General features: G+C 38.6%; 38 protein-coding genes, 4 tRNA genes and 1 pseudogene (1 of these 43 only partly in view). 18 read left to right on the top strand and 25 right to left on the bottom strand.

Annotation, left to right across the window (positions count from 1 at the left end):
* Positions 1-1,860: the 3' portion of a metallophosphoesterase gene (locus tag CYTFE_RS0119315; RefSeq protein ID WP_162150098.1), read on the top strand. Its footprint begins 1,842 nt before the window's first position; the window shows 1,860 of its 3,702 coding nt (coding positions 1,843-3,702); its start codon lies beyond the left edge, outside the window; the stop codon is at positions 1,858-1,860.
* 154 nt (positions 1,861-2,014) lie between these two features.
* The gene (locus CYTFE_RS0119310; RefSeq protein WP_027473155.1) at positions 2,015-3,286 is read left to right on the top strand and encodes an NAD(P)/FAD-dependent oxidoreductase; all 1,272 of its coding nucleotides are present in this window, start codon (positions 2,015-2,017) and stop codon (positions 3,284-3,286) included.
* A 122-nt stretch (positions 3,287-3,408) separates the two neighbouring features.
* Here the strand turns inward: CYTFE_RS0119310 and CYTFE_RS0119305 are convergent, their stop codons facing one another.
* Positions 3,409-4,389, bottom strand: a complete 981-nt coding sequence (locus tag CYTFE_RS0119305) for an adenosine kinase (protein ID WP_027473154.1) — start codon at positions 4,387-4,389, stop codon at positions 3,409-3,411.
* 187 nt (positions 4,390-4,576) lie between these two features.
* On the opposite strand from CYTFE_RS0119305, the gene CYTFE_RS0119300 reads away from it, so the two are divergent.
* Positions 4,577-4,650 (top strand) — tRNA-Asn (locus CYTFE_RS0119300).
* A gap of 45 nt (positions 4,651-4,695) precedes the next feature.
* Positions 4,696-4,772, top strand: a tRNA-Asn gene (locus tag CYTFE_RS0119295).
* Between the two features lie 657 nt (positions 4,773-5,429).
* On the opposite strand, the gene CYTFE_RS27335 is transcribed toward CYTFE_RS0119295, so the two are convergent.
* The 13 genes from CYTFE_RS27335 to CYTFE_RS0119215 all read right to left on the bottom strand — a co-directional run bounded on the left by CYTFE_RS27335 (position 5,430) and on the right by CYTFE_RS0119215 (position 28,116).
* Positions 5,430-6,941, bottom strand: a complete 1,512-nt coding sequence (locus CYTFE_RS27335; RefSeq protein WP_081736045.1) for a sulfatase family protein — start codon at positions 6,939-6,941, stop codon at positions 5,430-5,432.
* A gap of 102 nt (positions 6,942-7,043) precedes the next feature.
* Positions 7,044-9,749 (bottom strand): two-component regulator propeller domain-containing protein, encoded by a 2,706-nt coding sequence (locus CYTFE_RS0119280; RefSeq protein WP_044213752.1) that lies wholly within the window; start codon positions 9,747-9,749, stop codon positions 7,044-7,046.
* A 672-nt stretch (positions 9,750-10,421) separates the two neighbouring features.
* Positions 10,422-11,567: an MFS transporter gene (locus tag CYTFE_RS0119270; RefSeq protein WP_081736043.1), complete on the bottom strand. Its 1,146-nt coding sequence runs from the start codon at positions 11,565-11,567 to the stop codon at positions 10,422-10,424.
* Positions 11,568-11,673: 106 nt separating this feature from the next.
* On the bottom strand, positions 11,674-13,473 hold the full coding sequence (gene typA, locus CYTFE_RS0119265; RefSeq protein ID WP_027473150.1) for a translational GTPase TypA: 1,800 nt from the start codon (positions 13,471-13,473) through the stop codon (positions 11,674-11,676).
* A 128-nt stretch (positions 13,474-13,601) separates the two neighbouring features.
* Positions 13,602-14,951, bottom strand: a complete 1,350-nt coding sequence (locus CYTFE_RS29025) for a sensor histidine kinase (protein WP_052343311.1) — start codon at positions 14,949-14,951, stop codon at positions 13,602-13,604.
* A 294-nt stretch (positions 14,952-15,245) separates the two neighbouring features.
* On the bottom strand, positions 15,246-15,584 hold the full coding sequence (locus CYTFE_RS27325; RefSeq protein WP_044213763.1) for a DsrE family protein: 339 nt from the start codon (positions 15,582-15,584) through the stop codon (positions 15,246-15,248).
* Positions 15,585-15,659: 75 nt separating this feature from the next.
* On the bottom strand, positions 15,660-16,454 hold the full coding sequence (locus CYTFE_RS0119250; protein ID WP_044213761.1) for an EFR1 family ferrodoxin: 795 nt from the start codon (positions 16,452-16,454) through the stop codon (positions 15,660-15,662).
* Between the two features lie 143 nt (positions 16,455-16,597).
* Positions 16,598-22,150 (bottom strand): Ig-like domain-containing alpha-2-macroglobulin family protein, encoded by a 5,553-nt coding sequence (locus tag CYTFE_RS0119245; RefSeq protein ID WP_027473148.1) that lies wholly within the window; start codon positions 22,148-22,150, stop codon positions 16,598-16,600.
* Positions 22,151-22,535: 385 nt separating this feature from the next.
* Positions 22,536-23,843, bottom strand: coding sequence for a c-type cytochrome (locus CYTFE_RS0119240; RefSeq protein ID WP_027473147.1), 1,308 nt, complete (start codon positions 23,841-23,843; stop codon positions 22,536-22,538).
* Between the two features lie 50 nt (positions 23,844-23,893).
* Positions 23,894-25,318, bottom strand: a complete 1,425-nt coding sequence (locus tag CYTFE_RS0119235; RefSeq protein ID WP_027473146.1) for a c-type cytochrome — start codon at positions 25,316-25,318, stop codon at positions 23,894-23,896.
* A gap of 201 nt (positions 25,319-25,519) precedes the next feature.
* Positions 25,520-25,771 (bottom strand): DUF4834 family protein, encoded by a 252-nt coding sequence (locus tag CYTFE_RS0119230; RefSeq protein ID WP_027473145.1) that lies wholly within the window; start codon positions 25,769-25,771, stop codon positions 25,520-25,522.
* A gap of 268 nt (positions 25,772-26,039) precedes the next feature.
* The gene (locus CYTFE_RS27320; protein ID WP_081736042.1) at positions 26,040-27,650 is read right to left on the bottom strand and encodes a S41 family peptidase; all 1,611 of its coding nucleotides are present in this window, start codon (positions 27,648-27,650) and stop codon (positions 26,040-26,042) included.
* Between the two features lie 25 nt (positions 27,651-27,675).
* Positions 27,676-28,116 (bottom strand): dCMP deaminase family protein, encoded by a 441-nt coding sequence (locus tag CYTFE_RS0119215; protein ID WP_044213750.1) that lies wholly within the window; start codon positions 28,114-28,116, stop codon positions 27,676-27,678.
* Between the two features lie 426 nt (positions 28,117-28,542).
* Here CYTFE_RS0119215 and tsaB point away from each other — a divergent pair, with 426 nt between their 5' ends.
* The 5 genes from tsaB to CYTFE_RS0119190 all read left to right on the top strand — a co-directional run bounded on the left by tsaB (position 28,543) and on the right by CYTFE_RS0119190 (position 33,717).
* Positions 28,543-29,250, top strand: a complete 708-nt coding sequence (gene tsaB / locus CYTFE_RS0119210; protein ID WP_027473143.1) for a tRNA (adenosine(37)-N6)-threonylcarbamoyltransferase complex dimerization subunit type 1 TsaB — start codon at positions 28,543-28,545, stop codon at positions 29,248-29,250.
* Positions 29,251-29,294: 44 nt separating this feature from the next.
* Entirely contained in the window at positions 29,295-30,086 is a 792-nt protein-coding gene (locus tag CYTFE_RS0119205; RefSeq protein WP_052343456.1) for a DUF3108 domain-containing protein, read from the top strand.
* A 124-nt stretch (positions 30,087-30,210) separates the two neighbouring features.
* Positions 30,211-30,780: an elongation factor P gene (efp, locus tag CYTFE_RS0119200; protein WP_027473141.1), complete on the top strand. Its 570-nt coding sequence runs from the start codon at positions 30,211-30,213 to the stop codon at positions 30,778-30,780.
* 248 nt (positions 30,781-31,028) lie between these two features.
* The gene (locus tag CYTFE_RS0119195) at positions 31,029-32,417 is read left to right on the top strand and encodes an IS701 family transposase (RefSeq protein ID WP_027473140.1); all 1,389 of its coding nucleotides are present in this window, start codon (positions 31,029-31,031) and stop codon (positions 32,415-32,417) included.
* Between the two features lie 67 nt (positions 32,418-32,484).
* Entirely contained in the window at positions 32,485-33,717 is a 1,233-nt protein-coding gene (locus tag CYTFE_RS0119190) for a PP2C family protein-serine/threonine phosphatase (RefSeq protein ID WP_027473139.1), read from the top strand.
* Between the two features lie 52 nt (positions 33,718-33,769).
* Here CYTFE_RS0119190 and CYTFE_RS0119185 read toward each other — a convergent pair whose 3' ends face one another.
* The gene (locus CYTFE_RS0119185) at positions 33,770-36,280 is read right to left on the bottom strand and encodes a YfhO family protein (RefSeq protein ID WP_044214180.1); all 2,511 of its coding nucleotides are present in this window, start codon (positions 36,278-36,280) and stop codon (positions 33,770-33,772) included.
* Positions 36,281-36,764: 484 nt separating this feature from the next.
* Here CYTFE_RS0119185 and CYTFE_RS0119180 point away from each other — a divergent pair, with 484 nt between their 5' ends.
* Positions 36,765-37,271 (top strand): hypothetical protein, encoded by a 507-nt coding sequence (locus tag CYTFE_RS0119180; RefSeq protein WP_152541882.1) that lies wholly within the window; start codon positions 36,765-36,767, stop codon positions 37,269-37,271.
* Positions 37,272-37,350: 79 nt separating this feature from the next.
* Here the strand turns inward: CYTFE_RS0119180 and CYTFE_RS0119175 are convergent, their stop codons facing one another.
* The 6 genes from CYTFE_RS0119175 to CYTFE_RS27310 form a co-directional block, all read right to left on the bottom strand.
* Positions 37,351-38,997 (bottom strand): carbamoyltransferase C-terminal domain-containing protein, encoded by a 1,647-nt coding sequence (locus tag CYTFE_RS0119175; RefSeq protein WP_027473136.1) that lies wholly within the window; start codon positions 38,995-38,997, stop codon positions 37,351-37,353.
* Positions 38,997-39,884, bottom strand: coding sequence for a hypothetical protein (locus CYTFE_RS30410; RefSeq protein ID WP_161636323.1), 888 nt, complete (start codon positions 39,882-39,884; stop codon positions 38,997-38,999). The genes CYTFE_RS0119175 and CYTFE_RS30410 overlap by 1 nt, the downstream gene beginning before the upstream one ends.
* Before the next feature lie 159 nt (positions 39,885-40,043).
* Positions 40,044-41,312 (bottom strand): phosphoribosylamine--glycine ligase, encoded by a 1,269-nt coding sequence (purD, locus tag CYTFE_RS0119165; protein WP_027473134.1) that lies wholly within the window; start codon positions 41,310-41,312, stop codon positions 40,044-40,046.
* Between the two features lie 10 nt (positions 41,313-41,322).
* Positions 41,323-41,931 carry a polysaccharide deacetylase family protein gene (locus CYTFE_RS0119160; protein WP_027473133.1) on the bottom strand — a complete coding sequence of 203 codons (609 nt, stop codon included), beginning with the start codon at positions 41,929-41,931 and terminating at the stop codon, positions 41,323-41,325.
* Between the two features lie 11 nt (positions 41,932-41,942).
* Positions 41,943-45,305: a glycosyltransferase family 117 protein gene (locus CYTFE_RS27315; RefSeq protein WP_081736040.1), complete on the bottom strand. Its 3,363-nt coding sequence runs from the start codon at positions 45,303-45,305 to the stop codon at positions 41,943-41,945.
* Positions 45,306-45,567: 262 nt separating this feature from the next.
* Entirely contained in the window at positions 45,568-48,456 is a 2,889-nt protein-coding gene (locus CYTFE_RS27310) for a glycosyltransferase family 117 protein (protein ID WP_052343310.1), read from the bottom strand.
* 259 nt (positions 48,457-48,715) lie between these two features.
* Here CYTFE_RS27310 and CYTFE_RS0119145 point away from each other — a divergent pair.
* From CYTFE_RS0119145 to CYTFE_RS0119130, 5 genes are all read left to right on the top strand, one after another.
* Positions 48,716-48,788: transfer RNA gene (locus CYTFE_RS0119145), tRNA-Gln, on the top strand.
* A 128-nt stretch (positions 48,789-48,916) separates the two neighbouring features.
* The gene (locus tag CYTFE_RS0119140) at positions 48,917-49,873 is read left to right on the top strand and encodes a DNA/RNA non-specific endonuclease (protein WP_044262920.1); all 957 of its coding nucleotides are present in this window, start codon (positions 48,917-48,919) and stop codon (positions 49,871-49,873) included.
* A gap of 137 nt (positions 49,874-50,010) precedes the next feature.
* A complete protein-coding gene (locus tag CYTFE_RS29020) occupies positions 50,011-50,250 on the top strand; it encodes a hypothetical protein (RefSeq protein ID WP_052343309.1) in 240 nt (79 codons plus the stop codon).
* Positions 50,204-50,752: a hypothetical protein gene (locus CYTFE_RS27300; protein WP_154665701.1), complete on the top strand. Its 549-nt coding sequence runs from the start codon at positions 50,204-50,206 to the stop codon at positions 50,750-50,752. The genes CYTFE_RS29020 and CYTFE_RS27300 overlap by 47 nt, the downstream gene beginning before the upstream one ends.
* A 555-nt stretch (positions 50,753-51,307) precedes the next feature.
* Positions 51,308-51,556 (top strand): hypothetical protein, encoded by a 249-nt coding sequence (locus CYTFE_RS0119130; protein ID WP_027473131.1) that lies wholly within the window; start codon positions 51,308-51,310, stop codon positions 51,554-51,556.
* Between the two features lie 122 nt (positions 51,557-51,678).
* On the opposite strand, the pseudogene CYTFE_RS32040 reads toward CYTFE_RS0119130, so the two are convergent.
* Positions 51,679-51,984, bottom strand: a pseudogene (locus CYTFE_RS32040) (ISAs1 family transposase); the annotation flags it as partial.
* 328 nt (positions 51,985-52,312) lie between these two features.
* Positions 52,313-52,394, bottom strand: a tRNA-Leu gene (locus tag CYTFE_RS0119115).
* A 151-nt stretch (positions 52,395-52,545) separates the two neighbouring features.
* Between CYTFE_RS0119115 and CYTFE_RS0119110 the strand changes: the two genes are divergently transcribed.
* A complete protein-coding gene (locus CYTFE_RS0119110) occupies positions 52,546-53,202 on the top strand; it encodes a porin family protein (protein WP_027473129.1) in 657 nt (218 codons plus the stop codon).
* 9 nt (positions 53,203-53,211) lie between these two features.
* On the opposite strand, the gene CYTFE_RS0119105 is transcribed toward CYTFE_RS0119110, so the two are convergent.
* Positions 53,212-53,826 carry a deoxynucleoside kinase gene (locus tag CYTFE_RS0119105; protein ID WP_027473128.1) on the bottom strand — a complete coding sequence of 205 codons (615 nt, stop codon included), beginning with the start codon at positions 53,824-53,826 and terminating at the stop codon, positions 53,212-53,214.
* A 78-nt stretch (positions 53,827-53,904) separates the two neighbouring features.
* Positions 53,905-55,422, bottom strand: coding sequence for a GH3 auxin-responsive promoter family protein (locus tag CYTFE_RS0119100; protein ID WP_027473127.1), 1,518 nt, complete (start codon positions 55,420-55,422; stop codon positions 53,905-53,907).
* 129 nt (positions 55,423-55,551) lie between these two features.
* On the opposite strand from CYTFE_RS0119100, the gene CYTFE_RS0119095 reads away from it, so the two are divergent.
* Together CYTFE_RS0119095 and tyrS are read left to right on the top strand one after the other, a co-directional pair.
* Positions 55,552-56,076, top strand: coding sequence for a CvpA family protein (locus CYTFE_RS0119095; protein WP_027473126.1), 525 nt, complete (start codon positions 55,552-55,554; stop codon positions 56,074-56,076).
* A 210-nt stretch (positions 56,077-56,286) separates the two neighbouring features.
* Positions 56,287-57,591, top strand: a complete 1,305-nt coding sequence (gene tyrS, locus CYTFE_RS0119090; protein ID WP_027473125.1) for a tyrosine--tRNA ligase — start codon at positions 56,287-56,289, stop codon at positions 57,589-57,591.
* Positions 57,592-57,671: the final 80 nt, after the last annotated feature.

The following is a 57,671-nucleotide window of genomic DNA, read 5'->3' as shown; positions in this document are numbered from 1 at the left end:
GATTGGGACCGACATGATGACCAATGGCGATGGGCCTCCTTTGAAGAGGACGACCGTACATTATACCGACCCATTCCTCGCGACCGAGACCAGGCCTTTTATAAGTTTGAAGGGCTCATCCCATGGTATGTGTCTACCTTTCTTGTTAAAAAATTCAAGACCATGAAAGGAGATGTCAAAGATGTAAAAAACCAGTCATTCAACGCCCGCTATTTCGATCGTTACTTCCTCAACCAACTACAATGGAGCGACTGGGAAGCCATCATCAAAGAACTGCAAAATAATATGACAGACGAGGTCATTGCTTCGTCCATAAAATCCTTGCCTACTGAGGTTCAGACAATGAATCAAGAGCTGGTACCCCTTTTAAAAGAACGTCGTACCAACCTACTACAAATGGGACGCAAACTCTATGAATTCATATCCAAAGAGGTTGAGATAGTTGGCACCGATGATGACGACCATTTTTACATCCATAAAAATAAAGACGGATCGGTAAAAATAAGCCACATCATTCCTAGAAAAAATAAACCCGACTTACAAAAATATAACCGCACCTTTTATCCCGACGAAACAAAAGAGATTCGTATATACGGCTTAAGGGGTGATGATACATTTAAAATAACAGGCGACAACCATAAAAAAATAAAAATAAGAATCATTGGAGGTGAAGACAAAGATGTAGCTACAAACGAATCACAAGCCAATAGAATATTTGCCTACGACAACAACAAAGGTATACAACTAGAGGGAGAAGGGTTCGTGAACCGAACTTCCAATGATCTGGAGGTAAATGAATACGACAGGAATGCTTTTAAATACAATACAGGTCTTCCTTTGCTTACCGCAGGATATACCAAGGATGATGGCATATGGTTGGGAGGAAGTTATACTTGGACCAGACAAGCGTGGCGTAAAGAACCCTTTAAATCAAAACATAAGGCCTACTTTTCCGTTGCTCCGGGCAGTCAAGATGCCTTTACCATTGGGTATGCCGGTCATTTTTCAAATATACTGGGACAACTCGACTTTGTTCCGGCCTTCAACATCGATCATCCCTTAATAGAAAACTTCTTTGGCTACGGCAACGAATCCATCAACCATCACTATCGCAAACAATATAACTGGGTGAGAAAACGCTCTACCCGTATTGCACCTTTATTTGGTTGGCATAGCGCCAACGAACACCGGAGTTTTGTATTTGGTCCTTTTTACCAAACCATAAGTCTAGAGAACTCCATTGGTCGTGTGGCCCGTGATCCGCAAATTGGGTTTAGTGCCGACGAACTAAAAAGAAAGCATTTTGGGGGAGGAACAGCCAAATATGCAATCCAGGTATTGGATAGAGAAAATAACCCATCTAATGGCTTTAAAATTAATGTAGGTCTAACCTACTTTAATGAACTATCTGGCAACAAAGAATTATGGGAATTTGATTCAGACGCCACCTTCTACCTCACCCTATCTAACAGACCCAAGATAGTATTGGTAAATAGTGCAGGCTATCAAGCGGTAAATGGCGAACCACAATTTTACCAATATCCCAGCTTGGGCAATACAAGCCACCTCCGAGGATACAGAAACGATCGTTTTAGAGGTGAATCACTCTTCTATAATAACTCCGATCTGCGTTTTAAAATTGTCAAATGGAGTAATGACTATTTGCCGATGGACATTGGTGTACTGGGGGGATATGACTTAGGACGTGTGTGGTTGAATGGAGAACACTCCAACAAATGGCACCAGAGCCAAACTCTAGGCATGTACCTAGACATCCTCGAAATGGTAATTCTTCAACCCTACTACTCCTTAACGCCAGAAGGTGATTACCTCAGTGTAGCCATGAAGTTCAATTTCTAAAAAAAATAAGGACCACTCAATACAAAAATAAGATGTAGAAAAAACTAATTCCCCATCCTTAACCTAAATTAACGAAAAATTTCTCTAATGGAGAGAACAATTTCTTCAATGGGTAGTTTTGATGTTATTATTATAACGCAGACAACGCACTCGTATGAAAAACGGATTTAACTTACCCAACAACGGAAAAAAAAGAGTGATCATCATCGGCGCAGGATTTGCGGGACTTAAATTAGCCCGCAAAATGGCTGGATCGCAGTATCAAGTGGTAATGATTGACAAAAGAAATTTTCATCAATTTCAACCACTATTTTATCAGGTAGCCACTTCCGGTTTGGAGCCCAGTAATATCTCATTCCCAATCCGGAAGGCATTTCAGAAATTCACCAACCTACACTTTAGAAATACCGAATTACTAGAAGTAAAACCTCAAGAGAAGATAATAATCACCAAAGCAGGCGAACTAAGCTACGATAAACTGGTATTGGCAACCGGGGTCGACACAAACTACTTTGGCAATAAAAACATCGAGCAATATGGAATTTCAATGAAGTCAACAGCACAGGCTATCAACCTACGAAACCGCATTCTCGAAAGCTTTGAAACAGCCATTTTAACTGAAAATAGTAAAGAACAGGCCAAACAACTCTCGGTAGTGATTGTAGGAGGTGGCCCCACGGGGGTAGAGCTTTCTGGAGCCATTGCAGAATTAAAAAGTTACGTATTGCCCAAAGACTATCCGGAACTTGATTTTAACCGAATGAAAATACGGTTATATGAGGCCGCTCCCCGCCTGCTAAACGGCATGAGTGAGAAAGCTGGCAATAGTGCGTTTAAGTTCCTTACCCGCCTGGGCGTAGAAGTACACCTCAAGACCAAAATATTAGACTACAATGGTGACGATATGACCTTGGAGGACGGCACTAGCTATAAAGTTCAAAATTTAGTATGGACAGCCGGCGTTGGAGTTAGACGCATACCTGGTATTGCAGATGAATATTACGTGAGAGGAAACCGCTTATCGGTGGATAGAACCAATCAGGTAAAAGGACTAAACGACATTTATGCCCTGGGCGATATGGCTTCAATGGTAACCGAAAAATATGCCAATGGTCATCCACAAGTTGCCCAGGTTGCCATACAACAAGCCCACCTGCTATCTAAAAATCTGATACGTGGCACTGCCAAAGAATTTGAATACCGCGACAAAGGATCAATGGCTACCATAGGTCGTAATATGGCAGTGGTAGACTTGCCTTCCTTTACTTTCTCGGGTGTAATAGCCTGGTTCATGTGGCTTATTGTCCACTTGATGGCCATTGTTGGAGTTAAAAACCGATTGTTTATTTTTATCAATTGGGCTCAGAGCTATTTTTCACGCGACCAGTCTCTACGCGTGTTAATCAGACCCTTCAAAAAGAAATAAAGCATCAATAAAACACACAAAGCAATGGGATGGAGAGTATTATGTCTGATTCCATCCCATGCTTACAATATTCTATTCAATAGCACAAACACAGCCTGGTGCATCCTCTATTATCTACCAAATCAGTTTTTTAATTTCTTTAATTCTGAATGAATTTTTTTCCATCGCTCGTCATCCATTTTTGGCCCCACCACTTCAATTACATTTCCCGAAAGCAAAGCACCGATCTCTCCACATTTATCAAGCGGCATAAGATTTACGAGGCCATATAAAAATCCGGCAGCATATAAGTCCCCAGCACCTGTAGTATCGATACTTTTAGCGGGTATAACACCTACTTCAAAAGTAGTTTCAGCTTGTTTAATCAGCGACCCATTTTTTCCCAATTTCAAAACTGCAATATTGCAATCCTTTGCCATCTCATCCAGTGCCTCTTGATGTGTCTTGTTAGTAAAAGCCTTTGCTTCCTCTTCGTTAGCAAAATGAATATCTACATACTTAGCCACCATATCCTTCAAAAAAGTCAGGTTATCTTCCACCACATTAAAACTTGCCAGGTCTAATGAAACAATCAAATTTGCTTCTTTGGCACATTTAAGAGCTTTTTCAATTAAGGGTTGGTTATATACCAGATAACCTTCAATATGAAAATGGGAGTAGCCTTTAAACAACGCATCACACACATCTTCGGCACACAACTCAACTGCAGCCCCCAGGTAAGTAGCAAAGGTTCGTTCCGAATCGGGACTAATAAGAGCAACTGCTTTTCCTGATGAACTATCACTCTCCAATAGTTGGGGCTCTATGTTATTTTCACTCATATCCTTCTTGAAAAAAGCACCCAGTTCGTCCCTTCCTACCTTTCCAAAAAAACCAGTTGACACAGCTAAACAAGATAAGCCATGAATGGTATTAGCCGCAGACCCTCCTGATGCCTGCTCCTTGGTATAATTAGCAATTTCATCTAACACCTTAGACGAGGTATCAGCATCCACTAATTGCATGCTACCTTTGGGTAAATTGAGTTTCTCCAGTAAATCATCGTGTTCTATCCTTGCTAAAATATCAACCAATGCATTTCCCATTCCAAGAACCTTACTCATAATCAGACTTTTAATAAATTAATGTAATTTTTTTCTATTTTTTTTCACAAAGATATTGCATACTTTCAATAATCCTATTACTTTTGCTCCGCATTTGACAAAACAGCTATCGAAAAGTCGATCGCTTACAAATGCAAAAGTGCTCTCAAAAGAGCAAAATAATTGTATTGAAATATATTAAATACACTCCTCCTTAGCTCAGTTGGTTAGAGCATCTGACTGTTAATCAGAGGGTCTCAGGTTCAAGTCCTGAAGGGGGAGCTATCATAAACATATATATTTCACTTTGTTTTATACAAGGTTCATTCCTCCTTAGCTCAGTTGGTTAGAGCATCTGACTGTTAATCAGAGGGTCTCAGGTTCAAGTCCTGAAGGGGGAGCCACTAAAAGCCATTCGATTTATTCGAGTGGCTTTTTTTTATCTAAAATGGATTATCTCAACGTAAAAAAAATAATGGGTCAGTGTCAAAAGTTGGGTATAAATGCTGCTTATAGTTGTCATGCAAATATTTTTGTTAATCTGAACAAGGAGAACTTTACATCAACAACACCTCTGAATTGTCTTCTGAAATCCATTACTATTGTATTGAAAGATTCTGCTGCAGCATTGGTACTTCCATTATCTAATTGAGAGCAATGTTTCTAACTTATATGATGATTTTCTTTGCTTTTGAAACTTCCGTTAATGTTCTTTTTACTCGGCAAGGCATATATTAAAAGGCCCTCATGATAACTTCGTTATTGAAGTTGCCACAAAGATCACTACCTCCCCTGCTTCAACCAATCCAAATGATGTATTAGAACTTCGTAATAGATTTTCTAATGCAGCTTCTGGGTTATGGTCTCTCGCCGACGCCGGCCACGGGGCTATTGTTCTGGCCTGCCCTGCGGTCGTTATATTGATAGTTAGTTTTTAAATGGGGATTACTCATTGATTGAAAATTATTGAATATGCTTATGGATAAATTGTCACCCTCTATGTTTTACTTGAAGATGCTCCATTACTTGCAATCCACTCTTTACCTAGCTATTTAAGTTTATTATTTTTTCTTGTTTGCATGCTTTAAGGGATCAGGCCATTTTTGATTCAGTTTGTCAAAAGAAGCTTTACCATACTCTTCACCTTCAAAACTGGATTTACATGATTCTATAAACTTCATTAATCCTTTTTTCAACAGGTTTGACTCATCAGAAAACTCCTCTTTTTTAATATTCTTTTCTTCATAAGGATCACTAACGATATCATACAATTCAAACTGCCCGTCTTTTACATAAAGCTTATATCGGTTATCCGATAAACTCATCTGATTTTTGATACAAAATCCAATCGGTTTAGAACGTTCTTTCATTTTACCTTCCAACAACGGCAATAGGCTTATTCCATCCAACTTATTCGGAGCACTCTTCTCTTTAATATTCAATACATCCATTATTGTCGGCAAATAATCTGAGGTCACACAAGGGATATCGGTTTGAAATCCTTTTTTCACCTTCTCAGGCCAAACCATAATTCCGGGAACTCGTATTCCTCCTTCATGCAAAGAACGCTTGCGATCACGAAAACCGCCCGCCGTACCGGGATTTCCCGACTCTGGTCCATTATCACTGCAAAACCATATCATGGTATTTGAATCCGCTCCGACTTTTTCAAGATAAGCCCTTAGTCGCCCAACCTGCTCGTCCATTGCCGTAATACAGCCCGCATAATTACGCATCAGCACGCCATTATTCTTGTACATTTCCTGGTATTTTGGACCAGCTACACAAGGCATATGGGGCGTATGAAACCATATCACAGCTAAGAATGGCTGTTCTTTAGAATTTGCCTTGCCGATAAATGGTATTACCCTGTCCATAATCACACGACTGTCATCTCCTTCCAGATTGTCCACTACTTTATTTCCATTAATATCCCAATAATGTGTGCCGTAATCTTTAAACTCTTCGCCTTCTTTAAGGTAATCCCAACCTTTCTTATTGTATCGCTGTAAAGGTTTTTTCATAGGATCGTAAGTTGGCACCTTTGATTCTGATACAAAAGCTACATCGTAACCATGTTTAATCGGAGGATTATATTCTTTAATACTACCGGGTTTACCACGATTGGCATCCCTCTCCTTAGTTGTAAGTGTTCCCAGGTGCCATTTTCCAAAGTGCCCGGTAGTATAGCCTTCTTTTTTCAATAACTCAGGTATCGTTACTTCTTCGGGACGTAATATTCCGATATTGGCATAGAAAACTCCGGTACGATAAGGGTTACGCCCAGTTAACACACTGGCTCTGGTTGGCGAACACACAGCAGACGCCGAATAAAACCTGTTAAATCGGACCCCTTCTTTCGCCATCTCATCCAGATAAGGTGTTTTAATAATTTTATTCCCGTTATAACCGGTATCTCCCCAACCTAAATCATCAGCCATAATCAATATAATGTTAGGTTTTTTCGAAGATTGTTTTTTAGCTGAATTACAATGTGGGTTAATTGCAAAAAACAATACTGTGCCAATCATTATTTTGGCAATACTTTTTAACTTAATACGTGTCTTGTCCATTTTGAATACGTTTTTTTTGTCAATCCAAAAATATATTCTTGTATTGCAAAGCACTATTTTTCAGGGCTTAAAAAAGTGTCTATAAATTGAGACAGAAAAAAACTACTGTTTTTTTAGATTTTTTGCAAACTGAGCTGGGGTAGTTCCTTTTTCTTGTTTAAAAAAACGATAGAAAGAAGATTTGGATGAAAAACCACATTTTTCGGAAAGACCCAACAGTGTCATGATTTGGTTTTCTTCTTTTTCCAGACAAACAACAAACTCTTCAACTCTAAATCTATTGACATATTCGTAAAAACGCGTTTGTAAAAAATCATTTAAAACCTGCGACAATTTTACGGAGTTGATTCCAACCATTTCTGCAAGTTCGTTAACTGTTAGTTCCGGATTTAGATAAGGTTTCTGTTCTTTCATTATTCTATTCAGTCTTTCAACTATTTCCGAAGATTTATCAGAGGATAATTTAGAATATATATACTTCTCCTGGGGTTCATTAAGCTGTTTAAATCTATTCAGATAGTAGATAAGCAAGATGATTAAGATTACAATTAAAAATCCGAACAAAACCCTGTAGACTACAGATTTTATCTTGATAGTTATATAAACGGAGGATTCCAGTCCGGCATGAGGAGAAACAGGCCGTATCACTAAACTATAGTCCCCTACACCAAGTTCCTGAAACAAAAGCTCCCTATTTCTGGTATATGTCCAATCTTCATCCCTGCCTTCAAGTTTCCATGCGAAGAGCTGTTTTGGGGGCGATAACAAACTTGAAGAACTATAAAGAACCTGTAATTGTCCAATACCCCCGAAAGTACTAATTTCAGCAAACACATTTTCTTTATCATGAATTACCTCAATATCCTTACCATCCACTGAGATATTATGAATTAACACATTAAACACGTCCGACTCCTTAAACTCCTTATCTATGCTCAAGTAATTAACACCATTGGCACTTCCAAAGTAAGCCGTATTTGAGATGCTATCCAGATAATACCCATTCCTGTTATATTTTTCACTGACCAACCCTTCCTTAAATGAATAAGGTATAAAGCTGCCTATCCCTATTCCTTTGGGGTCATATTTCATCACTCCTTTCCAAGAACTAAACCACATTTCACCATTTTTACCGGGCAGTATCCCGGACACATAATTGCTTGTGAGTCCATCCTCTTCAAAAAAACCCTTGAACTTAACTTTATGTGGGGCGTTTTTAAAAACACTATCGTTTTTCAAGTAATAAACTCCTATTTCAGACCCAAACCACATATTACCATCAACATCCGCTCCAATAGCCTGAAATATGTTTGATCGGAAAACAGGATATTGCGCTTTCTTGTACGGAATAGGTTTAAGTTCTCCAGAGTTCTCAATGAGATATAAACCTTTCGAGGTTCCAACCCAAATTCTATTGTAATGATCCACAAACAGGCTAATAATAGATCCCGAACCTTTTAGTTCAATCTCCCTCATTACCTTGTAGTGGTCTACATCTATTTTTTCAATTTTAAATACTTTATCTTTCGTCCCCAGCCAATAATCTCCTTCGGGATGTTGAATAATTGAATTTACATTATTTTGCAAATTACTCTTAGTATTTGTAAACTTTACAGGAAGCATACGGCCCATACTGTAAATACAAACATTATCTGTGGTTGAGATCCATGTACTCCCCTGATAATCACAATAGATTTGAGTTATATGATTGCTGGCCAGTCTGGAATTATCTTTATGAAACCATTTGAATTTTTTTTCACCCGTATTGTACTTTGATAATCCCGAAGTATAGCTCCCCATCCATATATTACCTTGTTTATCACCATGGATCGGGAATATATAACTATCATGCAAAGTATTGTTTTCCTCAGGATCGTATCGAAAGCTGTTAAACCACTGAACAGATGGATCCAATTTATTTAATCCTCCATATGTGCAAATCCAAAGAATTCCCTCCCGGTCACAAGTAATATCATGAATCAGGTTATTCGTTAACGAAAAGGGATTTCGAGGCTGACTGTAATAATCTTCGATATATTCCGGCAACTCTGCTTTATCCAAAACCAACCTGTTAAGCCCGTTGTTTGTACCTGCCCAAACACTTCCTTCAAAATATTCTAATGCATGTACATTTCGGTTTGACAACCAAAGTTTCGGAGTGACCAAAGCCTTACTGCCATTAAAACCATCCTTTTGGTTGAGTATGTTTTTGACAACCTCAACCCCACTATTGGTTGCAATGTATAAATTACCGGACGGAGTAAAACAAATATCATTAATACCCGATTTAAATTGCAAACCGGTATGCTCGTAGTTTTTTAAAATATTTCCTTTTTTAGTGCTCAACCATATATTTCCATTACGATCCTTTAGCGATGATGTAAACAAATACTTTTCGGCCTGTTTATTTACCTCTTGGGTGTAGATATTAATTAAGTAATTTTCTGATTTAACACACGATACCCAAATAGTACTATCCCTATAATGTTCAATTAGTCGAACATCTTTTAACCCCTTTTCCCCAATCGGAAACGGAATAAAGGTATCCTTTGATGGCTCATATCGGCTAAGACCTCCTTTTCCTCCTACCCAAATATTGTCTTTCTTATCCTGAAAAATGGAATAAAAACGAGTTCCTTTAATGTAATGATATGAAATTGTATTCGATGGTTTATAGTTCGTTATATATTTTCCATCGTAACGTGCCACTCCGTTTATTCCAAGAATCCACAGATAACCGTTCTTATCGCGAAAAGATTTAAAAACCCGATCGCTAAAAAGACCATCTTGCGAAGTTAGGCTGCTCATATTATACTCTTCACCGCAAATTGGTGGCATTAAAAAACAAAGTAAACATAAGTATAGAATTAATCTTGTTTTCATCGGGTAACTAGCTTCAATATTATTAGAGAAGTCTTTAAACCTGCCAATTGTAATTGCTATTCATTGCATTTTTTCTCACCTTAAACATCTAATTTACTATTATCCATATCATCACCAAAAAAAATACACAATAAAACAGACTAAGCGAAAATTATTGAATACCCGTTCCTATAACATGTGTAGGGTAAATAATTTTAGTAAATGGGATTCCCGCCTTCATGAAGAAATGGTTATGAACGTTGAAATAACAATAAAAGAAGGCTTTGCTGAGACGAGGCATAGTACCCAGCTATAGTGAGTTGAGAAAAAGAAACGAAGTGAGTTCTTTTGAAGCCATTTTAAGGCGCAACAGATTTTCTAATGCATTTTCCGGCTTATAACTTCTCACCAGCGCTGGCCAAGGAGTTATTTTTTTCGGCCACCCCTGCACACCATTTGTTGGTAATTGGGTATTGAAATAAAAAATATCGCTTGTTGAGAAATGTTGAAATACTTTTTTTTACAGACCCAACTTTTGTGCCTGACCTCAGAAATGGTGACAAGTAAGCGCAAAAGGAACCAATTGTTCAAATCCGATGTAATTACGAATAGATCACGCTAAGCCCTTTCAAATCTAAAGCGATTTAAGTAGATAATAGAAACTATCACACAAGCCAGTCCCCCATATACAGAAAACTGCATTACCTCCACCATTCCGGCCGAATCAAGCACAAAACCAATGAGCAGATTTCCCAATGTTTGTCCAATACCTATATAAGATCCCCAAATGAGAGACTGTGCAGTAGCATGTTGTCCTTGGGGCATTAACTTTTCAATGATACTAACCGCGGCCACTAAAAAAAAAGCAAATGAAACACCTTGCAACAAACCAACAGCTAATGCCACACCAACATGAGGGTAATAGCCCAGAACCGCATATCTGATAACAATAGAACCCATGGCCATCAACAATATAGGCCGTACCCCTATTTTTTTTAAGAGTTTATTACCCAATAAAAACAGCGGTATTTCGCTTAGAGCCATGATGGCGTAAGCCAATCCAATAATAGTATTTGAAGCATGTAACTCTGAAAAATAAAGATTCAAATAATAAAACATAGGAGAACAAACCATGCCATAAAAAATCAGGATACCCATAAAATAAAACAAGGGTTTATTACTAATCACATCCCGTAACCCCACCAACTTAAAGTTCGCCTTATAGGTACGCACTTTTTTTCGCGTTGACAAAAGAGGAACAATAAGCATATAAGTAATAGCTGCTATATAAAAAGTAAGCTTTAATGAAAGCGAAGTAAACAAATACCCACCTACAGTTGCAGCCACCGCCCACCCAAGCGAGCCCCATAATCTAAAACTTCCATAGGAATATTTTTTTTCAACAGTTGCATACTGCATAGCCATGGCATCTGTTAGAGCGCCCAGCGGGTGATAAAAAAAAGCAAATACAGGTAAAAACACCACCAAGCACCAAAAGTCAGCTACAAACGACAGTATCAACATCAGCACTCCAGTGACCAGCAAACCAATTCGTAAGGTCGGACGGATACCTTTTCTATCAGCATACCTGCCCCATATCACAACTGCTATAAAAATGAGTGCCTGTATAATTGAATTTAAAGTACCGATCTCTGCACCAGTTAAACCTATTTCGGCCAGGTAAATATTGTAAAAAACTTTCCACAAAGCATTGGCCATATATAGCATAATATATATGCCAATAATCTTAAAAGCATTCATCATAACTATTCATCTAAATAAAACCACAAAAAAACCGCACCTGAAACAGATGCGGTTCGTTGCTAACTCGAAAAACAGCAAATCAATAAATAAATTCTGGTATTATTATTTATTGCTTTGCTAAACGTTTACGTTCGTGTTCCTCAAGAAATATCTTACGGATACGAATTGCCTGAGGCGTTACCTCCACATACTCATCTCCTTGAATATACTCTAAAGCTTCCTCCAGTGAAAATATAATAGGGGGAGCTAATCTCACCTTATCATCGGTACTCTGGGTACGCATATTGGTTAATTTCTTTGTTTTAGTGATATTAATCGTCAAATCACCATCGCGGTTATTTTCTCCGATCACCTGTCCCTTATATATCTTCTCCTGAGGAGACACAAAGAATTTTCCCCTATCCTGCAACTTGTCTAACGCATATGGAATAGCCGCTCCATCTTCCATCGAGATCAAAGATCCATTTAGACGTTTATTAATTTCGCCTTTGTAAGGCTGAAATTCAACAAAACGGTGTGCCATAATGGCCTCTCCGGCAGTGGCCGTTAACATGGCATTACGCAAACCAATAATACCTCGTGACGGAATATGAAATTCGATGACCACTCGATCGCCTTTACGCTCCATACTAAGCATATCACCTTTGCGTTGACTAACCATCTCAATGGCTTTACCCGAATATTCATCTGGCAAATCAATTGTCAATTCCTCCACCGGTTCATGCTTTATTGCACCAATCTCTTTAATAATAACACGAGGTTGACCTACCTGAAGCTCATAACCTTCGCGACGCATAGTTTCAATCAATACCGACAAGTGAAGCACCCCACGTCCATAAACATTCCATGCATCAGCCGAATTGGTATCTTCCACTCTCAAGGCCAAATTTTTCTCCAGTTCCGCATCCAATCTGTCTTTTATATGTCTGGAGGTTACAAATTTACCATCCTGACCAAAGAAAGGAGAATTATTAATGGTAAACAACATACTCATGGTTGGCTCATCAATTGAAATAGGATCCAAAGGCTCCGGATTTTCTATATCAGCAACCGTATCGCCGATATCAAAACTATCCAGTCCGATCAAAGCACACAACTCTCCACACCTTACCTCATCAACTTTGGCACGACCCAGACCGTCAAAGACATTAATTTCCTTAATTTTAGTTTTAGTGACAGAACCATCTCTACTCACCAATGAAACCTGCTGATTTGTCTTCAGCTCCCCACGATGCACCCGACCAATAGCAATACGTCCAGTATAAGGAGAGTGATCCAGAGATGTTATCAACATCTGAGGCGTCCCTTTGTTATATTCTGGCGCAGGAATATTTTCGATAACAGCATCAAAAATGGCAGAAATATTATCCGTTTGCTTTTTCCAATCGGTACTCATCCATCCATTTTTGGCTGAACCATATATGGTCACAAAATTCAATTGATCCTCTGAAGCGTCCAGGTTAAACATCAGGTCAAACACAGCTTCATTCACTTCTTCGGGACGACAATTGGTTTTGTCCACCTTATTAATCACCACAATAGGTTTCAAACCCAATGCGATGGCTTTCTGCAATACAAAACGTGTTTGAGGCATAGGCCCTTCAAAAGCATCTACCAATAGCAAAACTCCGTCTGCCATGTTTAGTACACGCTCTACCTCTCCTCCAAAATCGGAGTGACCAGGGGTATCGATAATGTTAATCTTTGTATCCTTATACATTACCGAAACATTTTTCGAAAGAATGGTAATACCCCGTTCTCTCTCCAAATCATTATTGTCCATGATTAACTCACCAACTTCCTGATGATCTTTAAATAGCTTTCCAGCCATTATCATCTTGTCTACCAGGGTAGTTTTACCATGGTCAACGTGTGCTATAATCGCAATATTTCTTATATCCTGCATAAAATAGTAAAAAATGAGGGTGCAAAGGTAGCGTTTATTTTGGTTAATAGATGATTTGATGGTTAAATTAAAAACATAAATACAAGTATTTAAGTGTTTTTAACCATTGGTTTTCATCTGTAAATGAATTATTTGCCGGGTATCGTAAAATAAAATATAGATCCTCTGTTCACTTCCGACTCAAGCCACATCTTACCTCCTAACACCTCTATGATACCTTTAGATATGGACAATCCCAAACCAGTACCGTCTTTCACCTGATTTAAGCCTTCAATCTTTACAAAACGATCAAAAATAGCAGACTGAACCTCCGGAGTAATTCCCACCCCGGTATCCTTCACAAAGCACCTAACCATACCTTGTTCATCATCACTGAAACCAATCACAACTTCTCCTTTCTCTGTAAACTTAAGGGCATTATTTATTAAATTTATAAACACCTGCTTTAAGCGATGTGCATCTGTTAAAACAATCGTATCTACACTTTTGTTTTCATGTGTAGACGAAATAATCACGTCCGGAGTTATTAATTTTCGATGCTTATAAATATCCATTAGTTCTTGGAGTAAAATATTCAAGTTACAAGGCCGTAATGAATACTTTAACTGATTGGACTCTATCATGGAGAAATCAAGGATGTTTTCAATAATATTAAGCAAATAACTACCACTTTGATTAATAGTACGCATATACTGATCTCTTTCCAACTCACTACTGTACATTTTATTTAGCACCAATTCAGAAAATCCCATGATCGAATTTAAAGGCGTACGTACTTCGTGACTCATATTGGCCAGGAAATTGGTTTTTAACACATCGGCCTCTTCTGCTTTATTCTTGGCTTTTTTTAGTTGTTGTATCTTATCTTCCAGCTGCTGCTGCAGACTGCTTTGCGCATCAATGGTACTTTCCAACCCCTTTAATAAGATAGCCAAGGGAATAGATGTCATTGCTCCCACCGCCAGTACATTCACCGATACGGCAATCCACTCCACGGCCTCATATTGCGTAATCCTTAAACCTTCAAAAAGATCGACAAACAATCCCCAAGCAATCAACAAAATAGTACCCAATGTGGCAATTAAACTATTCACAGCACCCTTTACTCCAAGCAGCAAAGAAGACATCACGATGGAACCTATCACAAAATTAAATCCCGCCCCATCCTTTCCTGTGAGAATTGTCAATGAAATTCCCACAAAAAATATTAATCCAACAATAAAATATACACGCCTCACTAAGGAGATACGCTTTGCAAAGATGGTATACACCAGTGCGCCGTATACAAAGGTATCTAAAACAGCCACAGAATAAAGCTCCTGACTAAAAGACATATACATACCCAAGCCGTACGGAAAAAATCCGAAAATAACAATTACCAACAATATACTCTTAAAAACTCTCTCTCTCCAATAGTCCAGCCCATCTTCCGGATTGTACTGTCCTTCTTTAATATAAGATCGAATTTTCTCTATCATGCTGGAAATTACGAATAAAGAGCCATTATATATTCTGCACTATCATTTTATTTGATATAAGAAATAAAAACGTTGACAAAAAATTATGAATACCTGATAAACAAGTATTTATTGCTTCAAACCATACACCAAACAAAGACACATTTATCATAAACGCACCATAAAGAGCATACCCTGTAAATCGCACCAATCTATTACATTCCGAGAAACCCCTCCACAACACAAAATCATTCTATTAATACAGACAAACTCAGACCATAGCAAAGCTTGAGCACCACACTAAAAAATAAGCGCCTACAAATTAATTACCTTATCTGCAACCTTTTGTAGACTAACAATATCTACCATGGTAGCTTCTACACCAACCATTCGCTTGTCCAAAAGATGATAATAGTTTAAACAGGTTTTACAGGCCAACATCTTCACCCCTTTTTTCTCTAACAACTTCAGGGTATCTATAACGGGTGAACCTTCACATAGAAGCTTCACGCCTCCATTGTAAAATGACATAAATAAAGGAAAATTACTTTCCTCATTCACAAGCTTTAGATAGTTTGCAATCAACGAAAGACTTAATGCTTCGTCACCCTCACCCATGCCGTTCTTTGTGATTTGAATTAATGTATTTTTCATTTTTATTTTTTTTATCAGGACACGACTATCCACATCGCTACCTGATGTACACAGTCTAAATAATTAAGCCATTGACTATAGAAAATACGATGGTTCCTTTCGCGACGAACAATTGAGAAAAAGCTTTTCTCTGATCGTATCTATTGTCGTATCTTCGAGTCTGCGTGCCTGCTCCGAACATTGCTTTACACAGGCACAACATACCGTACATAATTCACCATTTGTCACAACGCTTTGCTCAATACTTATTGCACCTACGGGACACACATCCACACAAGTACCACAAAGCGTACAAAGTGCTTGATCGGTTTTTGGATATACCGTGGCAGATAATTGCTTTCGTTCTTTATAAGGATGATTGCCTGGTATGCTGGGCTCAGGCAAGGACAGGATATCCGGACCCTTCATAAGCTTTTCATTTACCTTAACGGCAAAATCCTTACACTTTTCCAAATCCTGATTATCTGGTCTGTTCATTGCGATGGGTCTTTCATGAGTTGAGTAAGAATGCTCACCAATAAACGCAGCACCTGCTACAATTACAAACCCACATTCCTCAATAATTTCTTTAAGTTCCAAAAGCGCATCATCATAATCACGATTACCGTACACCACCACAATAATTGCCGGAGAATGATCAGACTTCAACTTTTTTAAAGACTCTATCGTGTTAATTGGCAAGCGCCCCCCATACACAGGTAGTCCAATAAGCGTCAGACAATTTTTTTCTATTTGAATATTAGATCCATTAATATCCTCTGCAATATTTATTTCGTCTATAATAGGTACATCCAACCCCTTGGCCACCTCTCTACATATTTTCTGAGTGGTCCTTGTGGGCGAATAATAAACCAGGCTTATACTTTCCATAATTTTCAAATTTGTTATTCTCTTAATGACATTTACAATAACAGAAATAGATGCCATTCATGACTATTCTGATAAACGGAGCAATAAGCAACCTTTAGAGCAAGCTCCTTTATTGGCTCCATCCAAACACATATATTACATACCTATTGCTTCACCACTTCAACCCAACGACCTGCTTTTCTTGCACTAATTTGGTTGTTATACATAGCCTCACAAGAAACCGAAGGCAGATAATACCTTCCTTGGTAAGTAGCATTTAACAACACCACATATTTTTGGCTTCTTCCACGCTCCAAATCAAAGTAAGTATAAACTCTGTCATCACGTATATCACGATAATCGGGCACATTCACATCGTATGCCGAATTCACATCTTCCATACGGGTATTTCTAATCTCCCAACCAGAGGGAAAAATCTGCGTCAAAGCCATATCTGTATAACGCGCCAACTGTCCGGGATGCGTAAAAGTAACCGTAGCCTTAAAATCAGTTCCCTGTGCCAATTTCGACACATCAATAGGCTGTCCGGTCAAAGTTGTATATTCTACGCTCATTTTCAAGTTAGAACTTTCATTTATTGCGTCATCACCAACAGGTGTTCCCTCCACAAACAATCGCGCAAAGACCACTCCATCAGTATGATTCTCAAACAACACCTCGCCTTTAGCTGGAATAGAGACAGGCAATTCAACTTGACTCACCTGTTTATCCGACGACACCTTCTCTTTACCAACACCATTAAGACTATACGAATACGCAATTCTCGAGTCCTTTGAATGTTCACTCAGGCGACTTAAAGCAATCAATGCATAGGCGGTTGTTTGCGTACTCATCCAATGTTGCGAACTAAGTTGATCAGTAATTTCCTTCATCAATTGAGATGCAGCATCCAAATCATCAAGTAACACCAGGGTTTCAAAAATCATCGCTTGATCGCGCAGCTCCGATCCATATGAGTAATAATAGTTATAACCATCGTTCTCGTTGTTTATACTTTGCCCTTCAATGATATGCTTTGCCACATCCTTTTGTCCAGTCAAAGCATAAGCTGCTGCCAACCGGAATTTAGACTCCGATGTTAAGGATACAATATTACGCATACGGTTCATGGCACTGTTATCAGGCTTACCTGCCAAGGCTAAGGTATATAAACGATAAGCTTGATTCAGCTGTCGATAACTACTACCTGCCATATTGGACCACACCCCAGCTTGTTTCCTTTGATAACTAAGCCACTTACTTTTAAAATTAAGTGGCAAGGAGTACCCTTTCTTTTCGGCTTCGAGCAGGAAATGACCAGCATAGGTAGTTCCCCAGTCATTGGCTTCACGGCCACCAGGCCAATAAGAAAATCCTCCATCACTCGTTATAAAGGAAGCCAATCTACTGATAGCTGCTTTTACATTTTTTTCAATAACTTGCTTAGTGTTATCGTCTACTTCCATCACGTTTTCCAGAAACAATTGCGGAAACACAGAACTTGTGGTTTGCTCCACACAACCATGCGGATATTCAAGCAAGAATTTTAATCTCCTTCCAAAATCCACCGGAGAAATAGCAGACACTTCCATTGTAACTTTATTGGTTCCTTCCATACCGAATAATTCGTAAGGAATGGCCCCCTTTTCTTTGCCTTGCAACACTTTACTAATCGTTTCCACCCTAGGAGGATTGGGATTACGCACCTGAATCTCTATTTCATGTTCTGCCTTTTCGCTACCCGCTTGTGCTATAATTTTTACCTTCCCTACACCTAGCCTTTCAGGTATAGTCAAGGTAAAAGGCACCACCTGATCTCCTTCTTTCTCAAAAACCAAAGTTCGTTTACTTTCTTTCTGTACACGGAACAATTCATTGGTTTCAACCGATAAGTTTACTTTTTGAATATCGTTTCGCATGGCAAATACAGTCACCGGTAACTCAACTGTTTCACCAGGTCCCAGCACTCTTGGTAGGGTTGCCAATACCATAAGTGGTTTTTTAACCGGTGTAGTTTTCTCGGCATTACCATACATACGATCATGACAGGCCACCACCATGGTTCTTACCGAACCAATATATTCAGGCATTGTTATCTCATGAGTTTGACTCTTTCCACTTTTCAGTTCAAAGGGACCCATTACTTTAACCACAGGTTTAAAACGGTTGGCATGGGGGTCTTTAAGTTGATTTTCCATTTCACCATCACCTCCAATACTAAACACTTTTTCTATTTGTCCCCCATAAGCGCCAATCACCTGGCTATATATATCCCAGGTACGCACCCCCAGTGCTTCACGGGCATAAAAGTGATTCCATGGATTCGGGGTTTTAAATCGAGTAAGATCCAAGAGCCCTTCCTCCACCATGGCAATGGTATAGGTCATGGGTTTTCCACTCTCCTCACTCACTTTTATTTTCACCTTCTGCTGCGGCACTAACACCTCCGGCATATCAATCACAGGTTTCAGATGTGTTTCTGCATCTTCCACCAGTAAAGGAGTAACCCCATACATACGGATAGGTAAACTATTGTCCATTTGTCCATGGGGCTGAAGCAAGGTGACATGTACAAAAATATTAGGCGTCATATCCTTACTCACCTCAAAATTAAAAGAAGTAAATTCTTTTTGCGTACGCACCCAATACTCACGAACAATACGCGTTCCATTCTCAACCGTTACCAAAGCACGCCCTCCCTCCGAAGAAGCAAAATTCACCTGAGCCTTTTGACCTACGGTATATTTATCGGCTTCGGTAGACAAGGTAAGCATCGAAGCAGCTTCCGGGTTATCACCCATAGGCTTGGTGGCATATCCTGGCCAATCGACATACACCGTCTTTCCACATACATGACCACTAACTGGATCAAACACCCTGATCAGGTACCTTCCCCACTCAGGATATTTGATCCGAAAATCAAACGATCCTCTACCATTCTTGGTATGCAATTCTCCTTTTTGCACAACATCCTGCGATGAAGAAGAAACATAACGAGCCAGATTATCGGCTCCACTTTCCCACCACCATCGCCAACTAACTTTATAAACTACATACTTCAACACTTTTTGTGAAATAGGATTTCCTTCACTATCCACCGTAGCAACTTCAATAGTATGATCCTGATCAGTTAATAACATACCCCGCTTATCTCCCACGGGAGTTTTAACACCCACATAAGATTGATAAGGACTATAAGGAATAGAAAACCTATCAACACTAAAATCTCCACTCTCCTCAAAAACACGACTGCGAAAAGAGGCCTTCAACATACCGGGAGCCTGATCACTGACCGACAAGCTACCATGTACATGCACCCTTCCTTCAGCATCAGTCGTTCCTTCAAAAAACGTAAGCTCTTCACTGGTAAATGAGCGAGCAGGGTCGTCAAAGGTAAAATCTCTAAATTGATCAAATTTAGTGGGAATGGAGCTCAATGTCGCACTCACATAAGCTTTTAGATTCTTAGCAACAGCCCCATGCAACCACTTCACTTCCATATTTGCACTAATAGATGGTTGCGCCACAGATATGATATCCTCTCCAAAATCCATCTTTATTTTTAATCGATTGGGCTTTACTGTCTCTACCTTTAGTGTCTTATTAAAAGAAGTACCTCCTACCAAGAAGCGCGCCTGCCAATTTCCTGTGGGTGAGCTTTGATCCGTGGCAAGCTTAAACAGGTACATGTTATGAGTGTTGTTACTACTGGCAATACGTTTCACCAGCCTTCCATATGGATTTCTCAATTCAAAAACAACGGGGTGCTTATCTGGCAAACTATGCTCTCTATCTTCCAGAATAAAGGATACGAATAGGGTATCCCCGGGCCTCCACACTCCACGTTCGCCATAAATATATCCCTTTAGATTTTTATCAATGGTTTGTCCGGCCACATCAAACCTACTCAAAGAAAGAGAGGAACCTTCATCTAACCTCAAGTACCCACGTTGATTCTTGTGTTTAGCCACCAAGAGATACGGTCTTTGTGTCACATCCACTCTAAGCAGTCCACTATCATTACTTTTCTCCGAAGCAATTAACTGATTCTGATAATTGTATATCTCCACCTCCACATCAGCCAATGGCTCAGTGGTGCGTAAATCAGTAACAGCCACCACCATCTCCTTGTCACTTCCTTTTTTGGCAATAATACCAATATTCGAAGCCAGTATATTCCTACTTACAAATCGATTCTTATTATAATAAGCCTCTTTACAAGGGTCATCTCGATCTTGCCAGCCAGAATAGTAATATTCATTATCATAATAGCTATATTCAGCATTGGGAGCGTCGTAATAAGCAATTTCCTCTTCTGTAATTTCATCGGGGTCATGATCGTAGTTATCATATACACTCGCATCTTCATTGGCACAAGGAAAAATTGCATTTCGTCTTGCAAAACGAAGTTCAACCCTATATATAGCGCCCCTGTCTACGTTCACCAACTGATCCAGAGCAATGGAGAAAGTATTCCACTGGTTTAAATCCAAAGTCCGGTCCGTATTCAATGGAATAGTCTTTTTAAGCACCAATCGTCCAGCACGTTTAAGCTGATAACTACCATCCAATTGGTTGATTTGCAGAAAGGAAGCAATATTATTTTCAAATATTTTAATCACCCTTACTTCCACCTCTTTCAAGCTAACAGCCCTAAAAGGCAAGGTCAAACCCGAAGATTCAGGCAAAATAGTTCCTTTCCCAATAAACTCAACCCTAGGTTTGGAACTGGCAAAAGTAATTTCATAAGATTCTTTTTCCTCACATTTAGTTCCCAATACATTTTCAATACCAGGATGTATAGTCACCTTAACATCTCCTTTCAATGAGTGACCTGGCAAGATCCTAATGATATTATTCTCTATTTGGGTATAAAAAGAAGATTTAGGACGCAACTCAATCAAACCATCCAATTCCTGCGAGGGATTCAACGGATCTGTAAATAAAATCTCGATGGCCTGACGCGGCTGAACAACAGCCTTACAATGAATCAGTTGAAAATCATCAATGGAAGAAACCTTCACCTTTTGGAGCTCTTCTTTGTCCACCAGAATAGAGCTGCCCTGAATGCGAATTTTAATTTGACTCGACTTTTTTCCACGAATAATATGATGAATCAAGAAAGGATAACGATTTCCATTCTCAGATGGAAGCCATTCTATTTCAAGCGCGCTGCCATCTTGCTCTGCTTTTACCATTTCATGGATCTTCTCCAATGGGGCAAAGTCCGATAAAATGAGAGTCCCGTTTAATTTATTGTCCGAAAGATTGGTTCTATCGTATGGCGAAATATCTCCCTGTTCAAACCTGAAATTTTGAGATATGGTTTCAAAAGAAAACTCAAAATCGTCTTTGACATCATTAAAAACCTGGGGCAATTTTACCTTTACACCATATACTGTGCCCGATTCCAAGGGCACACTTGGTTTAAAGGCCAAGGATTGATTATCGAGCCAATAGTAATCCCCTTCAACAGCAGGTGATATTTTCATCAGACTCGATGAAGCCGGACTCCCGGGCTCAGCTTCCGGAACATTTTTTGAAAAGCGAACCATAATATCTGTTTGGTTAGATACCATTCCCGACGTAAAGGCAGTCACACTTTTGTTATATTTTATTTCGGTAAGCTCTTGAACTTTTTTTTCTTTATTATTACATCCTGCCATAAACAAGCAGGTAATCAGCGCAGTTAAGCCTAGAATACTTTTAGTTTGCATAGAGTAATGCGTATAAGGTTAAATGTTTTTTAAAGGCCCACAATCTACAAAAATGTTAGCAAGATAGCCAATTAAACAAACAGAATATTACGATGTATTCCCTGAGTTAATTTACTCGTCAATTGTCATCATGAAATTGTTACACACCCAGGGGGTGATGAATCCAAGCGAGTTGCATATGGTCTTAAAACAATTAGGATCCAAGAAATTGACACGACTAAAGCAAATCAATGAATACACAACTGAACAATTGAAATATTACATTGTCTGCTGAAGTTTCGCTAATTATTTGATCATATAAACAGCAACATTTACTTTTTACCAGAACAGTTTATGTATATCTAATATTTTTAGCAAATAATTCAGTGGTAAATTAGACAAACCCCTATTGTTCAAAAATATAATTTCCCAAGTCCTTTAACTCCTCATCTGTCAACTGTGGAAAACCAGTCATAGCAGGATAATCCATTCTTTTGCGACCAGGTTTACGAACCCACTGCTTGAAACCATTAAAATCGTCGGCATACACCTCTATCATCTCAGTTACCGGAGGTCCCACGAGTCGTTCCGTAATCCTATGGCATACCGTACAATATTGTTTAAACAAAGCCTCTCCGGGAGGTAGATCAGACTGAACTCCCATACCCGATTGCGCCTCCAAGGTGGCTTGTCTCACCATTTCTCCATGTCTGGCAGTACGCTCAGCCATCATTTTTTGGTGAGGCTCCAAAGCATTGGCCCTATAAGTATGGCGTCCTGTCCCCATGAAAACAATAGTAATAGTGAGCAAACTAACCACCTTAACAAAGTGCCGTCCAATCTTTTCCTTTGGTCCAGTAATTTCCTGCCACATTAAAATCATCGCTGGAATGGCAAAACCAACACCACCCGATATAATCCAAAACAAATTCCAATCTATTCCTTTCGAAGGCAAAGTTAGAAACACCAGTGAACCAAATAAAAACTGTGAAGTGGTAGTACCAAAGGCCAGAGAATAAAATTTCTTTTGCAGATCATATCGAGTAAACGCACCCAGGTTTTCTTTGAATTCGTAACTTTTTCTACTGATAAAATAAAACAAGAACAAACCAGTAACAGCCAACGAAGCCACCAAGAAATGGAAATAGCGCGGCAATACATTGGGCAAAGCCAGCGTAGATAAAAAACCATGAACCTCACCCCATTTTTCAGGGAACAACATTAAATTAATATTGGCCAGAAATACAAAAGGGATAAACAAAAAACAAGCTACAGCCACAGCCAATATGGATATATGCAAGGGTTTGTTATGCTCCAGCGTCTTCCACGAATATTTATGAGCATATAATAGCAAAAATACAAATGCCACCAGTGGAACCAGCATGATCCAATATTTACCCGTTAATGCATTAGCTGAATAAAAATAAATAGTGTACAACACATTGATAGAAAGCAAAGGAGCCACACCGAGCACCACAGCTAAACTTTTATTGACAGTAATCGTCTGTGCGATTTGATAAGCCAAAGCATCATATTTTTTATCTTTCAATCCTCTTATTTCGTACCAAAGCGTTAAGATAGAACCTCCCACCATTAAATTTACAAATAGAATATGCAATAAAAAGGAGGCTACCAACAAAACAATTAAAACCTCTTCGGGAAGAGGCAGTGGTAAAGGAATATCTTTGGGCACAAGTTGTAGTTGAGCAAACATAGGTGTGTTTATTTTACTTGGTTATTACTATTCTAACTAAAAAAGATAGACTACTCATCCGTATCATTTATCTTATACGGGTTGGTGGCTGTTCCATTTATTTGTGCACCCTCTAACTTATGAGGATACGACTGTAAAGACTTGATATATGCCACCAATGCATCCAGCTCTGCCTCATTACCCGGAAATGGGGGCATATATGTTTTCACATTGTGCATACCCTCAATATAAGCCTTCATGGCAGCTGTATTCAAGGGTTTATCACTACCATACATATTTTCGAAATTATAAACAATGGAATTAACTCCATGTGTAGTATGACATCTGGTACAAGCTATCAAAAAAACATTTTGTCCGGCCTCTAATTTGTTTCGCTCAGTAACTTTAGGCGTACTTACAAAAGAAGAGTGCGGCAAAATACCATCTCGTTTATACAAGGGATAATCTTGTTTTAACAGTCCATTGGCATACATATAATCGGCTATTACATAAGGTTTACGAATGAATTCCCGCAAGCGTTCAAATGTACCTAAAAACCCAAACAGAACAACCAACGGCACCCAAAGCCAGAACCTAGGAAATTTATGTGGTCGCCAAAGCAAAAGCAAACTAACAAGCACAGCCAACCCCACTCCACCTATCATGATATATTTTAACGACCCATACCAATCCTGATATGCCTGTGTTCCTAAAGCAACAGGCAGGTTACCCACCATAAAAGTGGGTATTTTTATATAATAAATAAAAGCCCCCAGTAGGGCGACGGGAGTCCAGTACAAAGTCCAAAGACTCATTATCCTAGTGGCAGGAACCTTAATGGGATCCTTCTTGTTGAGAAAAAAGGACGAAAGAAACAAAGCAAATACACCTCCCATCATCATGGCTAAACCGGTTCTAAAAACCAGTTGTGGCATATACATAGGATTGAGCACTCCTGACCAAAATGTATTATCGGCATTCCAGTTACCCGGATCCATCATAAAACCAAGTATGGCCACGATGATAGCCATCGTAAACCACGAGAACATAGACAGTAAGGCACCGAAAATAATATGTTGTTTTTTGGACTTTCTGCTTTTCTTCGCTCTTTTCCAGCTCAAAAAATAAAGCATAATCATTCCCACCTCCGTAACGAAAACAAGCCACTCCGTAAACCAAGCCATATAAAAAACCCTTATTAAGCTGGCAATGGAAGCCGGGTTCACCAAGGCTGCTGCAAACCAAATTCCAACGCCAGTAAGGGCACCCACAGTGGTGGTTATCACAAACGACACAAACAATAGCTTATAAGAAAATTTGTCCCAGTGGGCACTTTTCTCTGGGTCTGCAGTCTTGTACCCTAAGTACTCCATTAGGGTAACCAAAGGAATAAAACCCACCGCAATGGCATGATTTATCAGAACATGTAAAATGGCAATCACAGCAACCAGCATCCGGTTACCCATGAAATCAAGATGAAATAAAGGAAAATCCATACTTAAGGCTTGTTAACAAATTGATTCAAAATATAACCAATTAACTAATAACAAGCAACAACAATTGGACTAATTTGTTTGATTAATGCCATATTCGCCCTACACAAATGATACCTAAAGCCTACTATTTCATCACATCCGGATCTATTGAGCAGACCCAAGGAAAGGGACGTCAGCCATAAAATAAAAAACTGGGAATACTTATTTCACTTCCTCAAAATCGGTATATTCTCCCAGGTCAGCATCTACTATCTTTTTGTTTTTCGAATTCTTGCGAATTGTCATTTTTCCTTCTTCCCTTTTTTGTTGGTCTCTAAAATTCTGTTGTCTCTGATATTGCTTACTCATTTTACTCATCCCTTTCGCTAACAAAAAAGGTAGGACTATCCTTCCTATAAAACGAAATAAATAATAAAACGCGACCAATATTATAATCGCCCTCAGTACTCCCATAACATAATTCTTTTTGCAAAGATAATACTTTCCATTGACATGATATTCAATGCTACAAACCGAAATACGGCACTTGTTTCACCAACAAAAGACATCGAATTACACATATGCCAAAAACTATTTTTGCGCATAAGATGAAACCTGTCACAAAAGTCACTTAAGCAACAAAAAGGACTCTATCACGACCGGTTCCATCAGCTTATAACCACTCTGAAAGGACATTCAGTTGCGCATCCTTTCTTGTGGCCAACTAAAGCCTTCACTCGCCTTATTTCTCGAGCTGTTGCACTGCATTTTGCAGAACTTCATCCACCTCTCCCAATATGGGATAAAATCCATCATTATCGATAATATTTCTTGCGATATATGCTTTTATTTCGGTATCGATCAAATGCTCAGAAATCTTAAATTGCTTCCTGTTCAACTTCACACCTTCTTTTGAAGCAAAAGACTTAAAGGCCTTCAATATTGGCTGTTCATTCAAATACCTTTTCACTTCCTCAACCTTAGTAAACTGCTCCATTATAGATCTATTGTTATCAGTATATTCCAGTGCAAACCTATAGATCAATCCATTCTCTCTAACACGATAATAATACTCTGTTAAGGCCGTTGTATCACGAGGAACAAAATAATCGGGCATAATACCTCCACCCCCATAAACGGTACGACCATTTTTGGTTTTGTAAGCCAAAGAGTCATTTACACTTATACTGTCTCTATTAAAGAATTCACCATGTTGAAAACGTTCAATAATATCCTTATAATACTCTTCATTCCCATTATCATAAGGTTTCTGTATACATCTTCCAGCAGGCGTATAATACCTAGATATGGTCAAACGCAATGCAGATCCGTCAAGTAGAGGAATCTGATTTTGAACCAAACCCTTCCCAAAAGTTCTACGTCCCACCACAATACCTCTATCATTATCCTGAATGGCACCTGCAAATATTTCACTGGCCGAAGCCGAAAACTCATCCACCAACACTGCAATCTCGGTATCCTGACAAGTACCTTTCCCATTGGCATGCACTTCCTGGCGCGGATTGGATTTACCTTCGGTATACACGATCATATCACCATTATGCAAAAATTCATTACAAAGATTAATAGCCACCTCCAGGTAACCACCTGAATTACCACGAAAATCAATGATGAGTTTCTTACTGCTACTGGCTTTTAATTTTGCCAAGGCTGTTAAAAATTCACTGTAGGTATTGGCTGCAAAACGGTTCACTTTAATATAACCAATCTCATCTGTTACCATATAAGATACATCGACGCTGTACATGGGGATTTTACCCCGTGTAATATCAAAATGAATAGGTTCTTTCAGGTTTCGACGAATGACTCCCACCTTAACACCAGTTCCCATCTCCCCTCTAAGAAGCCTTAGAACTACAGCGTTTTTAATACCATTACCTGCTATGGAAGAGTCATTAACTGACACAATTCTGTCTCCGGGTAAAATACCTACTTTTTCCGATGGTCCACCCGGAATCACAGCTATCACCATGACCGTGTCCTTGTGAATATTAAACTGCACCCCGATACCTCCGAACTCACTGGAAAGCTCTTCGTTCACATTTTTCAAATCTTTGGCTGGAATATAAACAGTGTGAGGATCTAATTTCTTTAACATTTCAGGAATCATCTCCTCTTGCAATGCATGTGTATCAACCGTATCCACATACTCTTCTTCTATCAAATTAAGAATTGCTTCTATCTTATTGGTCTGTGGATAAATCACCAATGGATTCTTTTTACCCATTTTCCCGGGCAAAACCACATAGCCAATAAAAATACCTACTATTAGTATCAAGGCCAGTAGTATTGGCTGAAATATTTGTCTTTTCGTATTCTTATAACTCATCATATTTATTTTACTATTTCTTTGGCACCTACATCTCTATATGTATTGTTTCGATGTGCGCACGTTTTAATAAGTTGATTCCATCCTCAACCCGGTATCTCTGATTATAAACTACCCGGACAATACCCGCTTGAACGATCAGCTTAGCGCATTCAATACATGGCGAACATGTGACGTACAGCGTGGCTCCTTCGGAACTATTATTGGAACGAGCCACTTTAGTTATTGCATTGGCCTCTGCATGCAAAACGTATGGCTTGGTAATATTGTTCTCATCCTCGCAGCTGTTCTCAAAACCAGATGGCGTTCCGTTATAACCATCACTAATAATCATTTTTTCTTTTACAAGTAATGCGCCAACCTGTCTTCGTTCGCAATACGAATTCTCTGCCCAAACATGAGCCATTCTCAAATATCTTTTATCCAACAAAATTTGTTTTTCTTCTGAAGGCAAGTCTTTTTCGTTCATTGATTCATTCTTGTTGCGTAAAAAGTCAAAGCACAAAAATAACAAAATATGCAAACGGTCACTTTGTTTACAAATTTATTTCCATCTAGTGCCCAGTCAATTCCAACTACCTGTAACACTTTAGTCCTTTTCTTGTTAATTAAAGTTAAATAATAAACACAGCACCCCATTCGGCACAGCCTTTGTTTACTTCCAATACAGCTATTGACACAGTAATAACGTAAAGAAAACTGGCTTTAAAGAAAAAGCATGTAACACATAGCTTCTTTCTGCGTACCATAAAGCAAGAGTAAGTTTTTTCATAGATTAGGGTTTAGGTTAGAAAAGGAGTCGTTTCAAAAGAACGACTCTTTTTTTATTTAAGGCCATTGGGACAAATCAAAACAAAAAGTATTATTTTCGCACACTTAGTAACACGAAATATTTATGGCAATCATTCTTTCTCTGGAAACATCCACCAAAGTATGTTCGGTGTGTTTATCCAACAACAGTACCATTTTGGCTAAAAAGGAACTTTTTGAAGCCAACTCTCATGCAACGCACCTAACCGTTTTTATACAGGATTTATTTAAGAGCCTACCGGATTTAAGCATTCAGGACATTGATGCTGTTGCCGTAAGCAGTGGTCCGGGCTCCTATACAGGGTTACGCATTGGCGTTTCTGTAGCCAAGGGCATTTGCTATGCACTCAATAAACCATTGATTGCGATTACTTCATTGGAATGTTTGGCACAGGCAGTGATTAACCACCCTGACCTCGCGGACAAAACAAAGCCAGATACACTGTATTGCCCCATGATAGATGCCCGTAGAATGGAAGTGTATACAGCCTTGTTCGATACCAAGCTAAAGCTGGTTGAAAAAATTAATGCCAAAATCATAGACGAAACCAGCTACCAAGCAATACTCCATCATCATCACATCGTATTTTTGGGCGATGGAGCAGAAAAATGTAAGGAAACCATTGTGCATCCCAATGCGCTATTTTTAGATGCCCAGGCGCCCTTGGCTTCAAATATGGTTCTCCTTGCCCACCGAAAATTTGAAGAATCAGATTTTGAAGATACTGCTTATTTTGAGCCTTTTTACCTTAAAGATTTTGTAGCAACCACTCCTAAAAAAAAGGTTTTATAAAAATAGCATGATCGCTCATGCTTCATCCCATCAAATTGTCTGTTATGCATCATCACATCACCTTTATAGTACTGCTGTTATTGGGCGTTGTTAATCTTACAGCTCAAAACAAGCCCAGCACCGGTGAGAACCAGACTTATCAGTCCGGTGAAAAATTAACATACAGTCTCAAATACGGCTTCATAAAAGGCGGTTACATTTCATTCACCGTGAAAGATACCCTATGGGAAGGAACTCACACCCAAGAACTAAAACTGTTTGCCAAAACATCTGGCATGGTAGACGCTATCTTTAAAGTCCGGGACACCTACATCAGCTATATTGATCCAACATCAGATCAACCCTTAAAGTCAGTGCGAGACATAAGAGAGGGACGCTACAAATACTACAACGAAGTCACCTACGATTACACTACCTTACATGATGATTCCATCACGATCCACAGTAAAAAATCAGGGAATGTAAGAGTTCCACCCACTATACATGATATTGTATCTGCTTTTTACTACGCCCGTAGATATAAGTTTAACGACGCCATGAAAGTGGGTGACATATTAGAGTTCACCACCTATTTTAGTGACGAAATTTTCCCTCTAAAAATTAAATACATGGGCAATGAAAGAATTTCTACAGCCTTCGGAAATAGAGAGTGTTATCTTTTTCATCCCGTAACAGAAGTGGGACGTGTTTTTGAAACAGAAGAAGACATGAAGGTTTGGGTAACACGTGACAAAAATAGGATTCCCATTAAAGCAAAGGTCAACCTAAAAGTGGGATCTTTTAGCTGTGATTTGACCGAACATAAAGGCCTCAAAAATAAACTTGGGAAGCTATAAAAGCCTAAAAATACTTAATTAGCTGTTCAATGGTCAATTAATCCCCATAATTGTTAGCAATTCTAAGTATTTGATTTATTTTTGCACCACAAAAAAATTACCAAAAGAATTAATTTATAACACTATGGCAACTACCGCTGATATCAGAAACGGGATGTGTATTGAATTCAAGAACGACTTGTATGCAATAGTGCAGTTTCAGCATGTGAAACCAGGTAAAGGTCCGGCTTTCGTACGCACCAAACTGAAAAACATTTCTACAGGAAAAGTAATCGATAATACCTTTTCGGCAGGACACAAAATCAATGAGCAACGTGTTGAGCGTCGTTCATACCAGTATCTGTATAAAGACGACATGGGTTACGTATTTATGAACAACGAAACTTATGATCAGGTTACAATAGAGGAAAAACTAATCGAAAATCATGACCTATTAAAAGATGGTCTGGCTTGTGAAGTAGTTTATCACGCCGATACAGAAACACCACTTCTTGTTGATCTTCCCATGCATATTGAGTTTGAAGTTACCTACACCGAACCAGGTGTTAGAGGCGATACCTCATCTACCAACTCATTAAAACCGGCTACCATAGACACTGGTGCCCAAATAATGGTTCCATTATTTGTAAACACGGAAGATTGGATAAAGGTTGATACCCGTGATCGTTCTTACGTTGAACGTGTTAAAAAATAATAATAACCAATAAATGATTAAGCCCGGTAAACATCAGGGCTTTTTCTGGTTTTATCAGCAAAGCATGTTTTTAGAATTACGCTTAACAAGAATACACTTTATTACGATATAAAGAAAATACATTTTCTTTAGTTCTACTTTAACAGATTAAAATGATCACTGAAAAAACGATAATTTAGTATTGTTTTTCTTTCGTAATAAACAGTAAATTAGTATATTGCAATTGAAACAAAGAACAAAACTCAAGTTTGCAATGGGTAACGGGCGAAAAACTTAAAAAATATACGAATAATGGTAAAACACTGCTAGCGGTCAACAACCGACTTGAAGTGTATTTATCTGAATTTCAGCACCATTTTAAAAATAGAACAAAATCCAACTTCGACAAAGCTACTCAATACGTCGAAGGTCTAGCTTTAAGCGATTTGAAAAACATCGAACGCATCACTGAGACATTAAACGCAGACTACCATAAGATGCAGCATTTTATCACCGAATCCAATTGGGATGCAAGAGCTGTCATCGACCAAATAGCAAATCAGGTAGACCAATCACTCCCAAACCAAAAATTAAAAGGATTACTCATAGACGAAAGCGGATGGGTGAAAAAAGGTGACAAAAGCATTGGTGTTGATCACCAGTATTGCGGGAACGTTGGGAAGACTGCAAACTCGCAGGTTGCAGTTTTTGGTTGCTTGTGCACGGACAAATATGCAGCGTTGGTCGACACGAGACTGTACCTTCCAAGGTCATGGTGTACTAACAACGCCAGGTGTGAAACTGCTGGCATCCCCAAAGAGGACAGGGTTTTCAAGACAAAACCGGAGCTGGCTACAGATATTGTGAAGCACCAACTGGAAATGGGTATCGAGTTCGATTACGTTGGGGGGGATGGACTTTATGGCAATGACCTTGCGTTTACCCGTTCGGTTGAGGATATGGGTTTGGTGTACATGCTTGACATTCATAGCGATCAAAAAATCCACCTTGAAAAACCAGAACTACATATTCCAGAGCGAAAGAGCAATCGTGGGCGCCCACCCAAAAGGCCGAAGGCAAGCACCCCATCGGTAAACGCTAACGAATATATAGAAACGCTTACAAACAAGGACTGGAAAAAGCTTGACATTCGTGATTCTGCCAAGGGAAAGCTGAAGGGATTGTTCCATTTTAAGACAGTTTACATTTGGGATAAGGTTCAGAACATTGTTGAGAAACGGTTGCTGGTCATTTCGAAAAGAAAGACAAAGCAGGGAGTAGAAATAAAATATTCGTTCACTAACGCAGAACTTGCTCAATACACGCATCAGGCGCTGGCATACATGCAGGCACAACGCTTTTTCATTGAGCATAGCTTCAAAGAGCAAAAACAGATAGTAGGCTTGGATCAGTTCCAAACCCGCAAATGGCTGTCATGGCATCACCAAGTAGCCCTCAACTTAATGGTGGGCAGCTTTATGCTGAAAGAAAAACTATTGAATCAAGACGAAGTCCCATTGTTGTCGGCAAGAGACATTATGGATTTTATGGTATACAAATTTTATCGTGAAATGACCGATGAACGGATGCTGGAAAAACTGCAGCAGCGACATGAAAAGCGACAGCGTGACATAGACCTCTGTTATTCAAAGCAATAAATCTGTTAAAGTAGAATTAGGTCAAAAAATTTAATACCTTACCAGCAAGTTAAGTTTATAATATTCTATGGTAACCCAACTTCAAAAAAAGAGACTACGACTTTTTAAAGATAGGTTGAATATTCTGTTGGAAATTGCTCAAACAATCAATGAAGACCACAGTATAGACGATTTACTGTCTGAATTTGAGATACTTTTACGCGAAGAACTTGAGGTAGGCAAAATATTGGTTTTTACCTATGGAGATGGGAAATGGGAAAACCTGCTCAATTCCGGTGTAACCAAAGAAGAAGTGGCCGATATAAATGTAGAACGCGACCTAGCTCAATACAAGAGCATAGAAAACATTACCATATCGCATCCTCCTCAACTAAAGGGCTTTGATGCGGTCATTCCACTTTTTCACCGATACAAAGCTATCGGCTTTGTTTTAATTGGAGATGTGGATGAAGAACAGAAAGGCATAAGTCCTACCATTAAGCACCTGAAATTAATACAGATTATCTCTAACCTGATCATTGTTTTCATTGAGAACAAAAGGATGCAGAATGAGCTCCTTGAGCAGGAAGCCATGAGAAAAGAGATGGAACTAGCCTCTCGTATTCAATCGAAACTTGTTCCCTCTGACGACCATCTTCCGGTGAGTACCAAATATTCTATTCACACCTTTTACCACCCTCAGTTTGAGGTAGGAGGTGATTACTACGATTTTATTAGACTCTCTAAAAACGTTCTTGGTTTTTGTATTGCCGATGTTTCAGGAAAAGGAATATCAGCCGCCATATTGATGTCGAACTTTCAAGCGGTTTTTCGTACCCTGTACACTCCCACCATCAACCTTAAGCGGCTGGCTCACGCACTCAACAAAAGAGTAAATATGAGTGCCAATAACGAAAAATTCATCACCATGTTTTTGGGTAAATACAATACCCTGACCCGAAAACTCACCTATATAAATGCAGGTCATTTACCCCCCATGTTATTTGACCGCAAAAAGAAACAACTCAGCCACCTTGACAAAGGGTGTATCGGCTTGGGTATGCTTGACGAAATCCCAACTATTGAAACCGGAAGCATCCGTATTCCCCGAAATTCAAAATTCCTGGCCTTTACGGATGGCTTGGTGGAACTTGAAAATGGTGATCAAATTGAATCGGGCATGAAACCCATTGAGGACATAATTTCCGATGCCAACGATATTGAAACAAACATGGAATCACTCAAAGACTTAATTAAAGTACAGCTTGAAAGAGGTTCTGTTTTTGACGACATATCGATTACCGGGCTAGAATTCAGATAAAATAAAAAAAAGGGAGCATGTAGCTCCCTTTTTTTTATCTAACAATTCTTTCTTATTTTCTTTTGAGCAATCTATATGCTGCAAACAATACCAAAGCCAATATCAACAGCGAACTTATCATTGATATCAACTGTCCTATTTGATAAGATAAAGGTTCAAATTTAAACTCCAGCTGATGCTTACCTTTAGGCAGCAACACCGCTCTTAATATATAGTTAGCCCTGTTGATGGATATCTTTTCTCCATCAACATACGCATTCCAGCCCTTGGGATAATAAATCTGCGAAAATACGGCCAACTGCTCCTGACCAATGGAATAGTCATAAACAATATGGTTTGGCTCATACCTTTTCATTTCAAGAGACCCTGCCACCGAATCAATGGAGTATGATTCGAGATCTTTGAATTCCTCAACATTTACAATGGCCTTTTGGTCTAATGGTACATATGACAGTGCATCAATTGCTCCATCCGGAGCCTGTACCGGATAAATATCTTTGACAAACCAGGCATCTCCCATGGCATTGGCATTTACAATAGGTGCAGCATTAGGACTATACACAATATATTTGGCATTCAACATGTTTAGTACATGCATTTCGCCTAATTGATCCTGTAAAGACTCTTGATCACTTTGCTGCTGTAATAATGAAAGTAAAGATCTCCAATCATTCATTAAATATCTATCAATCAAATCCTGATATCGACGCAATTTAGCTCCATGATAGCCGCCAATGGATTCATGATGGTATGAAGTCACTACCTCTTTAAAAGGATCTCTATAAATAGAAAACACGCGCTCTCCATCCTTCTTTTGTTGATTGATAGCTTTATCAGAAGCGCTTAATACAAATTCTTGACCTACTTTTCGTTTGCTCTGAAAATCATCGTTGTTTAAATAACGTTTGTCAACACCCCAATGATCAATAATAATCAATAAACCTAAACCCCAAATTAAATATTTGCCCGACAATTTATTAACCACAAAAAACCACAGCGATGCAGAAGCAATCAGAATAAAAATAAAAGACCGGATGGCATCCATCTTCAGCAAGTTAACACGGGCAAGTTTAAGATTGGCCAAGAATCCGTCAAAATAGGCCGATATTTGTGAAGCCTGCGCCGCATTCTGCTGTATAGCCTGCTGTTTTTGTTGAACAATAGCACTTAACTCTGTATCATTGATAAAACTAAAAAATGCATGAGGAAATAGATAAAATAACAAACTGATTCCTCCTGTTAGTCCAAAAGCTGCAAAAAACTTCCAATTGGCCTCACGAATCAGTTGCGGTTTGGTAAACACCTCACGGAGCCCTAAAAAACCAAGCGTAGGAATGGTGAGCGATGCGATGACCATGGCCATTTCAACGGTACGAAACTTATTGTACAGAGGGAAATTATAAAACATAAAATCAGTAAACGCAGGAAAGTGCCTTCCCCATGCTAAAAAAATGGAAAAGACAGTAGCTACAACCAGCCACCATTTATCTGGTCCTCGGTAAAAGAACATACCTAGCATAAATAAAAAACAAACCACCGCACCTGCATATACCGGCCCAGAAGTAAAAGGTCTTCCTCCCCAGTACTGACTTTGACCACCTACAGCCTCCTTAAAACGACTGTCAACATTATTCAAAGCAGCCCTGTTATTAGAGATGGCTTCAGAGGCACCCCCAACAACATTAGGAACCATAAGAGTCCAGGTACCTTGTGGCTCGAGACTCCAGGCATGCGCATAATCCTTATCCAAACCACTATGCTGTTTTTTTCCGTCTTCTGCAGCCAATTCCGATTTACCTCGGATACTATACTTTCCATACTCATAGGTTGTCCACAAATTAGTAATATTAGGCAATACAGCCACCAGTGCCGCTGCCGCTAAAACTCCTGTTGCCTTCGCAAACTGATGCAGGGTTTTGTGAAGGATGGCATATACCAATCGCGACACCACCAATATCATCACCAGTAAGGCCAAATAGTACGTGATTTGTATGTGGTTGTAGGCTATTTGAACACCCAAAGCGATGGTCGTAAACAATCCCCCCACCCAAATATTACGATTGTAAGTATAAATAATTCCCGCAATAACAGGTGCCATCAAAGCAATGGTATAAGCTTGCGTTATATGACCGGCAACAATGATAATTAGATTGTAGGAGCCAAAACCAAACGCCAACGCTCCGATGAGACTAAAACGCCAATCCATTTTTAAACTAAGAAGAAACACATAAAAACCCAGTAAATACAAAAATAAAATGGCCACGGTATGATAAGGCATTCCTAAACGTGAAGTTCTATTAATATAAGAGAATATATTTTTTGAACTATCCCCCTTGATTTGATAGGCGGGCATTCCACTAAAAGCACTGTTGGTCCATTGTGATTTGTTACCTGTTTCCTTTTCGAACTCTTTCAGCTCCTGTGCCATACCAATCGCATGACTATCATCCATTTGCAATAGGGTTTTGTTTTTTAGCACTGGACTAAAGTAGGCAAAGCTCAAAACAATAAATAACAATACGGTTCCAATGTAAGGGAAGAATGATTTTAATTTGTCAATCATAGTATGCATATAAAAAAATGAATCAGTTGTGCCTATGGTCGATTAGTAAATAATAGCTACCTAGTATTTATAATTACCAATCGATTTGTAAAATTTCAATGGCCTAAAAATAGACAAAAAGGGTATACTGTGCAACGGATTTTCTATAACAAAATATATAATTTTAACACATTGGTTAATATGTGTTAATTTGATAATATGCCAGTTTTATGGCATATAAATTGTAATTATTTAGTCAGAAGAGCAATTAAGTTTTTCATAGATTAGGTTAGGGTTTAAGTTTAATAATCGAGGCATCACTCGATGTCTCGATTATTTTCAAGAACCACATGAACACGAAAGAGTTTAAGTTTTTTTTCATAGATTAGGGTTTAAGTTTAAAAGGGAGCATCTCAACGGAAATGCTCCCTTTTTTTATTCCCAGGAAGACAATATAAATAATGTTAGGCTAAGGTTTTTCTATTATTTTTACAAAAAAAAGAAAATGAGGCATTGCATTTTAATGGCATTCCTTTTGTTAGCTTTATATACAAACGCACAAAAGAGTGTCGTGATATTTTATAATCAGCATAAAGCAGAGGCAATTCAGTTACGTAAAGGAGGATTAGTTGTGCTGAAATACCGCGGATACTTGCAGCAAATGGAACTGGAATCGAATTACATACTGGAATTAAATGACAGTACCATTACCATGGGCAAGCCCCGCTTATTTTCCAACCCCATCAACACAAAAACAATACGCATTGAAGACATCCATGGATTTAGAAAAGTTTCGGCAGGTGCCATGTTTTTAAAATCCACACTTACCATTGGTGCAACATTGGGAACCTACTATGCCGTTCGCAGCCACGGTGATCATTTAAATAGTTCTCAACAAATATTACTTTCAACAGGCGCAGGACTCCTTACCAGTATCTCACTCAAACTAATTTTTCCGGATAATAAGATAAAACACAAAATGAAAGATGGTTGGAAAATAATGGTTCGATAACAACACTTAGAATCCCCAGTGCTTATAAAACAAAATAGCTACTCAAACCCAGTTAAAAACGCACCACTGTCTCTATTCGCTAAAGCAACATAAACGTTCCGTTTGTTACCAAACCATCCAGCTTCATATTCCTTGCCGCATCAACAGCATCTTCGGTTGTGTGCACAATAGGCATCCCTCTTTTATTAAACGAGGTATTGATCAAGGCTTTTATGCCATATTTTTGGTCTAATAGGGTTAAAAGCGCATACATAAAAGGGTTTTGGGATGCACTACGAAGCACCTGAATACGTGCCGTACCGTCCACATGAACCACTCCTTCAATTTCATTTTTACGCTCATCTTTAATAGGAAAATCCAGTAACATATAATCTGCAAGATGATGTACATGAGAAAGTCCCGTATAAAACTTGGCATTCTTTTCCAGCATAACAGGAGCCACAGGTCTATACCACTCTCGGCCTTTATGATACATACTTACTTTATCGGCCAGAACTTTATTATCGGCTTTAGCCACTATGCTCCTATTACACAAAGCACGAGGGCCAATTTCACCATCGCCATTACAAACACCTAGCACCTTACCCTCTGATATATATCGCGCAACCTCTTCTATAACGCAGGTATCAACATCTACACATTTGGCAGTTTTACTATGATTTAAATACGGCGAATGAACATCTACCTTTCCATGTTTTTTCCATTCCACAAAAGCAGCCCCTCCCAATGAAAGTCCGCTATCTTCGGTGCAGGGAGGGATAAACACCTCATCAAACAAACCCGCATCCACAATGGCTTTATTCGCCACTATATTAAGTGCAGATCCTCCTGCATAATACAGGTTATCGGCTTTAGTTCTTTCTTTCAAGCGTAGCAATTCCCCCATGAAATCACGCATAAAAATATGCTGTAGTGTGGCCAATATATCTTGCAAAAACACATCCCGGGTATCCAACTGATGAAGTTTAATCTTAAATTTCGCATATGCTTTCTGAAAAAACACATGTTTCTTACCCCAACAATCGTAGAAATAGTTATTCTCTTTGAGCCATTGCTCCATCTCTTCGGAGTAAGAACCATAGGAAGCCAGTCCCATCATTTTACCAGGAACTGAATTCTGATCTTCAAATCGTGCCCCCACAATACCAAATACCAAAGCATTGGCATTAAAAAAGGAAGATAAATATTTAAAGCGCCAATGAAAATCAATATTTGTTAACTTCCCTTTATTAAAATACCAGGCCGAGAAATTGGAAAGACTACCACCCCCATCAAAATGAATACACAGACTATTCTCTTTAAAACTGCCGTAAAAAGGCAAACAACTACCAACGTGTGCCAGTTCATGATTAATAGCATAGGCACTTCGTTGATGATCTAACCACCAACATCTACCCAGCTCAGGATACGGAAAGAGCGTATGATTTAGAGGAGCTTCAAAACGAATTCTACCACAAGAAGAAATCATGCAACGTCCCACCACATTATCAGGAAACACGATGTCAAAATCGTCAACCAGCAACTTCTCCTCCTTTAATACCTGATAAATCGACTGATAGAGTTTATTATCATGCTTTTCACGACTTTTCCTCTCTAAAGTAAGATGCTTAACTACCCTACCTTGATACATGAAAGTAAAAGAATGGTCATGTACAAAGTATGGGGTATCAGCATTTAAGCGATCCTGTATGGCATAAATCGATAAAGTGGGTTTGGAGGCGTCCATTACAGTAATATTTGTCCCACAATGGGAATAAGAATCATCGCAGTGATCACCACATTCTGCCACACCAAGGAACGTATCTGATCCAAAAGATGCGCCACAAGCACAGAAAAAGGCAAGGCCACTAAAATAACCCATTCAATATTCAAACCTGAAATCCCCAGCATACCAACAAAATATAACCCACAAAATATAAATACCTGGTATAGCTTGCGGGTATATATTTTTTTAACACCGTATGCACCCAACACGGAAAACAAGGCTATTAAGAAAATAAATGCGATAGTAGCCAAATACCCCAACATAAAGAGAGGATGATCATTTGATTCAAAAATCTTAAGCCATGAAAAATTTATATATGAAAAGAAATTGGAGATGGAACCGAAACCCAATTCATACCCCAACAAAAACAACCATGGAAGCAACAAACCGATAATAGCAGCCAAAAAGGATTTGACATTAAGCAACCTTAATATTCCCATTATAATAAAGATAAGAGGAAAGATAAGCACCACCTTATAGCTAACCAAACTGGCTGTGGATATCCAAAAAGCGGCAAGAAAACACTCTTTGGCTACTCTCCGGTAGTTATGCGCTTCAAACAGGTATTCAAAGGCCAGCACAAAAAACAAAGCTATGAGCCATACTGGATTAAATCCTTGTGCCCTGATCAATCCTCCCACTAAAAAAACAAAAACAATACCGGGCAAAGCACTCTGCTTACTTAATAAGCCATATTTTGAGTTCAAGCGATTAATACTCAAGCTAATGACAACACACGACACTATGCTCAAAAGATACGCCAACCATGGTATGGACGCCACAAAAGAAAAAAAACTCCATAATGGCATCGCACTATCAAAAGAGCCAGCATCCACTGTATATCCCAAAACCATAGGTTTTAACCAGCATAACACAACAAGAAAAAGCATAAATGCGTATGTTCCTATATTGTTATTATGTATCAGCTTTAATATCATTACAAACGAATTGTTTTACTTCACTTAACTACCTTTACACCATCCGGTATGCCACTTTGTACAGTCTATTTATAGATCAAATCCAATATCCTTACGAAAATATTTATTCTCAAACTGCACAAGCTCCGCATTCTTATATGATTTAGCCAGAGCTTCCTTCATGTCTTTACCGATGGCGCTCATAGCTATCACCCGACCTCCATTGGTGATCACTTTACCATCCTGAAGTTTGGTACCAGCATGAAAAGCCATTCCATCCTTTACTTTATCCAAACCGGTCATCTCCTTACCTTTTTCATAGGCCTCAGGATAACCACCTGACACCATCATTACTGTAGTAACGGTATTATCTTCAATTTCAATGGTATGTTTCTTTAACTCCTTTGCTGCAGTGGCTTCCAAAAGTTCTAACAAATCACTTTTAATACGAGGCATCACCACTTCTGTTTCAGGATCACCCATTCGTACATTGTATTCAATTACATACGGCTCATCGCCGACCTTAATTAAACCAATGAATATAAATCCCTTATAAGGTATTTGGTCTCCATATAGACCGGCCACCGTAGGTTGAATTATTTTTCGATGTACCTTATTCATAAACTTATCATCAGCAAACGAGACAGGACTCACAGCGCCCATACCGCCTGTATTTAAACCGGTATCTCCTTCCCCAATCCTTTTATAATCTTTGGCCTCGGGTAGCACAACATAAGCAGAGCCATCAGTCAGCACAAATACCGAAAGCTCTATTCCATCAAGAAATTCTTCAATGACTACTTTCTTACTCGCCTCACCAAACTGGCCATCTAACATGGTTTTTAAATCCGCTTTGGCTTGTTCCAGGTCATCAATGATCAACACTCCTTTGCCGGCAGCCAATCCGTCAGCCTTAAGAACATAAGGCGCCTTCATCTCTGCTAAAAAAGCCATACCTTCATCCAGGTTATCCAATGTTACAGACTTATATTTGGCTGTAGGAATACCATAGCGAAACATAAAATCTTTAGAGAATTCCTTACTTCCTTCCAGACGAGCTCCTCTTTTTCCCGGACCAATAACAGGAATATGGATCAACTCCGGATCATTTAAAAAGAAATCTTTAATGCCACGCACAAGAGGTTCTTCCGGACCAACAATCAACATGTCAATTTGCTTGCGAACAGCTAGTTCTTTAACGGCCTTAAAATCATTTGGATCGAGCTCTACATTGGTTCCTAGGTCGGCGGTCCCTGCATTACCCGGCGCAATAATTAATTCTGTTAATTTTGGACTTTGCTTTAATTTCCAAGCCAAGGCATGTTCTCTACCTCCGGAACCTAGTAATAGTATCTTCATCTTTAATATCTTATTTTATTACTCGTGTTGTTAATCCTTTTTGCGCTATTAGTTCCAAGGTTTTAGGAAAAGCATATTTCATATTTTTTTCGGCTTTTAACGAATCATGAAATACGATGATTGAACCCGGACGAATATTATTTTTTACATTATCGTATACTTGTGATGGCGACAAGTGACCGTCATAATCCTTACACAACACATCCCACATCACCACCTTCTCAAACTTTCGTTTCATCTGTTTAATGTACCATGGATACAATTCTCCGTGAGGAGGTCGAAAGAGTCTGGATTTAATAAGATGAGAAGCTTTATCAATATTATCAAAATAGGTTTTCTTATCTTCTTTCCATGCTCTCATATGATTGTAAGTGTGGTTACCCACGCAATGTCCTCTATCAATTATCTCCTGAAAGAGGTCTGCATTTTTATATACATTTTCGCCTACACAAAAGAAAGTTAATTTCGCATGCCACTTATCAGCTTCGTCCAATACCCAAGGTGTAATTTCAGGTATAGGCCCATCGTCGAATGTCACAAAAACATCCTTACTGCAGCTGTCCTGGCGCCATGTGGCACCAGGTAACAAAACTTTTGCTGAAAAAGGGGGACGTACCATTTATGTATAATTTAATGCGTGCTAAAATTTAATACCTGAGTATCAGAAGTAGTATCTTCTATACCGAGTTTCTTCATGATATCATCGCGTTTGTATTTTGTCAATAGGTGTTCAATTTCACGATCAAACATGACGCTCTGACGATATTGGTAATCGTAATGCACCTTCTGATCCTTAGGTAGACTCATATAATACTGAATGGTTTGACGACTAATGCGTGCAATATTTTCCAATAACTGATCTCCTTCCAAAGTCCTACCTTCCATATAAAAACCTTCAGCTGCAAAAATTGACAACATATTATCAGGCACCACACCCAAAGGTAGCTGAGCCAGATTTTTACTCAATTCTTCACGCACACTGTCACGGGAAAAACGGATGGACATATTTGCTATTTCTGTATAAATAGCCAAGCTACGCTGAAAGTCATCACCCACATTACCTTGCTTCCTCTGGGATAAAGAAGAAAAGAAATTAATTTCCTGAAACGATTGTCGACCAAAATCCGTTAAGATACGATCTCCTTTTTCCATTTCATTGGCTTTGTAATAACCCTCGGCCAAGAAGATAGAAAAATAGTTATGTGGCACTTTCTCCACGGGCATCTTACTTAGGGCCATATCCAATATTTCAACTGCTTTCTCTTTTTTTCCTTCGTCCAACAAAGCATTGGCCAAACGCGACATATTATTACGGATATTCATAGCCATGCGCTGGTGATTCTCATCCAAATAAACACGCGCATCATCAAATCCTCCCCAACGAAATTTATTTTTAAACTTATCATACATGATTTCTGTATCGACCCTACCAAATTGACCATCATCAGCTTTGGTCTTTATAGGCACCACTTTATAGGCAAATCCTTCCAACTGAAAATAGTCTTCAAGGCTGGCATAATTATCCTGTCCTACCGTAACCGCAAAATAAATAGGGCGGTTCCAGTCGTTATTGGACAACATATCCAAAATCATCAACTCATTCTTAAGTATATACTCCTTATTCAGGTCTATTTTTAATTCCGGCACAATGAGTTCGGCTGCATTTTCACTAACAATTCCCTTTTGCAAAATTTTAAGACTATCAACTGGAATGCTGAAGGATTTAGAAGGCAGATGTTCTATCCTTCCTGGATAACCCGGTATTTCTTTTGTCTTCGGATTTTCACTGGCCAAGAATCTGATGGCTTCTTTCATGTCAACGCGGCCCTGAATACGAGGTAAGAGATGAACCACATCTCTGGTTCCTGTAACATACTGATCGTGTGTAAGCGAGAAGGGTAAGGGATCAGAGTCATAGGCCTTTCTTCCCATCTGATCAATATACCAATCTGTTTGTAAATAACTTAAATTACAAACTCGCACATCAGTACGATAGCCTTCTACCTCTTGGGCATACCAAAGTGGGAAAGTATCGTTATCGCCATTGGTAAAGATTATGGCGTTTTCATCACAAGTATCTAAATAGTTAAAGGCAAGATCTCTGGCCACAAAACGGTGCGAACGGTTATGATCGTCCCAGTTTTCCGAGAGCATGATACCGGGCACAAAAACCAAGGTCAATATAGAAGCTAGTACCGCCGAAACACCGCCAGGCAGGAACTTTCTCATTCCTTCTACCACAGCCAAAACGCCCAAGCCAATCCAGATAGCAAAGGCATAAAAAGATCCGGCATAGGCATAGTCCCGTTCACGAGGTTGAAGTGGTGTCTGATTCAGGTAAAGAACAATGGCTAAGCCAGTAAAGAAAAACAGCAACATCACAATCCAAAAACCTTGTTTACCCTGCTTACCCGAATAATACTGGAATAACAAGCCCAATAAACCCAAAATCAGAGGAAGTAAATAATATTTGTTGCGCGCTGGATTATTTTTGTAGGTATCTGGTAACTTAGACTGATCACCCAGACGCAAATTATCAAGTATAGGAATACCTGAAATCCAGTTCCCTTTATGTACCTCACCATGACCTTGTATATCATTCTGACGACCGGCAAAATTCCACATAAAATACCGCAAGTACATATACTTCACCTGATAATTAAAGAAAAAACTCAGGTTTTGACCAAAACTTGGCAAGGTAACACTCTGGGTTTGACCAGATTCCTTATTTTCAATCTGTACGGTTCTTCCCTTAGGTTCGCCCCCTGCCCAATACTTGTATTTATTAATATGACGTCCCTCACGGCTATACATCCTCGGAAAGAGAGTGGTGGTATTTGAATCAAATACATAATGAGGTTTATGATCCACCGTTTTGTATTCTCCATCCTTTTTAATGCGTACAGGATCACCTTCTGAAGCATTTGACTTTTCTCTATCAAGTGGTGAATTATAATATTGACCTGAGAACAATGGTCTATCACCATATTGCTCGCGGTTCAAATAGCCCATCATGGAAAAAACATCTTCGGGTGAATTTTGATCCATGGTAGGGTTAGCATAGGAACGGATCACAATCATGGCAAAAGAAGAATACCCAATCATAATAACCGTAACGCCCAACAAAATGGTATTCAAAATCACCTTTTGCTTTTTCTGGGTATACCAAATACCAAATATTAACCCTCCTATGAGAAGAATAAGATAAACAGCAATACCGGTATTAAAAGGCGCACCAAAACCATTGACAAACATTAGTTCAAACCAACTGGCTATCTTTACTGTATAAGGGATGATACCATATAAAATACCCACCAATAACAGCGCTGAAATACCCAACGCCATCAGAATTCCATTGCGACTTACCTCGTACTTTTTAAAATAATACACCATTACAATGGCAGGTATTGCCAATAAGTTAAGTAAGTGAACTCCGATGGAGAGTCCCATCAGGTAGGCAATTAACACCAACCATCGGTTGGCATATGAATGGTCAGCAACATCTTCCCACTTTAATATGGCCCAAAAAACCACAGCGGTAAATAAGGACGACATGGCGTACACCTCTCCTTCCACTGCCGAAAACCAAAATGTATCAGAAAAAGTATAGGCTAATGCTCCCACAAAGCCTGCTCCCAAAACTGCCCATGATCTCCATTCTTGCCCCTCTTTATTCATATAGATTCTACGCCCTAAGTGCGTGATAGTCCAAAATAAAAACAGAATCGTAAATGCACTGGCCAAAGCACTCATTACATTTATCATATAAGCCACCGAACCAGGGTCTGGTGCAAAAAGAGAGAAAAATCTCCCTAGAATCATAAACACCGGAGCTCCAGGAGGGTGCCCCACCAATAGTTTATAAGAAGTTGAAATAAATTCCCCACAGTCCCAGAAACTGGCCGTAGGTTCAATAGTCATGGTGTAAACTACTGCCGCAATGGCAAAAGACAACCAACCAAGAAGGTTATTCAGCAATGTATGATTCTTCATTTTAGTCTCTGAATATCAGATTAATATTTAAACATGTGGTGCTCAGACATCAGAACACCGATGCCAAAAATAAGTAATTTTTATCAAACGTATTTTTAATGTTCAATAATGTTAAGGCTTTAACTTGATTTTAACACTATTTCATACCTTCATCTCCCTTATCTGCAAGGCCAATCATAACATTTTGTAGATCTCTAGAAAAAAAACATTTTATGAATGTACCATAAACCTCTTTGTTGAAGACATTATTTAGCCCTGCAATTTAAAATGAATTTACATAGGGTGCAATGGCATGCTGTATCTCTACAATACTATAATCATTGGCCACCTGGTAAAGTTTTTTTAAATAATCATGCTCTTCTTTTGCATAATGAAGCATTTGATCTCCCAGATATTGCTGTGAATAAATGTAAAATTGAAAATCCTGTATGGTGGAATAACTTACATTTTCGAAATAAGCAATAGCTTCTTGATGTAAATTCGCTCTCAAAAGTGTTTTTATCCATTCTATATCATTTGGAGCGGACTTAAAATTAGGCAGAGTGGTAATGGGAACAAAACGAAGAAGTATTTCTTGCGCCTTCCCAAATTCTTTATCCACCATTAGTTGCTGAGCCAAGTTCATCGTTGCTTGCTGTAACTGACAAAGATGAATGGCATTCATACAAGTCTCATCCCACCAACTTTGTTGGGGTATAGAAATATTTATTTTTTCTGTAAATAAAGCATACAGTTCATGCACATCTATTGGAGAGCTATTTAATAGCAATTTTGAAACAATACCGTAAGGACGAGTAAACTTATCAAAACCTAGCATGACACTCTTAGGTGTCCCTTTGGCAAAGTAAATAGGTCTTTCATGATGGTTAGAGGCTACAATATCCAGCAAGGCAATTTCTCCTTTCATCAAGTAACTTTTCCCTATGGATAAAAAGCCATCCTCACTATTGGATACACGAAGTACAGGTGGTAAAAAAAACATTTTATTGGCACCTTTTACAGAGATAGCCATGGTGTTGGAGGTATCTGCCAAATGTTTTAAGCATTGCTCCAATGGTTTTACAGCAGACTGTCGCCCCATCACTGCTGCATAATCCATTTCTCCTTGCCGATACATATGTAATGGCACAGTAAAGCGCAAGGGCTGTGTACGCTCTAAACGCTGCGCCTGTTGATAAATATACCAATCAGCTGACAGAAGACCCAGGTTAACCACCCGCACATCTTTCCTAACACCCTCAACCTCTTGTAAATACCAAAGAGGATAGGTATCATTATCTCCATATGTAAAAAGAATAGCATTGGGCTCACAACTCTCAAGATATGACAATGATAAATCACGTGCTAAAGTTCTATCGCTTCTATTATGATCGTCATAGTTATTGGCCAACAACAAGCCCGGCAAAGCCAATATAACAAACATTGAAGCAACCACATCGGTTAATCGGGATGGTGAATATCTTCTTATACTGAGCAATAAAAATCGCACACCTAATCCAATAAAAACAGCAAAGGCGTAAAAACTACCGGCAAAGACATAATCTCTCTCGCGTGGCTCAAAGGGTGGCTGATTCATATAAAAGACAATGGCTACTCCAGTCAGTATAAACAAGAATCCCAGCAAATAAAGCAAAGACCAATGCTTTTTTCTGACCAGAAAAAGAAATCCCAGCAATCCAAAGAACATAGGAATCATAAAATAATTATTACGTGCTGCACTACTTGTCTCTTGGGTATGCAAATAAGTTCTACTACCCAAAAATTGTTGATCGACAAAGGGAATACCTGTCGTAAAATTACCATTCAAAAAGTCCCCATGCCCCTGATAATGATTCTGCCTTCCTGAGAAATTCCATAAGAAATATCTAAAATACATGTGTCCCAATTGATATTTGAACAGAAACTCTAATTGGTGAAAAAATGTGGGTTTCTGCCCTTCCTCCAATCCACTCCAAAAACAATAGCCCCCTATATGATATTTTTGTGAACTATACATCCTTTGCATAAACTGCACGTCTTGTACATCGTACAGCAACTTACTACCATCCTCAAAACGTGAATACCTCCTATTTTTATCCAAACGATAACTATAGGTGGGCGCTATATCTTTGGTCTTAGCGCCATACCAGGCTCCGCTAATCAACGGTCGCTCTCCATACTGCTTACGGTTAATAAAAGATTCCAGGGAGAATACCTGAGAGGGATCATTTAAATTCACAGTTGTTTGCGCATTCGCACGAATAATAACCATCGTATAACTGGAGACACCAAGTGTAAATAAAAACATGGCCACACAAATAAAATTCACCAGAGAATGCTTATTTCTGCTTAGTACTATTCCTCCTACTAGCAAGGCAAACAACAGAGTAAAAAACAAAATAAGTCCGGAATGGACAGGCAAATGAAAGGTGTTCACCAATAGAAGCTCAAGCTTACCAGCAAAAAACAAACCATTCTGCACAATCATAAACTGAACCAAGAAGAGTACAAAAAGCCCCATCAACAAGCCATATAAGTGTTTAAATTTTTGCTTACTATATTGAATATATACCCAATAAATAACCACTGGTACAGTTAATAAGTTAAGCAAGTGAACTCCCACAGAAAGTCCCATGGTAAAAGCAATAAGCAACAGCCACCTATGCCTGGATCCACGAACGGACTCCTGCTCCCAACGTAAAATAGCCCATAGGGTGAATGCAGTAAATAACAGTGATAAGGCGTAAACTTCAGCCTCTACTGCCGAAAACCAAAAGGTATCTGTAAAAGCAAAAGCAAGGGCAGATACCATAGCCGAAACAATCACCCCATAAGAGTTTTTCTGTGTAGTTACTTTATTTAACACAATGGTGGAGGTGGCATATAATAACCAAACAGTTAGCGCAGAACTAAGGGCTGAAAGAAGATTGATATAAAGGGCTATGTGTGCAGGTGCGGCAAACATCGAAAACACTCTAGCTATCATCAAATACAAAGGTGCGCCAGGTGCGTGCCCTACTTCTAACTTATTTGCACAGGCAATAAATTCACCACAATCCCAGAAGTTAAGGCCTGGAGATAAGGTAAGAATATAGACAACCAAACTGGTGATAAATACAAAAATACCTCCCAATACCATGGGTGTTGGTTTGAATTTATATGAATGTTCCATAAAAAACGACGGCTTAAAAGACAAGTATACCCAATAAATGTGTATTTCCGACTTCTTTTATAACGAGATTAATGAATAATATCAACAGATAAAAAAAAATTACTGCCCTCTATAGTCTTTAAACATAAGAGATTCAGGAGGATAAATTTAAAATTTTGAAGGTTAATTTTCAGGTACTGAAAAAAAAATAAAAAAATATTTGTGGGTTTTAAAAAAAGCTGTACTTTTGCATCGCTTTCAAAAAGAAAGATATGAGGATTGTCCCATGGTGTAATTGGCAACACGTCTGGTTTTGGTCCAGAAGAGTTTAGGTTCGAGCCCTAATGGGACAACAAAAAAAGAGGCTTACAAAAATTTGTAAGCCTCTTTTTTATGACACATTTTCATGGATCGCGAACACAAAATTCTTTCTATTTCGCTTCGTTTATCTTACATTGCGTCTCTAATTAAAAGAAAAACGATGAAGCACTTCATTCTTTCTGTTATCCTATTAGTAACTAGCATTACTTTTGCACAATCACCGGTTGGCAAAAGATACAAAGCAATTAACTTAAAAAATGGACACAACCACACAAAATACACCACCGAACCATCTGATTTAATTTTTAAATTCGCGGCTTACACAACATCATTTGATTCAAATGACGACAACAACGCCGATGGCAAAGGAGATACTTGGGCAATACCTGAATGGGTTAGCTATGAAGTGCAAAAAGCGACATTTAAAATTGAAAAATACCATCGACCTCAATGGATGACAGATGACAACTTGCACAAACAAGGAATAGTTCCTAATGATGCTACCTATGCTGTATCGGGAACACGGAAACTTAACGAAGTAAAAATTGATTACAGATATGTGCGGGGTCATTTATGTAATAAGGATGCTGCCGACCGCATATCTATGGAAGCGGGCTATAATACACATACAGTGCTGAATGCCGTACCGCAGCTTCAATGGCAAAATAATGGAATTTGGAAGGCCCTCGAAGAAAAAACAAATCATTGGGCAGATGAATACAATAGTATTTGGGTTGTATGCGGCCCTGTTTTCTTTAGTCAATCACCTGCAATGTGGCTTGGCGAAGCGGATGAAGTAAAAGCTGCCATCCCGGATGCATTATATAAGATTATAATTAGAGAAACGGACACAGGTATAAAAACATTGTCTTTTTTATTCCCCAATATCATCCCCAAAACAGAAAAAGACTACAGACTATATCTTACGAGCATGGGACGATTGGAAGAATTAACTGGTTTAAAATTTATCACTAATCTGAGCATAGACCAACAATTTACCATTAAAGCAAAAAACCTTGGTTGTCCAACACCGAAAAAAAGGCTGCGGTTGACGAGTGGCAATAACCAAAAAAAATTGCTAACTAGTCCTTGCAAGAAAACGTATAATCCATTGTAAATCTGTTTCTTGATATTGAAAACTTGTTGAATCTTTAGCGAATATAGTTTGTGTAGTTAGGTTATTTTGCAGGTATTCAACCTATTAATGGTTTTAAATTCGATTATTTCGGAGCTAAAGCACAAAGAGGTTCAAGCATGAGAAAAAGATTCGAACAACAATTGAAACTGGGAAGTCTTCCAATTCAAGAAACGATCATACCGACAGCAAAAAGAAGCGGGGCTCTACCCGGACTATGCGCTGCGTTAAAAGAAATATTTGCCAACCCAAACTGGAACGAGAAGGTCTTTGATATATTGGACAAGGCGATACGCTCGAAAAAGAAAGAAAATGTTTTCCATATTCGAAGAATATACCGAATGGGTGACCAAAGGTAAAATGCGTCTGAATATCGAACTGGGCAAAAAAGCAGGAATAACCACCGACCAGTTTAATTTAATTGTCGATTACCAGATAATGGATCATGAATCTGATTCAGAGATTGTTCCGCAGTTAACAAAAAGACTATCGAAACAGTTTACAATAGAAAGTTGGAGTTTCGATAAGGAATATTGGAACAAAAACAATAAAACATTATTGTTGGGATCGGTTAAGAACCTTGTGCTTCCCAAGGAAGGCAAATGTAACCAAGAAGAAGCAGAGCAGGAGCGTCAAACCGTTTTCAAGAAGCTGCGCAACAAACATAGCGCCATCGAATCAAACATTAACGAGTCGGAGCACAGGGGACTAGATCGCTGTCCGGATCGCGGATACCACAACTTCAAAAGGTATGTTGGCTTGGCCGTTTGCGCCTACAATCTAAGAAAGATTGGTACCGAATTAATCCATCGAGCACGGAGTAGTTCCAATACAGGCGAGCAGTACAAATTGGCAGCCTAGTAATGTTTTGAATATATGTGTTTTGCATAACGTAAAAGGAAGAGTTACGTCCAATAGTCAACAAAATTGGCAAAATATTATACGCAGGGGCGTGTTTTGCTATAAAACTCAGCTTTGACACATAAAATCACCATCATCAACAAAAATAAAGTTCACGTTTGGCGATATTCTACTCGCCTATTTTTGAAAACATGAGTTTTCTTGCCGAGACTAACTATTACGTTATACAGTAAAACACACCAAAAATAAGAAATTGTTACTCGAAAAATAGGCAAATTTTAAGTTTATGAATTAATCAGCTTAGAATAAATGTTTGAGTTTTTTTTATTCCTGGCAAAAAAAGCATGTTTATTTCATGCTGTTAGGTTTAATTGTTATTTATCTCCTTTAACTATAAATAATATATTTAGGTAGCTGATTTTAAAAAAATATCGAATCATAGTTTATGTTTATTCGGAATACAAGTTAAATAATATTACTGATAAAGTACAAGTTATAAAAACAATTGTGGTCTACAAATAAATACTTATGTTAGTGTGAAAAAACTTACCTACAATGTTTAAAGGCGAAAATATACTTGAGTTTGCAGATACATTTAATGATGATAAAGCATGTTTAACATACTTGTCGGATTTAAGTGGTCTGATGGCTTTATATTTACCAAATGTGGTCACGACAAATCTACTATTAGGAAAAAGAACCTTGCTAGAGATTGCAATAGGTGCCAGGGTCAACGCATTTAAATTGTTAAAGTTTTCAACAAAAAGTCATCGTCCCATCACGCCCTCATTCAGTTATTTTTGAAGCTTGCCTTTAATTTGCTTCTTTAATAGGTTTAATGCAATCTTATTGATTAAGGAAAAATTTTGAGCTGCGTTGTTGGTTCTTTTTCGCGAATAATCTTCGTTAAGAGTCATGTCAAGTACCTAATGTACATTGTTCTCGACGCCCCAATGTGCCCTGATACATTCGTTAAATTTGTCGGCGCTTAAGTTTATGCTGCTTATATAATACCGATTTTCTGTTGTGGTTTTGTTGGAAAAAATCCTTTGCGGAATAACCCTGACAAGAGTCTGAATATTTTTCCACTTTTCAGTCCCTTCGACTTGGGAGAGGTCGGTCAACACCTTGTACTTCCATGTCTCCATTTGTCCGTGACCTTTTTCTGTCTGTTCTGAGATTGAATCTGTTTTTTGCACCTTAAAAACACTCTCTACTTCTTCAAGAAAATTTTTCTGATTACCTTGTCAATGACAATATATAATCCACTTGGTTGTCCACGATTTTTTTTGCAATTTCTGTTTGTGTGCCCATTGCATCAATAGTAACAATACCACCTTTTAATAAGTTCTGGATTTAAAGGTTCAACAAAAGAGCACGTCGCAAAATCATTAAAACTTCATAATTTTATTACGGTAAATTTTAGAAAAAATTATTTAAAGAAGATACTATCAAACTAAATCCAAAAATGAAGGAGTATATTTTCATAGTGCCCTTATGCTTTTACTCCCTTATTAAAATACAAAAGCCTGATAGTCATACTATCAGGCTTTCTGTCTGTACCCAGAGCCGGGATCGAACCGGCACGGGTTGCCCCACTGGTGTTTGAGACCAGCGCGTCTACCAATTCCGCCATCTGGGCAAATGTCATTACTAACATTTTTGCGGATGCAAATATAGAGAAAAGTATTGTTTAAACAAACACTTTTCCTCAATTATCTCACATTAACCTTGTAAGTACTTCATATAAAACCCTTATCTTCGCAAAAAAAATTGGCATCCACTCAATAATCATGAAACGCATTTCTTTTTTTGCATTATTTCTTCTTATAACCATCGCCTCCCACAGCCAAAACGGACTCTTTATCGGCGGCGGATTATCTCTCATTAGTCCTAGCAATGGTTTTGACAAGGATCATTTTGGCTTCAACGATGTGGCCAACACAGGAGGAGGCATCAGCATAAACACCCTCTGGTTTTTCAACCCTCTCCTATCACTAGGCTCAGAATTAGGCTACGCATATTTACCCAAGGATAAAGACACATGGAATCAAAGCAGGAGGGGAAATATAAAAGTGAACTACAAAATGACCAAACTAACAGCCCAGGGCAATTTTTATTTCAACGATGAAAAAATAAGACCTTATATGGGCGTAGCCTTCGGCCTTTATTACTTACGCAACACTGTTGATTTTGACTCCAATTACACCGGCTCCATTAACGATGCCTCGGTAAGCTACACGAGCAACACACTTCATGCCGGCTTTGGACCAGAAGCAGGTATCCTATTCAATTTAATAGGAGAACAATTTGCCACATTAAGCATTCGATATACGATTATTCCCAACATAGAAGCCGAGTATTTTCCTGAAGATGACGTAACCATCAACCCACACGGTCAACAAAACCATTGGAGTCTATCTGCTAAACTATATTTCAGAGCAAGATAGATAGCCACATCAGAATAAACCATTTACATGCGTATCAACCTTATCGATAATAGAACTTAAATCCGTTTTATTCTTGATAAAATTATATTCATTTACATCCACTATAAGCAGCTTTCCTTGGGTATATTGCTCAATCCAGGCCTCATAACGTTCATTCAAACGCTTCAGGTAATCCAGTCGTATGCCACTCTCATATTCTCGTCCACGACTTTGTATTTGTTCAACCAATTTAGGAACCGAGGCCCTTAAATAAATCAATAAATCAGGAGCCTGAACAAGGCTACTCATCAATTCAAAGAGAGAAGTATAATTATCAAAATCACGCTTACTCATCAAGCCCATATCATACAAGTTGGGTGCAAAAATATAAGCATCTTCATAGATAGTTCTATCCTGAATAACTGTTTTGCCCATTTTTCGAATATCATTTACTTGCGAAAAACGACTATTCAAAAAATACACCTGGAGATTAAACGACCACCGTTGCATATCCTCATAAAAATCAGCCAGATAAGGGTTATCATCTACTTCTTCATAATGCGCCTCCCATCCATAATGTTTTGAAAGTAAACTAGTCAGCGTCGTTTTTCCAGACCCTATATTTCCTGCTATTGCGATATGCATTTGTAATCGATTTATTAGGTTAATTTGGTTCAAAAATATAAAAATAGCCGCACAAAAAATGCAAAAAACATCAGGAGATCACCTTTTTTGATTGATAGCCATTAGTTCTTCGATTAGATCCCTGTTATTGGAAAGACGAGGCACCTTATTTTGTCCACCTAGCTTATTATGCTTCTTCATCCAATCGAAAAACAGGTTTTTCCTACCCACAACAACCTGCGGGAACTCTAGGGTGATATCCTTATACCGCTTAGCCTCATAATCTGAATTGATGGACTGTAATTCCTTATCTAACTCATGAGAAAACAACGCTAAATCTTTAGGCTCTTTTTCAAACTCAATAATCCATTGATGCCTCCCCTTCTCCTCCGTACTCATATACATAGGAGCCGCAGTATATTCTTTAATGATAGCGCCGGTTTTTTTACAAGCATGATCAATGGCTTTATCTGAATTGTCAACAATTACTTCCTCACCAAAGGCATTGATAAAATGTTTCGTTCTACCTGTAATAACAATTTTGTGGGGATACTTAGAGGTAAATTGTATGGTATCACCCACCACATAACGCCACAGTCCGCCATTGGTAGAAATTACAATAGCATAATTAGTATTCAACTCCACATCTTCAATAGTCAATGCTTTGGGATAATCCTTTCCCCATTCGTCGGTAGGTATAAACTCATAGAAGATACCATAATCCAGCATAAGCAACATTGAACTTGAATTAGGATCGTCCTGAATAGCAAAGAAACCCTCCGACGCATTATAAGTTTCCATGTAATGCATCCGATCTGAAGGAATAATCTTTCGGTATTGTTCGCGGTAAGGACCGAAATTAATACCTCCGTGAATAAATAATTCAAGATTAGGCCAAATATCCAATAAATTACTCTTACCAGAAAATTCCAGCAAATGTTTTATTAGGACCAAAAACCATGAAGGCACCCCGGTGAGTGAAGTAACATTCTCGTTAATTGTAGCCTCGGTCATCTTAATGAGTTTCTCCTCCCATTTATCCATCAGCGCGATAGACTGATCCGGGGTACGTATAAAATGAACCCAAAAGGGAAGGTTACCAATGAGTATGGCCGACAGGTCACCATAAAACGAATCGCTATTATACTTATTCAATTGCTGGCTTCCTCCCAGTGTCAAACCTTTTCCGGAAAAAATTTCCGTTTCAGGATACAGCCTATTATAAATGGCCAATACATCCTTTCCTCCCCTAAAGTGACAATCTTCCAAGGCCTCTTTTGAGACCGGAATAAACTTACTTTTAGAAGAAGTGGTTCCTGAAGATTTGGCAAACCACTTAATTTCACCAGGCCAAAGAACATTTTTATCACCATGGCGTATTTTATCAATCACTGTTTCCATCTGTTCATACTTTTGAACAGGAACGCGCTCCTGAAAATCTTTAATCGATTTTATGGAAGCAAAATCATAGTACCTACCCAGCTCCGTTGAACTCGCTTTTTTTACCAACTCCATCAACTGTCCTTTCTGAACTTCTTCAGGGTTTGATTTGAAATGATCAATCTGTGAGAGCCTACGTAAATTAACTAATGATATAATAGAATTTAGAATTGGCATACAATATTATTTTAAAAGATAAATATATATATTTTCCTGAATAATTATCATGGTCATTTGCGTAATAAAACGTATGAATTGCTATTTTAGCCAAACTAAGGGGCGGGAACAATTAAACAGCAAGGAAAAATGAATTATTTTGATATTATAATTGGCATTATATTATTGTTTGCCATCATAAAAGGATTTAAAAACGGTTTTATTATAGAGTTTGCCTCTTTGGCAGCTTTAGTGTTAGGCGTACTAGGTGCTATAAAGTTTTCAGGTCTCACCGAAAAGTGGTTACTTCAACATTTCTCCAGCAACTACATTGGCATTATCTCATTTTTGGTAACCTTTGTGTTAATTGTTATCGCCATACACATGCTTGCAAAAGTAGTTGACCGACTGATAAAAGCAATCGCCCTCGGTCTTGTTAATCGCATATTTGGATCTGCTTTTGCCTTTATTAAATATGCTTTCATTTTGAGTATTCTACTGGCTATTTTTAGTTCTTTTGACAATACACTAAACTTAATTCCACAGGAAACCAAAGACAGTTCTATTGCCTATAAACCTCTTTCTAATTTTGCCCCCAAGTTATTTCCTTATTTAAATTTTGACAAGGATAAAATTCGTGACACAATGAATGATGCCACCAAAGCAGAGGTGTAAGCATCTCCCATGACACATCATTGCTTACCCACATGTGAGCATCAAAAAGCACATACAATTCAATAGTCATAACGGTCTGCCTATTAAACACGATCGGCACTCACATATCCTTTGGAATGTTTGAATTCATATATTGACATCCATTCTACAAAGTTTATTATCTTTGGACTTTCACAAAAAACAGATATTAAAACATTCAATTATAGAACCATGAACTTTGTTGAAGAACTGAAATGGCGCGGCATGATTCACGATATGATGCCCGGAACCGAAGAGCAATTACAAAAAGAAATGACCACTGCATACGTAGGCATTGACCCCACCGCTGATTCTCTTCATATTGGGCACTTGGTGTCGGTAATGATGCTAAAGCATTTGCAGGTATCGGGCCACCGCCCCATTGTATTGGTAGGGGGAGCAACAGGAATGATTGGCGACCCATCTGGTAAATCGGATGAACGCAACCTGTTGGATGAAGCAACACTGCGTCATAATCAAGATTGCCTAAAAGCCCAATTAAGTCGTTTTTTGGATTTCGACAGTGATGCTGAAAACAAAGCCCTTATGGTGAACAACTATGACTGGATGAAAGAATTTTCTTTTCTGGGCTTCATACGTGATATTGGCAAGCACATCACCGTCAACTACATGATGGCCAAAGACTCGGTTAAAAAACGCATTAACGGAGAACACAATGCCGGCCTATCATTCACTGAGTTTACCTATCAACTGGTTCAAGGTACCGATTTCTACCACCTATATAAAACATACGGCTGCAAACTCCAAATGGGAGGTTCAGATCAATGGGGTAATATTACCACCGGCACCGAGTTAATCAGACGAATGAGCAAAGAAGGTGAAGAAGGCAAAGCATTTGCCATGACTTGTCCTTTAATTACAAAAGCCGATGGAGGCAAATTTGGCAAAACAGAATCTGGTAATATTTGGCTGGACCCCAAACGCACCAGCCCCTATAAGTTCTATCAGTTTTGGCTCAACGCATCGGATGCGGACGCCGAAAAATACATTAAAATATTTACGCTACTTTCACAAGAAGAAGTACAAAATCTGATTGAAGAACATGCCGAAGCCCCTCATGCACGAGCACTTCAAAAAAGACTGGCCAAAGAAGTAACTGTGATGATTCACGGAGAAGAAGCCTATGAAGCATCGGTAGAAGCCAGTCAGATTCTTTTTGGAAAATCAACCATGGAAGCACTTAAGAAATTAGACGAAGATACTTTTTTGGCTGTTTTTGAAGGCGTACCCAAGTTTAATATTTCTAAAGAAGTAATTACTTCTGGGGTGGATATTCTGGAATTATTGGCTGTTCAAACCAATATATTTCCATCCAAAGGTGAAGCACGCAAAACAATTAAAGGAGGAGGAGTAAGCCTTAACAAAGAAAAAGTAGCTGGAGCTGATGAACTCATCCATAAAGATTCCCTTTTAAATGATAAATACCTATTGTTTCAAAAAGGTAAAAAGAATTTTTTCGTTGTCGTAGCACAGTAAATTCAAATACATACAAAATTTATTTTAAGCCGGCGAATAGCCGGCTTCTTATTTTAATATTACACAAAATACCTGATTCG

Origin of the sequence: Saccharicrinis fermentans DSM 9555 = JCM 21142, from assembly GCF_000517085.1 — a bacterium.
GTDB classification, from domain to species: Bacteria; Bacteroidota; Bacteroidia; order Bacteroidales; family Marinilabiliaceae; genus Saccharicrinis; species Saccharicrinis fermentans.
Note: the sequence above shows the minus strand (reverse complement) of the source record. Positions and strands in the feature narration are given on the sequence as shown.

Bases quoted from the DNA above. Each gene is read 5' to 3' on its own strand.
- CYTFE_RS0119245 (WP_027473148.1), bottom strand. From the start codon at position 22,150: ATGCAAACTAAAAGTATTCTAGGCTTAACTGCGCTGATTACCTGCTTG.
- CYTFE_RS0119095 (WP_027473126.1), top strand. From the start codon at position 55,552: ATGAATTATTTTGATATTATAATTGGCATTATATTATTGTTTGCCATC.
- CYTFE_RS27325 (WP_044213763.1), bottom strand. From the start codon at position 15,584: ATGAAAAATACATTAATTCAAATCACAAAGAACGGCATGGGTGAGGGT.
- CYTFE_RS0119305 (WP_027473154.1), bottom strand. From the start codon at position 4,389: ATGAGTAAGGTTCTTGGAATGGGAAATGCATTGGTTGATATTTTAGCA.
- CYTFE_RS27310 (WP_052343310.1), bottom strand. From the start codon at position 48,456: ATGGAACATTCATATAAATTCAAACCAACACCCATGGTATTGGGAGGT.
- CYTFE_RS27300 (WP_154665701.1), top strand. From the start codon at position 50,204: ATGTTTTCCATATTCGAAGAATATACCGAATGGGTGACCAAAGGTAAA.
- efp (WP_027473141.1), top strand. From the start codon at position 30,211: ATGGCAACTACCGCTGATATCAGAAACGGGATGTGTATTGAATTCAAG.
- CYTFE_RS0119130 (WP_027473131.1), top strand. From the start codon at position 51,308: ATGTTTAAAGGCGAAAATATACTTGAGTTTGCAGATACATTTAATGAT.
- CYTFE_RS0119140 (WP_044262920.1), top strand. From the start codon at position 48,917: ATGAAGCACTTCATTCTTTCTGTTATCCTATTAGTAACTAGCATTACT.
- CYTFE_RS0119105 (WP_027473128.1), bottom strand. From the start codon at position 53,826: ATGCATATCGCAATAGCAGGAAATATAGGGTCTGGAAAAACGACGCTG.
- CYTFE_RS0119215 (WP_044213750.1), bottom strand. From the start codon at position 28,116: ATGAACGAAAAAGACTTGCCTTCAGAAGAAAAACAAATTTTGTTGGAT.
- CYTFE_RS27335 (WP_081736045.1), bottom strand. From the start codon at position 6,941: ATGGACAAGACACGTATTAAGTTAAAAAGTATTGCCAAAATAATGATT.
- CYTFE_RS0119185 (WP_044214180.1), bottom strand. From the start codon at position 36,280: ATGATTGACAAATTAAAATCATTCTTCCCTTACATTGGAACCGTATTG.
- CYTFE_RS0119190 (WP_027473139.1), top strand. From the start codon at position 32,485: ATGGTAACCCAACTTCAAAAAAAGAGACTACGACTTTTTAAAGATAGG.
- CYTFE_RS0119160 (WP_027473133.1), bottom strand. From the start codon at position 41,931: ATGGTACGTCCCCCTTTTTCAGCAAAAGTTTTGTTACCTGGTGCCACA.
- CYTFE_RS0119180 (WP_152541882.1), top strand. From the start codon at position 36,765: ATGAGGCATTGCATTTTAATGGCATTCCTTTTGTTAGCTTTATATACA.
- CYTFE_RS0119230 (WP_027473145.1), bottom strand. From the start codon at position 25,771: ATGGGAGTACTGAGGGCGATTATAATATTGGTCGCGTTTTATTATTTA.
- CYTFE_RS0119240 (WP_027473147.1), bottom strand. From the start codon at position 23,843: ATGTTTGCTCAACTACAACTTGTGCCCAAAGATATTCCTTTACCACTG.
- CYTFE_RS0119100 (WP_027473127.1), bottom strand. From the start codon at position 55,422: ATGCCAATTCTAAATTCTATTATATCATTAGTTAATTTACGTAGGCTC.
- CYTFE_RS0119270 (WP_081736043.1), bottom strand. From the start codon at position 11,567: ATGATGAATGCTTTTAAGATTATTGGCATATATATTATGCTATATATG.
- CYTFE_RS0119175 (WP_027473136.1), bottom strand. From the start codon at position 38,997: ATGGACGCCTCCAAACCCACTTTATCGATTTATGCCATACAGGATCGC.
- typA (WP_027473150.1), bottom strand. From the start codon at position 13,473: ATGCAGGATATAAGAAATATTGCGATTATAGCACACGTTGACCATGGT.
- tsaB (WP_027473143.1), top strand. From the start codon at position 28,543: ATGGCAATCATTCTTTCTCTGGAAACATCCACCAAAGTATGTTCGGTG.
- tyrS (WP_027473125.1), top strand. From the start codon at position 56,287: ATGAACTTTGTTGAAGAACTGAAATGGCGCGGCATGATTCACGATATG.
- CYTFE_RS27320 (WP_081736042.1), bottom strand. From the start codon at position 27,650: ATGATGAGTTATAAGAATACGAAAAGACAAATATTTCAGCCAATACTA.
- CYTFE_RS0119250 (WP_044213761.1), bottom strand. From the start codon at position 16,454: ATGGAAAGTATAAGCCTGGTTTATTATTCGCCCACAAGGACCACTCAG.
- CYTFE_RS0119110 (WP_027473129.1), top strand. From the start codon at position 52,546: ATGAAACGCATTTCTTTTTTTGCATTATTTCTTCTTATAACCATCGCC.
- CYTFE_RS29020 (WP_052343309.1), top strand. From the start codon at position 50,011: ATGAGAAAAAGATTCGAACAACAATTGAAACTGGGAAGTCTTCCAATT.
- purD (WP_027473134.1), bottom strand. From the start codon at position 41,312: ATGAAGATACTATTACTAGGTTCCGGAGGTAGAGAACATGCCTTGGCT.
- CYTFE_RS0119205 (WP_052343456.1), top strand. From the start codon at position 29,295: ATGCATCATCACATCACCTTTATAGTACTGCTGTTATTGGGCGTTGTT.
- CYTFE_RS29025 (WP_052343311.1), bottom strand. From the start codon at position 14,951: ATGATAGAGAAAATTCGATCTTATATTAAAGAAGGACAGTACAATCCG.
- CYTFE_RS27315 (WP_081736040.1), bottom strand. From the start codon at position 45,305: ATGAAGAATCATACATTGCTGAATAACCTTCTTGGTTGGTTGTCTTTT.
- CYTFE_RS0119280 (WP_044213752.1), bottom strand. From the start codon at position 9,749: ATGAGCAGCCTAACTTCGCAAGATGGTCTTTTTAGCGATCGGGTTTTT.
- CYTFE_RS0119235 (WP_027473146.1), bottom strand. From the start codon at position 25,318: ATGGATTTTCCTTTATTTCATCTTGATTTCATGGGTAACCGGATGCTG.
- CYTFE_RS0119310 (WP_027473155.1), top strand. From the start codon at position 2,015: ATGAAAAACGGATTTAACTTACCCAACAACGGAAAAAAAAGAGTGATC.